Origin of the sequence: Micromonospora sp. NPDC005806 (assembly GCF_042871425.1) — a bacterium.
Lineage (GTDB): Bacteria > Actinomycetota > Actinomycetes > Mycobacteriales > Micromonosporaceae > Micromonospora.
Genome location: NZ_JBIAIL010000014.1, coordinates 1 through 53,818, shown reverse-complemented (window position 1 = coordinate 53,818; position 53,818 = coordinate 1). Strand labels below are relative to the sequence as shown.

56 protein-coding genes and 4 tRNA genes (1 of these 60 cut by a window edge) are annotated in these 53,818 nt (G+C 73.5%); 31 read left to right on the top strand and 29 right to left on the bottom strand.

What is annotated here, in order from left to right; all coding sequences use genetic code 11:
- Window positions 1-178, top strand: the end of a protein-coding gene (locus ACFYOS_RS16910; RefSeq protein WP_387141718.1) for a class I SAM-dependent methyltransferase. The gene continues 656 nt to the left of window position 1, outside the view; the window shows 178 of its 834 coding nt (coding positions 657-834); its start codon lies off the left edge, out of view; it ends in the stop codon at window positions 176-178.
- A 68-nt stretch (window positions 179-246) separates the two neighbouring features.
- On the opposite strand, the gene ACFYOS_RS16905 is transcribed toward ACFYOS_RS16910, so the two are convergent.
- The 3 genes from ACFYOS_RS16905 to ACFYOS_RS16895 all read right to left on the bottom strand — a co-directional run bounded on the left by ACFYOS_RS16905 (window position 247) and on the right by ACFYOS_RS16895 (window position 1,537).
- Complete coding sequence (locus tag ACFYOS_RS16905) at window positions 247-777, bottom strand: GNAT family N-acetyltransferase (RefSeq protein ID WP_387141715.1); 531 nt, start codon at window positions 775-777, stop codon at window positions 247-249.
- 66 nt (window positions 778-843) lie between these two features.
- Window positions 844-927, bottom strand: a tRNA-Leu gene (locus ACFYOS_RS16900).
- Window positions 928-1,378: 451 nt separating this feature from the next.
- A complete protein-coding gene (locus ACFYOS_RS16895) occupies window positions 1,379-1,537 on the bottom strand; it encodes a hypothetical protein (RefSeq protein ID WP_387141712.1) in 159 nt (52 codons plus the stop codon).
- Between the two features lie 19 nt (window positions 1,538-1,556).
- On the opposite strand from ACFYOS_RS16895, the gene ACFYOS_RS16890 reads away from it, so the two are divergent.
- The 3 genes from ACFYOS_RS16890 to ACFYOS_RS16880 all read left to right on the top strand — a co-directional run bounded on the left by ACFYOS_RS16890 (window position 1,557) and on the right by ACFYOS_RS16880 (window position 3,031).
- Complete coding sequence (locus tag ACFYOS_RS16890; RefSeq protein ID WP_387141711.1) at window positions 1,557-1,787, top strand: hypothetical protein; 231 nt, start codon at window positions 1,557-1,559, stop codon at window positions 1,785-1,787.
- A 96-nt stretch (window positions 1,788-1,883) separates the two neighbouring features.
- Window positions 1,884-2,429, top strand: coding sequence for a SigE family RNA polymerase sigma factor (locus tag ACFYOS_RS16885; protein ID WP_387141708.1), 546 nt, complete (start codon window positions 1,884-1,886; stop codon window positions 2,427-2,429).
- The gene (locus ACFYOS_RS16880) at window positions 2,426-3,031 is read left to right on the top strand and encodes a hypothetical protein (protein ID WP_387141705.1); all 606 of its coding nucleotides are present in this window, start codon (window positions 2,426-2,428) and stop codon (window positions 3,029-3,031) included. Before ACFYOS_RS16885 ends, ACFYOS_RS16880 begins: the two co-directional genes overlap by 4 nt.
- Window positions 3,032-3,069: 38 nt before the next feature.
- Here the strand turns inward: ACFYOS_RS16880 and bcp are convergent, their stop codons facing one another.
- Window positions 3,070-3,540, bottom strand: a complete 471-nt coding sequence (bcp, locus tag ACFYOS_RS16875; RefSeq protein WP_387141702.1) for a thioredoxin-dependent thiol peroxidase — start codon at window positions 3,538-3,540, stop codon at window positions 3,070-3,072.
- A gap of 121 nt (window positions 3,541-3,661) precedes the next feature.
- On the opposite strand from bcp, the gene ACFYOS_RS16870 reads away from it, so the two are divergent.
- The 4 genes from ACFYOS_RS16870 to ACFYOS_RS16855 are packed head-to-tail and all read left to right on the top strand — an operon-like array spanning window position 3,662 to window position 6,342.
- A complete protein-coding gene (locus ACFYOS_RS16870) occupies window positions 3,662-4,381 on the top strand; it encodes an energy-coupling factor ABC transporter permease (RefSeq protein ID WP_387141699.1) in 720 nt (239 codons plus the stop codon).
- Window positions 4,378-4,785, top strand: a complete 408-nt coding sequence (locus ACFYOS_RS16865; protein WP_387141696.1) for a PDGLE domain-containing protein — start codon at window positions 4,378-4,380, stop codon at window positions 4,783-4,785. Before ACFYOS_RS16870 ends, ACFYOS_RS16865 begins: the two co-directional genes overlap by 4 nt.
- A gap of 16 nt (window positions 4,786-4,801) precedes the next feature.
- The gene (cbiQ, locus tag ACFYOS_RS16860) at window positions 4,802-5,572 is read left to right on the top strand and encodes a cobalt ECF transporter T component CbiQ (RefSeq protein WP_387141693.1); all 771 of its coding nucleotides are present in this window, start codon (window positions 4,802-4,804) and stop codon (window positions 5,570-5,572) included.
- Window positions 5,569-6,342, top strand: a complete 774-nt coding sequence (locus ACFYOS_RS16855) for an energy-coupling factor ABC transporter ATP-binding protein (RefSeq protein WP_387141690.1) — start codon at window positions 5,569-5,571, stop codon at window positions 6,340-6,342. The genes cbiQ and ACFYOS_RS16855 overlap by 4 nt, the downstream gene beginning before the upstream one ends.
- A 100-nt stretch (window positions 6,343-6,442) precedes the next feature.
- Here the strand turns inward: ACFYOS_RS16855 and ACFYOS_RS16850 are convergent, their stop codons facing one another.
- Genes ACFYOS_RS16850 through ACFYOS_RS16835 form a run of 4 tightly spaced genes read right to left on the bottom strand, consistent with a single transcriptional unit; the run spans window position 6,443 to window position 9,402 of the window.
- Window positions 6,443-7,555: a hypothetical protein gene (locus ACFYOS_RS16850; RefSeq protein WP_387141687.1), complete on the bottom strand. Its 1,113-nt coding sequence runs from the start codon at window positions 7,553-7,555 to the stop codon at window positions 6,443-6,445.
- On the bottom strand, window positions 7,552-8,265 hold the full coding sequence (locus tag ACFYOS_RS16845; RefSeq protein ID WP_387141684.1) for a DsbA family protein: 714 nt from the start codon (window positions 8,263-8,265) through the stop codon (window positions 7,552-7,554). Before ACFYOS_RS16845 ends, ACFYOS_RS16850 begins: the two co-directional genes overlap by 4 nt.
- Window positions 8,258-8,776 carry a MauE/DoxX family redox-associated membrane protein gene (locus ACFYOS_RS16840; RefSeq protein WP_387141681.1) on the bottom strand — a complete coding sequence of 173 codons (519 nt, stop codon included), beginning with the start codon at window positions 8,774-8,776 and terminating at the stop codon, window positions 8,258-8,260. The genes ACFYOS_RS16845 and ACFYOS_RS16840 overlap by 8 nt, the downstream gene beginning before the upstream one ends.
- A gap of 38 nt (window positions 8,777-8,814) precedes the next feature.
- Window positions 8,815-9,402 (bottom strand): sigma-70 family RNA polymerase sigma factor, encoded by a 588-nt coding sequence (locus ACFYOS_RS16835; RefSeq protein ID WP_387141678.1) that lies wholly within the window; start codon window positions 9,400-9,402, stop codon window positions 8,815-8,817.
- 108 nt (window positions 9,403-9,510) lie between these two features.
- Between ACFYOS_RS16835 and ACFYOS_RS16830 the strand changes: the two genes are divergently transcribed.
- The 4 genes from ACFYOS_RS16830 to ACFYOS_RS16815 all read left to right on the top strand — a co-directional run bounded on the left by ACFYOS_RS16830 (window position 9,511) and on the right by ACFYOS_RS16815 (window position 13,784).
- Window positions 9,511-10,155, top strand: coding sequence for a zf-HC2 domain-containing protein (locus tag ACFYOS_RS16830; protein WP_387141675.1), 645 nt, complete (start codon window positions 9,511-9,513; stop codon window positions 10,153-10,155).
- A 44-nt stretch (window positions 10,156-10,199) separates the two neighbouring features.
- Complete coding sequence (locus tag ACFYOS_RS16825) at window positions 10,200-11,915, top strand: copper resistance CopC/CopD family protein (RefSeq protein WP_387141672.1); 1,716 nt, start codon at window positions 10,200-10,202, stop codon at window positions 11,913-11,915.
- 18 nt (window positions 11,916-11,933) lie between these two features.
- Window positions 11,934-12,659 carry a YcnI family protein gene (locus ACFYOS_RS16820; RefSeq protein ID WP_387141669.1) on the top strand — a complete coding sequence of 242 codons (726 nt, stop codon included), beginning with the start codon at window positions 11,934-11,936 and terminating at the stop codon, window positions 12,657-12,659.
- Window positions 12,660-12,836: 177 nt separating this feature from the next.
- A complete protein-coding gene (locus ACFYOS_RS16815; protein WP_387141666.1) occupies window positions 12,837-13,784 on the top strand; it encodes a hypothetical protein in 948 nt (315 codons plus the stop codon).
- 155 nt (window positions 13,785-13,939) lie between these two features.
- On the opposite strand, the gene ACFYOS_RS16810 is transcribed toward ACFYOS_RS16815, so the two are convergent.
- Window positions 13,940-15,196 (bottom strand): glycosyltransferase 87 family protein, encoded by a 1,257-nt coding sequence (locus tag ACFYOS_RS16810; RefSeq protein ID WP_387141663.1) that lies wholly within the window; start codon window positions 15,194-15,196, stop codon window positions 13,940-13,942.
- Between the two features lie 74 nt (window positions 15,197-15,270).
- On the opposite strand from ACFYOS_RS16810, the gene orn reads away from it, so the two are divergent.
- Both orn and ACFYOS_RS16800 read left to right on the top strand, forming a co-directional pair.
- Window positions 15,271-15,861 (top strand): oligoribonuclease, encoded by a 591-nt coding sequence (orn, locus tag ACFYOS_RS16805; protein ID WP_387141660.1) that lies wholly within the window; start codon window positions 15,271-15,273, stop codon window positions 15,859-15,861.
- 100 nt (window positions 15,862-15,961) lie between these two features.
- Window positions 15,962-16,037: transfer RNA gene (locus ACFYOS_RS16800), tRNA-His, on the top strand.
- 100 nt (window positions 16,038-16,137) lie between these two features.
- On the opposite strand, the gene ACFYOS_RS16795 is transcribed toward ACFYOS_RS16800, so the two are convergent.
- Together ACFYOS_RS16795 and ACFYOS_RS16790 are read right to left on the bottom strand one after the other, a co-directional pair.
- The gene (locus ACFYOS_RS16795) at window positions 16,138-17,436 is read right to left on the bottom strand and encodes an Ig-like domain-containing protein (RefSeq protein WP_387141657.1); all 1,299 of its coding nucleotides are present in this window, start codon (window positions 17,434-17,436) and stop codon (window positions 16,138-16,140) included.
- A gap of 211 nt (window positions 17,437-17,647) precedes the next feature.
- Window positions 17,648-18,910: an Ig-like domain-containing protein gene (locus tag ACFYOS_RS16790; RefSeq protein ID WP_387142026.1), complete on the bottom strand. Its 1,263-nt coding sequence runs from the start codon at window positions 18,908-18,910 to the stop codon at window positions 17,648-17,650.
- Between the two features lie 186 nt (window positions 18,911-19,096).
- Here ACFYOS_RS16790 and ACFYOS_RS16785 point away from each other — a divergent pair.
- From ACFYOS_RS16785 to ACFYOS_RS16755, 7 genes are all read left to right on the top strand, one after another.
- Window positions 19,097-19,172, top strand: a tRNA-Lys gene (locus ACFYOS_RS16785).
- A gap of 166 nt (window positions 19,173-19,338) precedes the next feature.
- Window positions 19,339-21,504, top strand: a complete 2,166-nt coding sequence (locus ACFYOS_RS16780) for an acyltransferase family protein (protein WP_387141654.1) — start codon at window positions 19,339-19,341, stop codon at window positions 21,502-21,504.
- A 109-nt stretch (window positions 21,505-21,613) separates the two neighbouring features.
- Window positions 21,614-21,689, top strand: a tRNA-Lys gene (locus tag ACFYOS_RS16775).
- 581 nt (window positions 21,690-22,270) lie between these two features.
- The gene (locus ACFYOS_RS16770) at window positions 22,271-22,861 is read left to right on the top strand and encodes a hypothetical protein (protein WP_387141652.1); all 591 of its coding nucleotides are present in this window, start codon (window positions 22,271-22,273) and stop codon (window positions 22,859-22,861) included.
- A gap of 260 nt (window positions 22,862-23,121) precedes the next feature.
- Complete coding sequence (locus tag ACFYOS_RS16765) at window positions 23,122-23,547, top strand: hypothetical protein (RefSeq protein ID WP_387141649.1); 426 nt, start codon at window positions 23,122-23,124, stop codon at window positions 23,545-23,547.
- Window positions 23,548-23,550: 3 nt separating this feature from the next.
- On the top strand, window positions 23,551-27,885 hold the full coding sequence (eccCb, locus tag ACFYOS_RS16760; protein WP_387141644.1) for a type VII secretion protein EccCb: 4,335 nt from the start codon (window positions 23,551-23,553) through the stop codon (window positions 27,883-27,885).
- 109 nt (window positions 27,886-27,994) lie between these two features.
- Window positions 27,995-28,726: a Clp protease N-terminal domain-containing protein gene (locus ACFYOS_RS16755; RefSeq protein ID WP_387141641.1), complete on the top strand. Its 732-nt coding sequence runs from the start codon at window positions 27,995-27,997 to the stop codon at window positions 28,724-28,726.
- Between the two features lie 49 nt (window positions 28,727-28,775).
- On the opposite strand, the gene ACFYOS_RS16750 is transcribed toward ACFYOS_RS16755, so the two are convergent.
- The 4 genes from ACFYOS_RS16750 to ACFYOS_RS16735 form a co-directional block, all read right to left on the bottom strand.
- Entirely contained in the window at window positions 28,776-29,294 is a 519-nt protein-coding gene (locus ACFYOS_RS16750; protein ID WP_387141637.1) for a hypothetical protein, read from the bottom strand.
- A gap of 117 nt (window positions 29,295-29,411) precedes the next feature.
- Entirely contained in the window at window positions 29,412-29,600 is a 189-nt protein-coding gene (locus tag ACFYOS_RS16745) for a DNA repair protein (RefSeq protein ID WP_387141634.1), read from the bottom strand.
- A gap of 64 nt (window positions 29,601-29,664) precedes the next feature.
- The gene (locus ACFYOS_RS16740; RefSeq protein ID WP_387141631.1) at window positions 29,665-30,693 is read right to left on the bottom strand and encodes a sensor histidine kinase; all 1,029 of its coding nucleotides are present in this window, start codon (window positions 30,691-30,693) and stop codon (window positions 29,665-29,667) included.
- Complete coding sequence (locus ACFYOS_RS16735; RefSeq protein ID WP_387141628.1) at window positions 30,686-31,381, bottom strand: response regulator transcription factor; 696 nt, start codon at window positions 31,379-31,381, stop codon at window positions 30,686-30,688. The genes ACFYOS_RS16740 and ACFYOS_RS16735 overlap by 8 nt, the downstream gene beginning before the upstream one ends.
- 189 nt (window positions 31,382-31,570) lie before the next feature.
- Here ACFYOS_RS16735 and ACFYOS_RS16730 point away from each other — a divergent pair, with 189 nt between their 5' ends.
- A complete protein-coding gene (locus ACFYOS_RS16730) occupies window positions 31,571-32,236 on the top strand; it encodes a GNAT family N-acetyltransferase (protein WP_387141625.1) in 666 nt (221 codons plus the stop codon).
- Window positions 32,237-32,359: 123 nt separating this feature from the next.
- On the opposite strand, the gene ACFYOS_RS16725 is transcribed toward ACFYOS_RS16730, so the two are convergent.
- Genes ACFYOS_RS16725 through ACFYOS_RS16710 form a run of 4 tightly spaced genes read right to left on the bottom strand, consistent with a single transcriptional unit; the run spans window position 32,360 to window position 35,571 of the window.
- Window positions 32,360-33,067, bottom strand: coding sequence for a TetR family transcriptional regulator (locus ACFYOS_RS16725; protein WP_387141622.1), 708 nt, complete (start codon window positions 33,065-33,067; stop codon window positions 32,360-32,362).
- Window positions 33,000-33,500, bottom strand: a complete 501-nt coding sequence (locus tag ACFYOS_RS16720; protein ID WP_387141620.1) for a thiol-disulfide oxidoreductase DCC family protein — start codon at window positions 33,498-33,500, stop codon at window positions 33,000-33,002. The genes ACFYOS_RS16725 and ACFYOS_RS16720 overlap by 68 nt, the downstream gene beginning before the upstream one ends.
- Window positions 33,497-34,072, bottom strand: a complete 576-nt coding sequence (locus tag ACFYOS_RS16715) for a hypothetical protein (protein WP_387141616.1) — start codon at window positions 34,070-34,072, stop codon at window positions 33,497-33,499. The genes ACFYOS_RS16720 and ACFYOS_RS16715 overlap by 4 nt, the downstream gene beginning before the upstream one ends.
- Window positions 34,073-34,119: 47 nt before the next feature.
- The gene (locus ACFYOS_RS16710; protein ID WP_387141613.1) at window positions 34,120-35,571 is read right to left on the bottom strand and encodes a glycoside hydrolase family 3 protein; all 1,452 of its coding nucleotides are present in this window, start codon (window positions 35,569-35,571) and stop codon (window positions 34,120-34,122) included.
- Between the two features lie 123 nt (window positions 35,572-35,694).
- Between ACFYOS_RS16710 and ACFYOS_RS16705 the strand changes: the two genes are divergently transcribed.
- On the top strand, window positions 35,695-36,870 hold the full coding sequence (locus tag ACFYOS_RS16705; protein ID WP_387141610.1) for an ROK family protein: 1,176 nt from the start codon (window positions 35,695-35,697) through the stop codon (window positions 36,868-36,870).
- Between the two features lie 114 nt (window positions 36,871-36,984).
- On the opposite strand, the gene ACFYOS_RS16700 is transcribed toward ACFYOS_RS16705, so the two are convergent.
- Both ACFYOS_RS16700 and ACFYOS_RS16695 read right to left on the bottom strand, forming a co-directional pair.
- A complete protein-coding gene (locus ACFYOS_RS16700; RefSeq protein ID WP_387141607.1) occupies window positions 36,985-37,995 on the bottom strand; it encodes an ABC transporter permease subunit in 1,011 nt (336 codons plus the stop codon).
- Window positions 37,992-38,993, bottom strand: coding sequence for an ATP-binding cassette domain-containing protein (locus tag ACFYOS_RS16695; RefSeq protein WP_387141604.1), 1,002 nt, complete (start codon window positions 38,991-38,993; stop codon window positions 37,992-37,994). The genes ACFYOS_RS16700 and ACFYOS_RS16695 overlap by 4 nt, the downstream gene beginning before the upstream one ends.
- 75 nt (window positions 38,994-39,068) lie before the next feature.
- On the opposite strand from ACFYOS_RS16695, the gene ACFYOS_RS16690 reads away from it, so the two are divergent.
- Both ACFYOS_RS16690 and ACFYOS_RS16685 read left to right on the top strand, forming a co-directional pair.
- Window positions 39,069-39,968 (top strand): ABC transporter ATP-binding protein, encoded by a 900-nt coding sequence (locus ACFYOS_RS16690; RefSeq protein WP_387141600.1) that lies wholly within the window; start codon window positions 39,069-39,071, stop codon window positions 39,966-39,968.
- 17 nt (window positions 39,969-39,985) lie between these two features.
- Entirely contained in the window at window positions 39,986-40,885 is a 900-nt protein-coding gene (locus ACFYOS_RS16685; RefSeq protein ID WP_387141597.1) for a ribokinase, read from the top strand.
- A 4-nt stretch (window positions 40,886-40,889) separates the two neighbouring features.
- Here ACFYOS_RS16685 and ACFYOS_RS16680 read toward each other — a convergent pair whose 3' ends face one another.
- A complete protein-coding gene (locus ACFYOS_RS16680) occupies window positions 40,890-41,858 on the bottom strand; it encodes a helix-turn-helix domain-containing protein (RefSeq protein ID WP_387141594.1) in 969 nt (322 codons plus the stop codon).
- A 71-nt stretch (window positions 41,859-41,929) separates the two neighbouring features.
- On the opposite strand from ACFYOS_RS16680, the gene ACFYOS_RS16675 reads away from it, so the two are divergent.
- Window positions 41,930-42,382 (top strand): rhodanese-like domain-containing protein, encoded by a 453-nt coding sequence (locus ACFYOS_RS16675; RefSeq protein ID WP_387141591.1) that lies wholly within the window; start codon window positions 41,930-41,932, stop codon window positions 42,380-42,382.
- A 9-nt stretch (window positions 42,383-42,391) separates the two neighbouring features.
- On the opposite strand, the gene ACFYOS_RS16670 is transcribed toward ACFYOS_RS16675, so the two are convergent.
- Both ACFYOS_RS16670 and ACFYOS_RS16665 read right to left on the bottom strand, forming a co-directional pair.
- Complete coding sequence (locus ACFYOS_RS16670; protein ID WP_387141588.1) at window positions 42,392-43,120, bottom strand: hypothetical protein; 729 nt, start codon at window positions 43,118-43,120, stop codon at window positions 42,392-42,394.
- A 50-nt stretch (window positions 43,121-43,170) separates the two neighbouring features.
- The gene (locus ACFYOS_RS16665) at window positions 43,171-43,656 is read right to left on the bottom strand and encodes a DUF6232 family protein (RefSeq protein ID WP_387142023.1); all 486 of its coding nucleotides are present in this window, start codon (window positions 43,654-43,656) and stop codon (window positions 43,171-43,173) included.
- Between the two features lie 86 nt (window positions 43,657-43,742).
- Here ACFYOS_RS16665 and ACFYOS_RS16660 point away from each other — a divergent pair, with 86 nt between their 5' ends.
- Window positions 43,743-44,174 (top strand): nuclear transport factor 2 family protein, encoded by a 432-nt coding sequence (locus ACFYOS_RS16660; protein ID WP_387141585.1) that lies wholly within the window; start codon window positions 43,743-43,745, stop codon window positions 44,172-44,174.
- On the opposite strand, the gene ACFYOS_RS16655 is transcribed toward ACFYOS_RS16660, so the two are convergent.
- Window positions 44,120-44,626, bottom strand: a complete 507-nt coding sequence (locus ACFYOS_RS16655; protein ID WP_387141582.1) for a DUF6232 family protein — start codon at window positions 44,624-44,626, stop codon at window positions 44,120-44,122. The genes ACFYOS_RS16660 and ACFYOS_RS16655 overlap by 55 nt on opposite strands.
- A gap of 97 nt (window positions 44,627-44,723) precedes the next feature.
- Between ACFYOS_RS16655 and ACFYOS_RS16650 the strand changes: the two genes are divergently transcribed.
- The 4 genes from ACFYOS_RS16650 (at window position 44,724) to ACFYOS_RS16635 (ending at window position 49,167) form a co-directional block, all read left to right on the top strand.
- Window positions 44,724-45,497 (top strand): enoyl-CoA hydratase-related protein, encoded by a 774-nt coding sequence (locus ACFYOS_RS16650; RefSeq protein WP_387141580.1) that lies wholly within the window; start codon window positions 44,724-44,726, stop codon window positions 45,495-45,497.
- A gap of 113 nt (window positions 45,498-45,610) precedes the next feature.
- Entirely contained in the window at window positions 45,611-47,233 is a 1,623-nt protein-coding gene (locus ACFYOS_RS16645) for an acetolactate synthase (RefSeq protein ID WP_387141577.1), read from the top strand.
- A gap of 153 nt (window positions 47,234-47,386) precedes the next feature.
- A complete protein-coding gene (locus ACFYOS_RS16640; RefSeq protein WP_387141574.1) occupies window positions 47,387-48,361 on the top strand; it encodes an ATP-binding cassette domain-containing protein in 975 nt (324 codons plus the stop codon).
- Window positions 48,358-49,167, top strand: coding sequence for an ABC transporter permease (locus ACFYOS_RS16635; RefSeq protein WP_387141571.1), 810 nt, complete (start codon window positions 48,358-48,360; stop codon window positions 49,165-49,167). Before ACFYOS_RS16640 ends, ACFYOS_RS16635 begins: the two co-directional genes overlap by 4 nt.
- Here ACFYOS_RS16635 and ACFYOS_RS16630 read toward each other — a convergent pair.
- From ACFYOS_RS16630 to ACFYOS_RS16615, 4 genes are read right to left on the bottom strand one after another with little or no spacing between them, the layout of a single operon-like run.
- Window positions 49,151-52,438, bottom strand: coding sequence for a BTAD domain-containing putative transcriptional regulator (locus tag ACFYOS_RS16630; RefSeq protein WP_387141568.1), 3,288 nt, complete (start codon window positions 52,436-52,438; stop codon window positions 49,151-49,153). The two genes, ACFYOS_RS16635 and ACFYOS_RS16630, sit on opposite strands and share 17 nt — an antisense overlap.
- A 37-nt stretch (window positions 52,439-52,475) precedes the next feature.
- Window positions 52,476-52,886 carry a PLD nuclease N-terminal domain-containing protein gene (locus tag ACFYOS_RS16625; RefSeq protein ID WP_387141565.1) on the bottom strand — a complete coding sequence of 137 codons (411 nt, stop codon included), beginning with the start codon at window positions 52,884-52,886 and terminating at the stop codon, window positions 52,476-52,478.
- A gap of 28 nt (window positions 52,887-52,914) precedes the next feature.
- On the bottom strand, window positions 52,915-53,214 hold the full coding sequence (locus ACFYOS_RS16620; protein ID WP_387141562.1) for a DUF202 domain-containing protein: 300 nt from the start codon (window positions 53,212-53,214) through the stop codon (window positions 52,915-52,917).
- Window positions 53,211-53,597: a DUF202 domain-containing protein gene (locus ACFYOS_RS16615; protein WP_387141559.1), complete on the bottom strand. Its 387-nt coding sequence runs from the start codon at window positions 53,595-53,597 to the stop codon at window positions 53,211-53,213. Before ACFYOS_RS16615 ends, ACFYOS_RS16620 begins: the two co-directional genes overlap by 4 nt.
- Window positions 53,598-53,818: the final 221 nt, after the last annotated feature.

The window sequence follows — 53,818 nt, the reverse complement described above, 5'->3', positions numbered from 1 at the left end:
CGAGTTCGAGGCGGTCGAGGCCAAACTCTCCGCCGGGGCGATGCTGCTCACCGACAACGTCACCACCACCAACGTCCTCGCCCAGCATGCCGAACGGACCGGCCGGCGGTTCCTCGCCTACCGGGAGACCCCCGCCGGGCACTGGTACCCGGGAGACGGCATCGGCGTCGCCTGGTGAGGTCTCGTCCCGGGCCACCGGCCTGGGACACGGCGGCTGACGGTGGCTCACCTCGAGGCGATCCGGGGTCAGGCCGCGGCGGTCGCCAGGTCGAGCCACATGAAGACCTCGTCCCGGTCGTCGCCGGGAGCGAGGCGCAGCGCGCGGGGCAGCCGGCCCACCTCCCGGTACCCGAGCCGGTCGTAGAACGACTCCAGCCCGAGGCCGCCGCGGAGCGTGACGTGCAGCGCGTCCAGGCCCAGCTCCCGGCCGATCCGCTCGGCCTCGCGCATCAGCGCGGCGCCGTTGCCCCGGCCCTGGGTGTCCGGGTGGACCATCACCCGCTTGAGCACCCGCCAGTGGGTCTTGAGGTGGAACCGGTTGTCCGCGATGACCAGGACGCCGACCAGGCGGTCCCCCTCGTAGCCGACCAGCAGCCGGTCCGGCCCGTCGGCGATCTCGGCGAAGGTCGCCTCGGCGACGGGACGGACCTCGGCCTCGGTCACCGGGGCCACGAAGCCGACCGCACCGCCGGCGTTGGTGACGTCCACCCAGAGGGCGACGATCTGCTCGCGCAGCTCGGGGGTGAGCACGGGGTCGAGGACGAAACGCAGGTTCACGCCCGCCATCCTCGGGGGACGGCGTGGCGTGATCCCATCTTCGTGACCTTCACGACACGGTTGCGGTGCGGGAGAGGGGAGTCGAACCCCCACGTCCTTTCGGACAATAGGACCTAAACCTATCGCGCCTGCCTATTACGCCACTCCCGCGGACGTGCTGAGTCTAGAGCGTCGGGCTTCCGGAGTGGTGAGCCCAGCCTCCCTCAGGATCAACAGAACGGTGCGATGACTGATCACGGAACCGCCGCCGGAGGCTTCGGCCAGGCCGTGTGCGACCCGCCGGGAGTCGAACTGATCAACGACGTGGCCAAATTCAGCCAAAGGTGGCCAGCCGGTACGGTGCCGGGGCACAGGGCTTGGGCGGTCCGCTGACGGCTGAGTTCGAGGTGGGCCGTCGGCACCGACCGGGCGAGCTCCGTGGCCACGGCCGGTGCTGGTCGGGGACCGGGGTGCGCCAACCGGAGCGGAATTTCTTGTCCGCGGGCGACAACCCTTCGGGGCCCCAGGGTCTGGACACCGGTATGACTCACCACACTGGATCACGGATTCTGATACCCGCTGCTCTTGTCGCGGTCACCGCAGTTGCCGGCTGCACCGCCGCTCAGCCCGTCGCCTCTGCGCCGTCCTCGGTCCCGGGTAGGGCGGCGCCCGGCTCGACCACGACCGTCCCGTCGCCGGTGGAGACGGCGACCATGCCTCGCCCCACCGAGGCGGCAACGCGGCCGACGGGTGAGCATCCCGACGGCGGCTGCCCCGTCACGGCGGCGACCCTGCAACGCGTGCCCGGTCTGTCGGACGGCTACCGGATCAGCCCGGCCACCGTGGAGTGCTGGAAGGGCTGGGCCACCGGCTGGGACCGGAATCAGCAAGGCGACGGCATGTATCTGTTCCGGTACAGCCCGGACCGCGGCTGGCGCATTCGCGGGCAGGGCAGCGCGTTCGACTGCGCGACGCTGGGCATTCCGAAGGATCCGGACGACCCGCCACCGTTCTGCTCGTACGGCAGCTAGTCGACCCGGAGTAGTTCAATGTCCGCGCGTGTTGTTCCGATGACGGGGGACCGCAGCGATGGTGGCCGAGCGGCGACGAATGGGGCTGGCCCGACGATGAGGACTCGTGTCAGACCGGAGGATCCGGTCGAGGCCGAGTTCTGCGCCTTCGTCCGGGCCCGGACTCCGGCGCTGCAGCGCACGGCGTTCCTGCTGACCGGCGATCGGCACCTGGCCGAGGACCTGGTGCAGGAAGCGCTGGCCCGCACCCATCGGGCGCTGCGTCGGCTGGCCGACGAAGGGCACGTCGAGGCGTACACCCGCACCGCGATGTACCACCTGCACATCCGCCGCTGGCGGCGGACCCGATTCGCCGAGAGCCTGCCCGGAGAACTGGCCGATCTGGCCCAGCCGGACAGTGATCACGCCGGTCGCACCGACCTGAAAGTTTCGCTGCACCGGGCCCTGGCCCAGCTCACCCGCCGCCAGCGCGCGGTGCTGGTGCTGCGCTTCTTCGAGGACCGCACCGAGGCCGAGGCTGCCGACCTGCTGTCCTGCTCGGTCGGCACGATCAAGAGCCAGACGAGCAAGGCGCTGGCGCGGCTGCGCACCATCGCGCCCGAGCTGCTGCCTGCGGCGGAGACGAAGGGGGCGACCCGATGACCGACGACTTCACCCGGCTGCGCGGCGCCATGACCAGTCTGGCGGAGCACGGCGGCAGCCCCGACCTGTACGAGCGCGCGCTGCACACGTCCCGCCGGTCGCGCCGGCGCAGCACCCTCGCCACCAGCGCCGCCGCGGCCGCCGGCGTGGTGGCGATCGTCACCGGCGCGGCGCTGTCGGGCGGCATCCCTGGCCCCACCCCGCCACCGGGCGCCCATTCACCGAATGTCATCCCCACCACCCCGCCCTCGCCGGAACCGACCTCCGGGTCACCGTCCCCGTCCCTTTCGACGGCAACGTCCCCATCACGGCCGGCCACGACGGCGACGAGTGAGCGTCCCGACGGCGGCTGCCCCGTCACGGCGGCGAGTCTGGATCGAGTGCCTGGTCTGTCGGACGGCTACCGGATCAGCCCGGACACCGTGGAGTGCTGGAAAGGCTGGGCCACCGGCTGGGACCGGAATCAGCAAGGCGACGGCATGTATCTGTTCCGGTACAGCCCGAGCCGCGGCTGGCGCATTCACGGGCAGGGCAGCGCGTTCGACTGCGCGACGCTGGGCATTCCGAAGGATCCGGACGACCCGCCACCGTTCTGCTCGTAGGGCGGCTGCACCCCGAGTAGCGGCGGCGTGCGACAGGCTCAGTCGAGGCCGAGGTCCCGGCGCAGCTTGGCGACGTGTCCGGTGGCCTTGACGTTGTAGAGCGCCCGCTCGATCTTGCCGTTCTCGTCGACGACGAAGGTCGAGCGGATCACGCCGGTCACGGTCTTGCCGTACATCTGCTTCTCGCCGTACGCGCCGTACGCGGTCAGCACGGCCTTGTCGGTGTCGCCGACCAGCGGGAAGGTGATGGCGTCCCGGTCGCGGAACTTGGCGAGCTTCTCCGGCTTGTCGGGGGAGATGCCCACCACCTCGTACCCGGCGGCCTGGAGCGAGGCGAGCGAGTCGCGGAAGTCGCAGGCCTGCTTGGTGCAGCCGGGCGTCATGGCGGCCGGGTAGGCGTAGAGGATGACCTTGCGGCCGCGCAGGTCGGCCAGGGAGAGGGTCCCGCCGTTGTCGGTGGGGAGAGTGAACTCGGGGGCGGGGTCGCCGGGGTTGAGGCGGTCGGTCATGGCCGAGACGATACCGCTGCCGGGCCCGGGGCGGCCGGTGATGACGCGCCATCGGGTGATGATCATCATGGCTTGTTGCAATGTATTGGCAACAACGACCTCCCACAAATAAGCTCATCGAGTGGAAACCCTGGCGATGCACATCTCGAACGGGATCATCGACGGTCCCGTCGCTGCGATCTTCGCGGCGCTCGCGGTCGCCGCGCTCACCTTCTGCGTGCTGCGCGGGCGGCGCGACCTCGACGACCGGCTGGCGCCGATGGCGGGCCTGGTCGCCGCCTTCATCTTCGCCGTGCAGATGCTCAACTTCCCGATCTTCACCGCCGGGGTCAGCGGCCACCTCCTCGGCGGCGCGCTCGCCGCGCTGCTGGTCGGCCCGTGGGTGGGGGCGCTCTGCGTCGCGGTGGTCCTGGTCGTGCAGGCCCTGGTCTTCGGTGACGGCGGGGTGGCCATGCTCGGTCTCAACATCACCAACATGGCGCTGCTCGGCACCGCCGCCGGGTACCTGCTGATCTCGCTGCTGCTGCGGGTGCTGCCGCGTACCCCGGCCGGTCTCGCCGTCACCGCCTTCGTCTCCGCGCTGGTCAGCGTGGTGGTCGCCAGCCAGGGCTTCGTCCTCGAGTACTGGCTGGGTGGCACCACCGATCTGGGCGGCAACCTGGCCGGGCTGGCCGGCACGATGGCCGGGGTTCACCTGCTCATCGGCATCGGCGAGGGCCTGATCACCGCGACCACCGTGGTCACCGTCGCGAAGGTCCGCCCCGACCTGGTGTACGCGCTGCGCGCGCTGAAGCCGGCCGCGCCGGCCCCCGTCGTCCCGGTCGCCGGAGGTGCCCGATGAGCAAGCGGTCCTGGCCCTTCCTCCTCGGTGGCCTGCTGGTCGCCCTGCTGCTGGCCGGCGTGGTGAGCAACTACGCCTCGTCCCACCCGGACGGGTTGGACTCGTCGCTGCTCAAGGGCTGCACGGTGAACGCCAAGGGGGAGATCACCGGCGGGAGCTGCCCGGCCCAGCAGGCCCGGCACCATGAGCTGGCCGACAGCCCGCTGGCCAACTACGGCATCCGTGGCATCGGCAACGGCTTCCTCTCCACCGGGCTCTCCGGGGTGCTCGGCGTGCTGATCACCTTCGCCCTCGGCGGCGGCCTGTTCTGGCTGGCCCGCCGCCGGGGCACCCCGTCCCAGGCCGGCCCGGTGCCGGGCGACGCCGCCGACGAGCCGGCGGCGCGCGCCGCCGGCGCCCGCTGAGGGAGGTACGCGGCCGATGGGTGCCGGGCATGCGCACGTGCTCTACCGCGAGTCCACCTCCCCGGTGCACCGCCTCGCGCCGGAGGTCAAGATCGCCGCGATGGTGCTGTTCACCGTCGCGGTGGTCGCCACGCCCCGCGAGGCGTACTGGGCCTTCGGCGGTTACGCCCTGCTGGTGGCGGTGGTGGCGGCGCTGGCCCGGGTCGGTCCGCGCTGGCTGCTCAGCCGGGCGCTGATCGAGCTGCCGTTCGTGCTCTTCGCCTTCGCGCTGCCGTTCTTCGGCACCGGCGAACGGGTGGCGGTGGTCGGGATGAGCCTGTCCGTGGACGGGCTGCACGGTGCGTGGAACATCCTGGCCAAGGGCACACTCGGCGTACTCGCGTCGCTCCTGCTGGCGGCGACCACGACGACGCGGGATCTGATCGTCGGCCTGGACCGGCTGCGCTGCCCGCAGGTCCTCACCCAGATCGCCACGTTCATGCTGCGCTACCTGGACGTGCTGGTGGGTGAGGCCCGGCGGATGCGGGTGGCCCGGGTGTCCCGGGGTGACGACCCGCGTTTCCTCTGGCAGCTGCGCGGTTTCGCCGCCGGGGTGGGTGCGCTCTTCCTGCGCGCCTTCGAGCGCGGCGAGCGGGTCTACCTGGCCATGGTGTCGCGCGGCTACTCCGGCCGGATGCCGGCGGTCTGGCAGGGCGCGGGCGCGGCCACCGCCGGCCAGTGGGCGGCCGCCGCGACCGTGCCGGCGATCGCCGCCACCATCGCCGCCGTCGCGCTCCTCCTGACATGATCGGGTACGTGCAGCCGCCTCCCTCGCTGGACGTCCGTGGCGTCCGGTACGCGTACCCGGACGGTCACGTCGCCCTGCACGGAGTGGACCTGACCGTGTCGCGCGGCGACCGGGTGGCGCTGCTCGGGCCGAACGGCGCCGGCAAGACCACGCTGGTGCTGCATCTCAACGGCATCCTCACGCCGACCGGGGGGACGGTCAGCGTCGGTGACCTGACCGTCAGCCGGGACCGGGACACCCTGGCGGAGATCCGTCGCCGGGTGGGCATCGTCTTCCAGGATCCCGACGACCAGCTCTTCCTGCCCACCGTGGCGGAGGACGTCGCGTTCGGCCCGGCGAACCTGGGGTTGCGCGGGGCGGAGCTGGCCGCCCGGGTCGACGAGGCCCTCGCCGCGGTGGGGATGAGCGAGCACCGGGACCGGGCGCCGCACCACCTGTCCTTCGGCCAGCGCCGGCGGGTGGCGGTGGCCACCGTGCTCGCCATGCACCCGGAGATCCTGGTCCTCGACGAGCCGTCGTCGAATCTCGACCCGGCCGCCCGGCGGGAGCTGGCGGAGATCCTGCGCGGCCTGCCGGTGACCCTGCTGATGGTCACCCACGACCTGCCGTACGCGGCGGAACTCTGCACCCGCTCGGTGATCCTGGACGCCGGCCGCATCGTCGCCGACGCCCCCACGGTGGAGGTCCTCACCGACGAGGCGTTGCTGGCGAAGCACCGCCTCGAACTCCCCTACGGTTTCAACCCCCGCACCGCCCCCCGCCCCTCCTGACCGACCTCGGGCGTTGCACGAGCTGCGCAATATCCGGGAAGCAGCGTTCCTTCCAAGATCCAGCGTGATCATGGACGGGCCGGCGGGCGCGGGGCGCTCGTCAGCGGCGGGCGGGCGTCGCGGGGATGGAGCGTGGGTGGCGGGGTGTGTGCCGCGCGGCGCGGGCGGCGCTGTGCAGGCGGAGGAGGCCGGCGGCGACCGCGCCGGCGCCGGTGGCCAGGGCGAGCGTGACCAGGGTCCGGGCCAGGGCCGCCGGCCCGGACATCGGGACCACCGATCGGGACAGCACGGCCGGGTTCGCCGCCCCGGCGAAGAGCACCAGGCACGCCCCGGCCAGGGCGAGCGTGAAGTCGGCGGCCTCCCGCCGGGCCAGCGCGTACCCGCCGGCGGCGATCGCGCCGAGCCCGGTGAGCAGTGCCCACGTCTGACCGGTCAGCAGCCCGAGGAGCAGCCCGCCGACGCCCTCGGCGCCGGCGTCCAGCGTCCGGCCGATCGTGAACGCCACGGTGGCCAGCCCGCCGAGGGCGAGCAGGGCGCCGACCCCGCGCAGCGCGCGGACGCCGGCCGCGGTGCCGGCCGGGACCAGCCCGGCCGCGCCGATCAGCAGGAAGCCGAGCGTGGCGGTCACCCACCACGGGTAGGCGTCCGGCGGCGGCACCCAGTCCAGGGTGCCGCGTACCTCGATCGACTGGTCCCCGGCGCGCAGCGGCACCACCCAGTCGCGGACCCGCTGCTCGCGGGACGGGTCGGCGCTGACCTGCGGCGGCGGCCCGGACTCCAGCCAGAGCGTCCGCTGGTCGTGCCAGCGGGCCGACGGGCCGTCCGAGATCCGCTGCCAGACCGGCGTCGCCGCCGGGTCGGCCTCGGGGGAGAGTTGGGTGTCGCCGGCGATGGTCCGGTTCAGGTACGTGGCGGGGGAGCGGGTGTTCTCGTACACCCCGCCCGGGCCGATCCGCAGGTAGGGCTCCCCGGAGTAGCCGAGCACCTCGACGTCCTGACCGGTGGTGTTGGTGAGCTCCAGCCGGCCGCCCGCCTCGACCATCCGGGCGGTGAGGCCGGGCCGGGCGGGGCTGACCGCGGTGGCCTCGGCCCGGTAGTTGGTGCCGTCGGGGGCGTCCGCTCCGTGCGCGGCGGCCGGGGTGGCCAGGGCGAGGAGGGCGGCGAGCGCGGCGGTGACGACCAGCCCCGCCCGCCGCAGCGGTACCCGGATCACTTGCCCGCCGCCACGGCCGCCTTGATCCCGTCGGGGGTGCGGTCCTGGACTTCCTTGCCGTTGACCTTGATGGTCGGGGTGCCGGTGACACCCGACTTGCTGGCGTCGTCGGTGACGTGCTCGGTCCACGACGTGTACGTGCCGTCCTTGACGCACGAACCGAAGCTGTCGCGGTCCAGCCCGACGCCCACCCCGACGTCGATCAGCTCGTCGTTGCTCAGCCCGGCGCTGCCCTCCGGCGGCTGCTTGGCGAAGAGCGCGTCGGTGAACTCCCGGAACTTGCCGCCCTTCGAGGCGCAGCCGGAGGCGGCCGAGGCGCGGGTGGAGTACTGGGTGGTGGAGAAGCGGTTCAGGAAGGCGACCGGGTGGAAGACCACCCGCACCTTGTCCTCCTTGACCAACTGGTTGATGGTTGGGCCGCTGGTCTCCTGGAACTGCTTGCAGACCGGACAGAGGTAGTCCTCGTACAGGTCGATGGTGACCGGGCCGGTGCCGGCGACGATGCCGGTGCCGCCGGCGCTGGCGCCGGGCGGGGCGGTGAAGGTCTTCGACTTCTGGCTGGAGTAGACGGTCCAGCCGATCAGCCCGGCGATCACCAGCGCCGCCACCGCGGCGATCGAGGTGATGATCGTGCGGGTGCGCCGCTTCTCCCGGGCGATCTGCTCGCGGACCACCCGGGCCGCGTCCTTCCGCCCCTTGCGACTACTCATCCTCACCCTCCACGGATGGTTCGCCCGCCAGCCAGCCGTCCACCGAGAACGGGGTGCGGGGCCAGCTCAGCAGGAATCCGGCCAATACCAGAAATCCCAGGTCCCGGAGGATCTCCGGGAGATAGCTCGGGGCCTGGCCGGCGGCGAGTTGGCCGCCGCTGCCGAAGCACCCGCAGTCGATGGCCAGGCCGCGCGCCCAGGCCGAGGCGATGCCGGTGATGAAGACCACCAGCAGCGCCGTCGAGACGCCGGCGGCCACCCGGGTGGCCAGCCCGATCAGCAGGAGTACGCCGAGCGCCAACTCCACGAAGGGCAGCGCCGCGCCGATCACGGCCGCCACGTCGTACGGCATCAGCTGGTAGGCGTTGACCGCCCGGCCGGAGGCGCCCAGGTCGGCGACCTTGCTGCCACCGGCGACCAACCAGACGGCGGCCAGCCCGAGCCGGGCGGCGACGCCCAGCCAGGGCCGGAGGGTGACCCAGCGGGCGGCGGGGATCCGAGGTGTGCTCACGGTCATTGGTCGCCTGGACTCCGTGGATGGTTCCATCGTCAACCGGTCAGCGCGTCGCCGGCGGCGTCGACCAGGTCGCCGCGGGCCCGGGCGACCCGGGAGCGGATGGTGCCCACCGGCACCCCCTCCACCGCGGCGGCCTCGGCGTACGACAGGCCGAGCAGCTGGGTGAGCACGAACGCGGCGCGCCGGTCGGCGGGGAGCCGGCTGACCAGGTCGGTGGCGCCGAGCTGCCCGGCCGGGTCGGGGTACGGCCGATCGGTGGCCGCGTGCGCGGCGAGCCGCTGGTCGAGCCGCCGGCGGCGGACCACGGTGCGCAGGTGGTCGGCGCAGGCCCGCCGGGCGATGCCGAGCAGCCAGGTACGCGCGCTCGACCGCCCCTCGAACCCGGGCAGCGCGCGGAAGGCCCGCAGGTACGTCTCCTGGGTCAGGTCGTCCGCGCTGTCCGGATCGACCAGGGCGGCGGCGAAGCGCCACACCTCGGCCTGGGTGGCCCGGACGAAGGCGGCCTGGGCGGTCGGGTCGCCGTCCCGGGCGGCCAGCGCCCAGTGTGTCGCGTGGTCCCGCGCAGCGTCTGGCCCCGCCGTACGGCGGTCGGCGGAGGTGTCGCGCGGGGCGGGGATCACGTCAGACGAGGTTACGCGGCGTAGCGGTGCGGGACAGGGTCCTTCGGCCCATTCCATGACTCCGGCCACGCCGGGAACTTTTCCCGCCCGCCCTCCGACTACCCCGGCATGACGTGCGACGACGTACGCGTGGCGCTGTCCGCGCGGCTGGACGGCGAGGATCCGCAGGCGCCGGCCGCCGTGCTGGACGCGCACACCGCGTCCTGCCCGGGCTGCCGCTCCTGGCTGGCGTCCGCCGAGCGGGTGACCCGGCTCACCCGGGTGCGGGCGGTGGACGTACCCGACCTGACCGCTCCGGTGCTCGCGGCCGTCGCGGCGGACCGGGCGGCGGCGCGGGACGGCGCGGCGGCGACCGTGCGGGCGCGGCGCCAGGTGCTCCGGGTGGCCGTGGCGGTGGCCGCCGTGGCGCAGCTCGCCGTCGCGCTGCCGATCCTGCTGGCCGGGCTGGGCGTCGAGGCCGACCCGCACACCAGCCGGGAGATGGCCTCCTTCGACGCGGCGCTCGCCGTCGGGTTCGCCCTGGCGGCCTGGCGGCCCGAGCGGGCCCGGGCGTTCCTGCCGGTGGCGCTGGTGCTGGCGGTCTGCCTGGCCGCAACCAGCGTGGTGGACGTGGCCGCCTCGACCACCGCCGTGGTGCACGAGCTGGGCCACCTGGCCGCTGTGGTGCAGGCCGGCCTGCTCTGGGCGCTGGGCCGGGTCAGTGGGGAGCCGGAGCGCCGGCTGCCCGCCGCGTTCGCCGCGGGACGCGGATGAGGCCGGGTCGCCGTTCGCGGGTCGGTTCGGGAAGCATGATGGTCATGACTGCTGCCGTACGCCGCCGGCCCGGGGCCGCCGCCGACCGCCGCCGGGCCCACCTGCAGGCCGCCGCCGACCGTCGTTGGGCCGCCCGGCTGGGTACCGCCGCCGGCCTGCTGGTCACCCTCGTCGCCCTGCTCCTCGGCCCGGCCACCCCGGCCAGCGCCCACGCGGTGCTGGTGAGCACCAGCCCGACCGCCTCCGCGGTGGTGCCGAACGCGCCCGCCGAGGTGGTGCTGACCTTCAGCGAGGGGGTCCGCAAGGTTCCGGGCAAGATCCGGGTGATCGCTCCCGACGGCTCCCGGGCCGATCGGGGTGAGCCGACGTTCAAGGGCGCGGTGGTGACCATCCCGGTGGACTCCGCCGGCGCGCGTGGCACCTACCTGGTGAGTTACCGGGTGATCTCGGCCGACAGCCACCCGGTCTCCGGGGCGTTCACCTACTCGGTGGGTGCGCCGTCGACGCCGCCGACCGACACCGGTACGGACACCCGCGCCGACCCGGTGGTGGAGAACGCCGTCAAGGTGGCGAAGTACCTCGGCTACGTGGGCCTGCTGCTGCTGGTCGGCCCGGCCCTGGTGCTGGCCGCGCTCTGGCCGCGCCGGCTGTCCCGGCGCGGGCCGGCCCGGCTGGCCTGGTCCGGCCTGGGCGTGCTGGTCGTGGCCACCCTCGCCGAGCTGTGGTTGCAGGTGCCCTACACGAACGGCGGCGGCCTGTTCGACGTGACCGGCTCCGGTCTCGGCGACGTGTTCGGCAGCGCGTACGGCACCGCGCACCTGGTCCGGCTCGGTCTGCTCGCCGCGGCGGCGTTCCTGCTCCGGCCGCTCTTCGCCGGGCCGGTGGGCCGCACCGACGGGATCATCCTGGCCATCCTCGGCGGCGCGACGCTGTTCACCTGGCCGCTGGCCGGCCACCCGGCGGCCTCCCCGGCGCCGGCGGTGTCGGTGGTGGTGGACGCGGTGCACCTGGGCAGCATGGCCGTCTGGTTGGGCGGCCTGGTGATGCTCGCGGCCTTCCTGCTGCGCCGGGCCGACGAGCGGGAGCTGGACGCGATCCTGCCGATCTGGTCCCGCTGGGCGGCCCTGGCGGTCGCGGCGCTGCTGCTCGCCGGCACGGTGCAGGGGCTGATCGAGGTGGCCAGCCCGAAGGCGCTGATCGACACCACCTACGGGCAGTTGCTGCTCGCCAAGATCGTGCTGTTCGCGCTGGTGATCGGGGTGGCTGCGTACTCCCGGTCGCTGGTGCGGCGACGGCGGGCCGCGGGCCGGCCGGGGGTGATGCGCCGGGCGGTGGTGGCGGAGTTGCTGATCACCGCGGTGGTGCTCGGCGTCTCGGCCACCCTGGTGCAGACCACCCCCGCGCGGACCGCCTCCGCCAACGTGGCCGGCACGCCCGCCGGCTACTTCTCCACGACGCTGTCCAGCCCGCTCTACTCGCTCCAGGTGGAGCTGGACCCGGCCGAGCGCGGCAACAACTCGATGCACCTCTACGCGTACACGAAGGACAACCGGCCCCAGCCGGTCAAGGAGTGGAAGGCCACGGCCGCGCTGCCGTCGGCCGGCATCGAGCCGATCGAGATCCCGCTGCTGCCGCTGACCGACAACCACGCCACCGGTGAGATCAACCTGCCGGCGGCGGGGCAGTGGCAGCTTCGCTTCACCGTCCGCACGTCGGACATCGACCAGGCCACGGTGACCGCCACTGTGCCCATCAAGTAACGGAAGGCTCTCCGATCCATGATCCGATTCCGGCGCCCCGCAACCGCTGCGGCGCTCACTCTCGCCGCCGTCGCCGCGGCCGTGCTCGGCCTCGCCGGGCCCGCCTCGGCGCACGTCACGATCAACCCGAAGGAGGCGACCCAGGACGGCTACGGCCGGTTCGCCTTCCGGGTGCCGAACGAGAGCGACACGGCGTCGACCACCAAGGTCGAGGTGGTGCTGCCGGAGAACGCGCCGGTCGGTTCCGTCTCCACGATGCCGGTCGCCGGGTGGACCGTGGCGGTGGAGAAGCGCAAGGTCGACCCGCCGATCGACGTGCACGGCAGTCAGCTCACCGAGGCGGTGTCCAAGTTGACCTGGACCGCGCCCGCCGGTGGCGGGGTCAAGCCGGGCGAGTTCCAGGAGTTCCCGGTGTCGATGGGTCCGCTGCCCCAGGTCGACAGGATGGTGTTCAAGGTCCTCCAGACCTACTCGGACGGCAACGTGTCCCGGTGGATCGAGGAGCCGACGCCGGGCGCGGCGGAGCCGGAGAACCCGGCGCCGGTGCTCACGCTGACCGCCGCTTCGGCCTCCGCCTCGCCGGCCGCGAGCGCCCCGGCGGCCGCGTCGGGCGGTGACGACGACTCCGACTCCGGCGCGGCCACGGCCCTCGGGGTGGCCGGTCTGGTCGCCGGCCTGGCCGGCCTGGTCCTCGGTGGGCTGGCCTTCCTGCGTACCCGCCGGGAGCCCACGCCGAAGTCCTGACCTGCGTCTGTGCCGCCGGCCCGTCGGATCTTCCGGCGGGCCGGCGTGCGTTCCGCGGTCCTTCAGTGGCTTGCCGTGGATATCCGGTGATTGTGCGGTTCCCGTCGGTAAGGTCGGCCGGGTAATTGGCTACCGAGGGGGACGACGCGAATGCGGTTCGTGCGAACGATCGCCGGCATGCTGCTCTTGGCCGTGGGAATTCCGGTGCTGCTGGCCGGCGTCGGCCTCTGGGCCGCCGCCCGGCACGCCGACCCGGATGGCGGCTTCGGCGCCCGCTTCGAGACGGTCCGCACCTCGGGGCGGGCCGTGGTGGTCACCGATGTCGACCACCTGCTCCGCGCCGAGGCGCCCTTCGCCCGGACCGGGCAGGCCCGGCTGCGGCTGACCGCGCGCACCGTCGACGGCCCCGCCTTCCTCGGCCTGGCCCCCACCGACCAGGTGGGACGCTGGCTGGCCGAGACCCCGCACGCCACCGTCCGCCGGGTCGCCCTCGCCCGCGGCCCGCTGCCGGTGCGCGTGGAGCCGGCCGGCCCGGCCACCGCCGGCACCGCCGCGCCCGTCCCACTCGGCCAGGGCTTCTGGGTACGTGAGGGGATCGGCGCCCTGGAGTGGAGCCCGGCCGAGCTGGCCGACCGGTCGCTGAGCCTGGTGGTGATGCGGCCGGACGGGCGGGCCGACCTGGCCCTGGAGCTGCGGGCCGAACTGCGGGCCGGATGGTTCCCGGGTGCGGCCTGGGCGTTGCTCGCCGGCGGGTTGCTGCTGGTTGCCCTCGCCGTGGTGGTGCTGCTCCGCCCCGTGCGGCCGCGGGAGGTGGTCTTCGTCGTCGAGCCCGACCAGGTGCCGGTGCTCGCCGGCCGGCTCGGGGTGAGCTCGCTCAGCGGGCTGGGCGCGCGGCCGGAGCCGTCGCCCCTGCCCGAGCGGCAGCTGGTCTCCGTCGGATCGGCGCACGGCGGGCGCACCCGGGTGGCGATCGGGCCGGTGCCGAGCCGCCGCCCGGAGACCCTGGCCGACCTGCCGGACGGCGCGGCCTGGTCATGGCCGCCGGCCACCATCGCCGAGGCGCCCCGTCCGTCGCTGGTGGACGGTGTGGCGCGACCGACCTCGGCGGGCGACGCCGACGCCTGACGTCCCGCCGAACGGCGAGCGGCCCTCCGCGCTGCCGACGCGGAGGGCCACCGTCACCGGGGGATCGGTGCTACCTGGGAGAAACTTGAGGTAGTTGGGACCAGATTAGCGCTGAAACACGCGCGGACGCGAGATCTGTCCATTTGGTGCAACTTTTACGGGGCGGTGGTGCTGTCCGTCCTGGCCCGCCTGGTCGGCACCGCCACCAGCAGCAACAGACTGAGCAGCACGTACGCGTTGCGAGCGACGAACTCACCGAGGCTGTCCGTCCGCGCCGGAGCGACGCCCCAGTCCTGGAAGGTCACCACCCCGTAGATGATCACGAACGCGGTGCCGATCGCGAGGGTGAGCAGCCAGCGGCGCCGGCGGGCGCCCCGCACCGTGCGCGGATCGGCGTCCAGGGTGGCGTCGACCAGCACCACCACCGCCGGGATGAACCAGTAGAGGTGGTGGGTCCAGGTGATCGGGCTGACCAGCCCGCCGACCAGGCCGGTCAGGGTGAGCCCGGCCAGCCCGTCCCCGGCCCGCGCGGCCCGGGCCGCCCGCCACAGCCCGTACGCGGTGACCGCCAGGACCAGCAGCAGCCAGGGCAGCTGGCTGGGCTTCTCCGGGGCGGTGATCCGGCTGAGCAGGCCGAACAGCGACTGGTTCCCGGTGTAGTCGGTCCGCCCCACCCGGTCCGTCGCCCACAGCTCGTGGGTCCAGAACCGCCACGAGTCGGCTGGCGCGACCGCCGCGGCCAGCAGGGTGGCGACCGTCGCGGTCGCCGAGGCGACCACCGCCGCCCGCCAGCGTCGGGTGGCCAGCAGGTAGAGGATGAAGATGCCGGGAAAGAGCTTCAGCGCCGTCGCCAGGCCCACGCCCACCCCGGCCCAGCGCCGCCCCCCGGGTACGGCGAACAGCAGGTCGGCCACGATCAGCACCACCAGCAGCATGTTGATCTGGCCGAAGGTGAGCGTTTCCCGGGTGCTCTCCACGGCGAAGACCAGCAGCACGGCCACCGTGAGGGTGAACAGCCGGGGCAGGTCGTGCCGCTCGATCACCGGGGTCACCAGCCACCGGGTCGTCACCACCACGCCGAGCGCGGTCAGCACCGTGAAGATCGCCACGGTGGCGCCGAGCGGCAGCAGGGCGAACGGGCGCAGCAGCAGCGCCGTGAAGGGCGGGTAGGTGAAGTAGAGCGCGCCCTGCACCCGGTCGGGCTGGACGTAGTCGTACAGCGGGTGGCCGGCCGACCACCAGTCCATCGCCCGCATGTAGATCTTCAGGTCGAAGAAGTCGTGCACCCGGCCGGGCAGGTAGAGCGCCGGCAGCACCGCCGCGAGCGCCACCATCGCGACGAGCCGACGGACCGTACGGCCGCCCGGGTCGTCCTCGGTGACGGCGGGCGGTGCGACGGGTTCGGCTGGCACGGGGGAAACCCTAACGGTCCAGCCGGGCCATGGGGCCGAGGCGCGGGCAGGTCGGCGGCGCGTAGTCTGGTTCGGTGGCTGATCTTCTCGTCTGGATCGACTGTGAGATGACCGGGTTGGACCTCGGCCGGGATGCGCTGATCGAGGTCGCCGCGCTCGTCACCGACCCCGATCTGAACGTGCTCGGAGAGGGCGTCGACGTGGTCATCCACGCCGACGAGGCGGCGCTGGACGGGATGCCGGAGATCGTGCGGACGATGCACGCCAAGTCCGGGCTCACCGACGAGGTCCGCCGCTCCACGGTCACCCTGGCCGAGGCCGAGGACATGGTGCTCGACTACGTCAGCAACCACGTCAAGGATCCGCGCACCGCGCCGCTGTGCGGCAACTCGATCGCCACCGACCGCGGCTTCATCGCCCGAGACATGCCGCGCCTCGACGCGCATCTGCACTACCGCATGATCGACGTCTCCTCGATCAAGGAGCTCTGCCGCCGCTGGTATCCCCGGGTGTACTTCGGCCAGCCGCAGAAGGGGCTGGCCCACCGGGCTCTCGCCGACATCCGGGAGAGCATCCGGGAGCTGGAGTACTACCGGCGGACGATCTTCGTCCCGCTGCCCGGCCCGGACGTGGAGAGCGCCAAGGCGATCGCCGCCCAGCTCTGAGCCCCACCGGCCGGCGGGCCGGAACCCGGTGGACGGGGCCGGCAGGGATGTGGCTATTATTAGTCCGCGCCCCGCCGGGTAGACCGGCGCGGAGAGCATGGTGGCTGTAGCTCAGTTGGCAGAGCACCGGGTTGTGGTCCCGGTTGTCGTGGGTTCAATTCCCATCAGTCACCCCAGTCACGGAAGCCCCCTCCCTCGGGAGGGGGCTTCCGGCGTTTCCGGGCCGAAACGGGAGGAGTCCTCTCCGGGGAGAGGACTCCTGACGGGTACCGCCGGTCAGGGGGTCGGCTCGACGCTCGGCTCGTCGGTCGCGCCCGGGCTGGCCTCGTCGCCCGGTTGCGCCGGCGGCTCGTACGGCAGGGCACTGCCCTTGACGTACTCGTCCCAGCTCATGTTCCAGTCGGTCCAGCCGTTGCCGTCCTGGATCCTGCGCTCGGTGCCCTTCACCGTGATCGGGTCGCCGATCCGGGTGTTCGCGAAGAGCCAGGCGCCGTCCTTCATCGAGACGTTCACGCAGCCGTGCGAGACATTGACCTTGCCCTGCACGCCCTCCGACCAGGGTGCGGCGTGGATGAACTCGCCGCCCCAGGTCAGCCGCTGGGCGAAGTCGATTTTGGTCCGGTAGCCGTCCTCCGGGCCCAGTTCCTCCATGGTGTCGAAGACCGTCTTGCGGAGTTTCTCGATCACCACCATGGTGCCGCTGGACGACGGGGTGGTCTTCTTACCGAGGCTCACCAGGATGGTCTTGATGACCCGGCCGTCCTTGGTGACCGTCATCTTCTTGGTGCGGTTCTCGACGGTCATGACGAACGACGGGCCGATCTTGATGTCGACGGTCAGGTCGGAGCGGCCGTACCAGTCGTCGCCGAGCGGGAGCCCGCCGGCCTGCACCCGGTAGGTCACCGTGGTGTTGGCCTTCCAGAACTCCTTCGGCCGATAGCGCACCTCGGTCGGGCTCGCCCAGTGCCAGATGCCCTCCTGGGCCGGCTTGGCGGTGACCGTCATCCGCCGCTGGATGTCGTCGCGGTGGTCCTCCGGGATGGCCCGGCTGAACCTCACGATCAGCGGCATGCCCACCCCGACGACCTGGTTGTCGGCGAGGAAGCTGCTGATCCGGACCTGCTTGGCGGGCTTGGCCATGGTGGTGAAGGTGCTGGTCGCCGTCGCCGGCTTGCCGTCGTCGCCGGTCGCCGTCACCGTCGCGGTGTACGTCTCGCCGTACGCCAGGGCGCCCGCGGGGAGCCAGCTCTTCCCGTCCTCCGCGAGCTGGCCCTCGACGGCCTTGCCGGCGGAGTCCTTGAGCTCGACGGTGGTCTCCTTCGCCTCCTTCGTGGTGAAGGCGATGGCGGTGGAGGCGGGCACGTCCTTGGCGTCGGCCGTGGGCTCGCTGATGGTGGCCGCCGCCTTCGGGGCGCTCTCCCCGCCGCCCTGCCAGCTCGGCCCCTTGTCGCCGCCGCTGGTACAGGCGGAGGTCAGCGCCATCGCGGCGGCGAGCACCGCGGCCGCCAACACCCGGCGTCTCCCGCCGCGCCGGGCGGCGCCGGCCCGGATCAGCCCATCCTGGCTAGCTTGCATGATTCCCTCACAGTCGTGGTCCCCAGTCCCATCGTTCCCTACAGACGCACGGGTACGAATACCCGTTGCAGGAAGTGAACCGAAACACGCCGCCCGCGATGTAACGATTCTGGTAGCTTGCGGCGCTCTGCGGGGGGCACGTCTCTGCTCCGCCCGCCGTGACGTGGGCGGACCGGCCCCGAGGCCGCCCGGGGCGCACGGTCCGCCAGGCTCAGAAGGCCGGTCCGGCGCCGCCCGCGGGCACCGGTAGAGCGCTGCCGGCGACGAACTCCGACCAGCTCATGTTCCACGCCGTCCAGCCGTTCCCCGGTACCAGTTTCCGCTCGGTGCCCCGGACGGTGATCGGGTCGCCGACCAGGGTCCGGCCGAAGAGCCATCGGCCGTTGGCCATCGAGACGTTCACGCAGCCGTGCGAGACGTTGCGCCGCCCCTGCACCCCCTCCGACCAGGGCGCGGCGTGGATGTACTCGCCACCCCAGGTCAACCGCTGGGCGAAGTCGATCTCCACGAGGTACTGGTTGTCCGGGTCCGGCTCGTCCCGAGTGTCGAAGACCGTCTGCTCCTTCTTCTCCATCACCACCATGGTGCCGCTGGAGGAGGGGGTGCTCTTCTTGCCGAGACTGACCGGCAGGGTGCGGACGAGGCTGCCGTTCTCGTACACGGTCATCTGCTTGGTCGCGTTGTCGACCTTCATCTCGAAGGAGCGGCCGATCTTCGCGGTCGCGCTCCGGTCGACGTTGCCGTAGCGGCCGTTGCTCAGCGGGATGCCGGCCAGGGCCAGCCGCACCGTGATGGTGGTGCCCGGCTGCCAGTACTCCGGCGCCCGGTAGTAGGCCTGCGTGCCGTTGTAGAGCCAGTGCCAGGCGCCCGGCTGCGGCGGGTCGGTCTGCACGAACATCCGCTTCTGCACCGCGGCCCGGTCCTTCTTCGGAATGCCCGGCGAGAACTCGGCCACCACCGGCATCGCCACGCCGTACGTCTTGCCGGTGAACAGGTAGAGGCCGGAGCCGATCATCGACTTCGGCTTGGCCATCGTGGTGAAGGTGCTGGTGCCCTGGTGGGTCCGGCCGTCCGTGCCGGCCCCGCTCACGGTGGCGGTGTAGCGGGTGGCGTACTTCAGCGGGGCCGACGGCACCCAGGACGAGCCGTCGCGGCGCATCCGACCCTCGACCGCCTTGCCGTTCGCGGCGGTGAGGACGACCTTCGACACCTTCCCGCCGCCGGGGATGTGCGCGCTGATCTCGGTGCTGACCGGCCGGCCGGCCGACCGGTCCGCCGGGCTCACCCGCAGCGGCGACAGCGCCGGCTGCGTCGGATCATCCGTGGTGCCCGCCGACGCGGTCGCCGTCGGCTCGCCCTGCACACCGGCGACGAACGCCGGCTTCTTCTGGTCGTCGCCGCAGCCGGTCAGTGTGAGCGACGCTGTGAGGACCAGGGCGCCCACCATCGCCCCGGCCCGCGCGAACCTGCCCATCCCCACCCCGTTCTCGCATGCCTGGCGCACATCGTGCCGCATCCCCGCCGTCACCTCCGGCCCCTCGGCCAGAGAAATGGGCATTTTGAGAGGTCCCGTCCGTAAAGCTCGGCCGAAGAGGGGAGCCGGGGATCGGATTGGAACCCGGGTCGAGGGCCGTGCTACTGTTCTCCCCGTTGCCAGCGAGCGCCGCTAGCTCAACTGGCAGAGCAGCGGACTCTTAATCCGCGGGTTCGGGGTTCGAGTCCCTGGCGGCGCACCAGCAGGAACACCTCAGGCCCGATCCTCGTGGATCGGGCCTGACCGCTTTCTCGACCCATCGTCAGCGCTGTGGCCCCCAGTTGGCCTGTCTCGGTCGGACACCCGCGCACCCCGTCCCGGGACTGCTTCGGCTATGGTGCCCGGACCGAGGGCGCGAGAGGACCCGCATGACATTGGCGCAGCCGACACTTGTCGACTCCGGCTCGGCCCCTGGCGTCGAGCAGCCCGAGCAGTCCACGCCAATCAGTACGGCGCCGAGGTCGCGCTGGCGGCATGCGACACGGGAACGGCCCACCAGTCACTCGTTCCGCGGAGACGTCGCCGGCCTGCGTGCGGTCGCCGTCGGACTGGTCCTGCTCTACCATGCCGGCCTGCCGTTCCTGCCCGGCGGATTCGTCGGCGTGGACGTCTTCTTCGTCATCTCCGGGTTCCTGATCACCGGACAGTTGGTCAAGGAGATCGAGCGCACCGGCCGCATCTCGCTCTCGGCCTTCTACGCCCGCCGCGCGAAGCGGATCCTGCCGGCGGCGGCGGTCGTCCTCGTGGTGACCACGGGACTCGTGTGGCGGTTCGTCCCGAGGATCAGCTGGCAGGAGATCGGCGGCGACATTGTCGGCGCGGCGACGTACGTCGTGAACTGGCGCCTGGCGGATCGTGCGGTCGACTACCTGGCGCAGGACTCGCAGCCTTCGCCGGTGCAGCACTTCTGGTCGCTCGCCGTGGAGGAGCAGTTCTACATCGTCTGGCCGTTGCTGATCCTCGCGGCCATCCTCGCGGCCCGGCTGCTTCGTCGGGACGTCAAGCCGATCCTGTGGGTCGGCCTGCTTGCCGTCGCGTTACCGTCGTTCGTCTGGTCGATCTCCGAGACGAAGTCCTCCCCAGCACAGGCCTTCTTCATGTCCACGACCCGGATGTGGGAACTCGCGATCGGTGCCGGCATCGCACTTGTCGGGTCGAGATGGGCGCGGATGCCACGTGGCGTCGGCGTCGTGATCGGCTGGCTCGGGCTCGCCGCCGTGGTGACCGCCGGGCTGTTCGTCACCTCGAGCACGGCGTGGCCGGGCTACGCCGCGGCGCTGCCGACGCTCGGCGCTGCGGCCGTGCTCGCGGCGGGCGCGGGCGCCGGTCGGGCCGGGCCGGTCGCGCTGCTCGGCACCCGGCCGTTCCGCTGGGTCGGCGACCTGTCCTACTCGCTCTACCTGTGGCACTGGCCGCTGCTGATGATCGCGACCGTGCACTGGCACGGCCTGTCGGTCACCCGAGGCCTGGCGATCACGGCCGCCTCGGTCATCCCTGCCTGGATCACGTACCGGCTGGTGGAGAACCCGCTGCGATACTCGGTGGCGGTCTCTCGCTCGCCACGGCTCGCCCTCAGCCTCGGCGCCAACTTCACCCTCGTCGGCATCAGCGCCGGTCTCGCGCTGCTCGTCCTGTTCTCGACGGCGAGCGGTGGCTCGGCCGCCGCGCGGCCGGCCCCGGGCGCGGCGGTGCTCGCCGCGAAGCCCCTCAACGATCCGAGGGGCCGGGTGATGGACCAGGTCCCGTTCATCACTCCGGACCCCTTGAAGGCGAAGCGAGACCTGCCCGATACCTACCGGGACAACTGCCATCAGGACCAGTCGTCCGCGACGGTGTTGTCGTGCACGTACGGGGACCGGAATTCGACCACCGAGGTCGTGCTCGCCGGCGACTCCAAGGTCGAGCAGTGGTTGCCGGCCTTCCAGGCGCTGGCCGCGCGGAATCACTGGAAGCTGACCGTCTACATCAAGTCGAACTGTCCGCTCTCGTCGGCGGTTCACCTGGTCATCGACACCAAGAAGCGGTATCCGTCGTGTACGGAGTGGAACAGGTCCCTGCTCACGAAGCTGGTCGCGGACCGTCCCGACTACGTGGTCACCTCCCAGTACTCGGGGACGGCCCTCGACACCAACGGAGTGCAGTCGGCTGACGCGATGGTCGCCGGGATGCGCAGGTCGTGGACGGCGCTCGCCGCGGTCGGCACGAAGGTGATGGTGGTCGCCAACAACCCGGATCCCGGGTTCAGCGTCTACAAGTGCGTCGACCAGAACCGAAGCCACCTGTCGTCCTGCACCTTCGACCGGGGCCGACACGACGCCGACCGGGGATACCAGACCCAGAAGGCCGCTGTTCCCGGCACCGGCGTACCGATGATCGACCTGTTCGACGCGATCTGCCCGGTCGGACCCTGCGCACCGGTGATCGGCAACGTGCTCGTCTACCGGGATACCTCACACCTGACCTCGACGTACGTCAGATCGATGACGCCGCGACTCGCGATCGCCCTGGCCGCTGTCGGGCTACCCGCCCGCTGACCGCACTCTTTGCCGTGGTCAGCAGCGCCGCGGCCGGTGCCGCCGGTCAGGGCGGCCCGGGGAAACGCCCGGTCGGGCGCGTGTTAACGTTTCTCCCCGTTGCCGACGAGCGCCGCTAGCTCAACTGGCAGAGCAGCGGACTCTTAATCCGCGGGTTCGGGGTTCGAGTCCCTGGCGGCGCACCATCATAGGCCCGGCCCTCGGTGGGACCGGGCCTGATTCGTTCGTGTTCCCTGTTCCGGATGTCCGGCCTCCGGTCCAGATCCGGGCGGTCAGGCTTGGTCCCTGCGCCGGTCACGGCGGGCCACACCCGCGTCGTGGTCCCGCGCCGCGCGGATGCGCCGCCTGTCCGGTTCACGGTCGGCGCAACTTCAGGGAAAGTGTGGCCTCCACGGGCGCGGAGGCAACAGTTTCGGGGAAGTTGTCCGAATCTTGAGCCGGCACGTCCGTCACGGCCGGTGCCGTCTGTGGCCGGGTGTCCGGTTTCCGGGTGTGACCTGTGGCATCCTCATGGCGGAATGGCGGGTGGGTGGGGGTCGTTGAATCCCGGTGTACGGCCGAGGAAGACCACCCTGCCTGGCGGGGTGCGGGCCCCCGGAATGATGGTGGCCCGCTGGTCGTTACACATGGTCCCGGCGCCGCGAAGAGGCCCCGCCCCGCACGCCGGACCCCCAAGACTTTCCCCTTCTTCTTTGAGCGCCTGACGGTGCTTGCGCACGAGCCGACCCCCTTCGGTGTGTGCGCCGACCCCCGAATGGAGCTTCCCGTGAACACGATGCTGCGTAAGAGCGTGCTTGGTGTTGCTGGTCTGGCGTTTGCCGGTGGTGTGTTCGCCGGTCCGATCGCCGCTCACGCCGACACCCCGGCCGTGGCCGGCAAGCCGGCCGCGGTGCAGGCGGACAAGCCGGGCGTGGACAAGGCCAAGCTGATCCCCCACGGTGTGCAGGGCGCCCAGTCGAACATCGCTCTGAACGACGAGCAGGTCGCCAACGCGAAGGCGATCATCGCCGCCACGAAGAAGGCCGGTCTGCCGGAGCGGGCCGCGGTCATCTCGATCGCCACCAGCCTGCAGGAGTCGAAGCTGGAGAACCTGGGCCACCTCGGCGACGCCAACGACCACGACTCGCTGGGCCTGTTCCAGCAGCGCCCCTCCAGCGGTTGGGGCACTCCGGAGCAGATCACCAACCCCGAGTACTCGACCCTCGCCTTCGAGAAGGGGTTGAAGCAGGTCGACGGCTGGCAGGACATGCCGCTGACCCAGGCCGCCCAGACCGTGCAGGTGTCGGCCTACCCGGACGCCTACGCCCAGTGGGAACAGCAGGCCGCCGACCTCGTCGCCCAGCACTGGAACAACTGACCCACACACAAGACACAAGACACAAGCCGCTGGCCGGCACCCCAAGACAGGGGTGCCGGCCAGCGGCCGTTGCGTACCAAAAAGAACCGTGACGGGCGGGCGGCGGACGACCACGACGGGCTGGGGGCGAGGGTGACCGGCGCAGGGATCAAGCCTGACCGCCCGGAGCCGGTCACCCTCGCCCCAGGCCCAAAAGCGCAACCACCCACGGCCGACCAGGTGGTGTTGAATGTAGACAGTCACACTGCCGGAGGTGGGTCTTGTCCGAACTGTCCCTGCTGATCGAGCCGTCGACCGCACTGCCCGCCGAACGGGTCGACGGACTCGCCGCCGGGCTCGCCGACGACCTGCGCGCGGTACGCGGTCTGCGGGTCGCGCACGCCCAGTCGCCAGCGGACGGGCCGGGCAAGTCGGCGCAGGCGTGGGAACTCGGGATGCTCGTCGTCGGTGGCCTCTTCTCCGCCAGCACCATGCGGGCGCTGGCCCAGGTCGCCGTGGCGTACGCCGACCGGGTGAAGGCGCGCTCGATCCGGATCCGCAACGGTGACCGGGAGGTCGTGGTCACCGGGGACACCCGGCTCGACCCGGCCGTCCTGGACCGGTTGGCGCAGCTCCTCGACGAGCCGTCCGCCCCGGCGCTACCCGCCTCGCCGCCCGACGGTGGGGGCACCTCGGTCAGGAGCTGAGCGGTGGGACAGCGGCGGGCGCTCCTGATCGCCAACGACCGGTACATCGACGAGTCGCTGGCCGACCTCTACGCGCCCCGCGAGGAGGCGCGGGACCTGTTGAGCCTGCTGGCCGACGCGGACGTCGGCGCGTTCGACCAGACCGTGCTGCTGGAGAACGAGTCGAAGAGCTCCATCGAGCGGGCGGTCGAGGCGATGCTCCGGGCGGCCGGCCCGGAGGACCTGGTCCTGCTGTACTTCTCCGGGCACGGCGTGCGAAGCAGCAAGCGGGGGCGGCTGCATCTGGCGGTGGCCAACACCGAGCTGGACCACCTCTCGTCGACCGCCATCTCCGCGTCCTTCATCCGCGAGTTGCTCGACGAGTCGGACGCCGCCAGCTCGGTGATCCTGCTCGACTGCTGCTACGGCGGTGCGTTCGAGGGGCACGGCCTGAAGACCACGGACGACCTGGCGATCGACGGCGAGCTGAAGACCGGGTACGGCCGGTACGTCATCACCGCCACCAACGCGGTGGAGCGGGCCGACGACGGGCGACCGGCGTCGGAGACCGAGCCGAGGCTCCGGTCCGCCTTCACCGAGACCGTCATCCAGGGTCTGAGCACCGGGGCGGCGGACATGACCGGCCAGGGCCGGATCACCCCGGACGACCTCTGGCGGTACGTCCACCTGGAGCTGCCCAAGCGCTCGGCGCAGACCCCGTGCCAGTTCGGCAGTGCCAGCGACGCCATCCACATCGCCCTCTCCCGGGAGGGGCACCTCCGGCAACGGCGGCGCCGGGACCAGCGGGAGCCCCGCCTGGGCGACCTGCTCGGGCCGTTGGAGCCGACCGACGACGTGAAGCTCTGCGCGACCGACTGGCGTCGGCGGGGGCTGCTCAAGGTGCCGGTCGGCCGGGCGCAGCGGGTCGACCAGCCGGCCGGCGATTCGGTCTGGCTGGACCTGGCCTCCTCGGAGGGGCACCTGCTGGTGGTCGGGCGGGCCGGCACCGGAAAGACCACGCTGCTGCGCAGCATCATCGGCGGGCTGGCGCTCACCCACTCCGCGGCCGAGGTGGTGTTCGACTGCCTGGAGTCTGGTGGGAACTGGCTCGGTCCGATGCTGCCGCTGCCGCACGTGCGGTCGGTGGTGGGTGACGACGAGGTGGGGGAGGTGGGCAAGCTTCTCGACCGCCTGGAGCAGGACGTCCTCGACCGTAAACAGCTCTTCCGCCAGCTCAACCTGGAATCGCCGGCCAGTTTGCGGGCCCGCCGTGCCAACCTGCCGGCCGGTCCGCGACCGGACGTCTTCCTGGTGGTCGACCGCTGGCACGACTTCGCCACCCTGCAGCCGGACTTCGCCCCCCGCGTGATCGACCTGGCCAACAAGGGCCTCGGGTACGGCATCCACGTCGTCATCGTGGAGCGCAGCTGGCGGGTGATCCCCCACGAGCTGCAGGAGTTGCCGCAGACCCGCATCGAGACCCGCCTGTCGCAACCGCACGAGTCGTTGATCAACCCAGACCAGGCGGCCCGGCTGCCGCTCAACATGCCGGGCTGGGCGATCCACGGCCGGCGTACCTTCCGGATCGCCCTGCCCGACCTGACCGGGGGCGAGGTGGAGGGGGAGGCGGAGGCCGAGGCGACGGTGCCGGAGGGCGGCGGGGCGCTGGTGGCGCGGATCGCCGAGGCGTGGGAGGCAGCCACGACGGGCGCGGCGCCGGGGGACCAGCCGTCGCGCCCGGCCGCGCCGCCGGACGAGGTGCTGCTCGTCCTCGGCCTGTCCGAACGGACGCAGCTGCGCGAGTTCACCGGACAGCACACCCCGTTGGGGCCGGACTACCTGCGGGTGCCGCTGGGCCTCGATGCCGACGGCGAGCAGGTGGAGCTCGACCTCAAGGAGGCGGCGCAGGGCGGCATGGGGCCGCACGGCCTGCTGGTCGGCGCGACCGGATCGGGCAAGAGCGAGCTGCTGCGTACGCTCGCGGTGGCCCTGGCCGCGCGACAGTCCTCGGCGGAGCTGAACCTCGTCCTCATCGACTTCAAGGGCGGGGCCACCTTCGCTCCGCTGGCCGGGCTGCCGCACGTGAGCGGCTTGATCACCAATCTTGCCGACGATCTGTCCCTGATCGACCGGCTGGCCGACGCGTTCAGCAGCGAACTGGTGCGCCGGCAGGAGTTGCTGCGCCGCGCCGGCAACTACGCCAGCCGCTGGGAGTACGAGCGGGCCCGCGAGGCCGGCCAGCCGCTGCCCCCGCTGCCCACCCTGCTGGTGATCTGCGACGAGTTCTCCGAGCTGCTGACGGCGCGACCCGAGTTCATCGAGGTCTTCGTGCAGGTGGCCCGGGTCGGCCGATCTCTCGGGGTGCACCTGCTCCTGTCCAGCCAGCGGCTCGAGGAGGGTCGGCTGCGCGGGCTGGAGAGCCACCTGTCGTACCGGATCGGGCTGCGCACCTTCTCCGCGACGGAGAGCCGGGTGGTGCTCGGCGTGCCCGACGCGTACCACCTGCCCACCGCGCCGGGGCACGGGTACCTGCGGGCCGCCGGGACGATGACGGCGTTCCGGGCCGCGTACGTCTCCGGGCCGGTCGGCGCGGGGGAGGGCGAGAGCGGCCGGGCACCGGAGCTGGTCGGCCACAGTCTGCTCGACTTCCTGATGCAGCGGCTGGATCACCGGGGCGGTCCGGCGCACCAGATCTGGCTGCCGCCGCTGGCGGAGCCGCCCAGCCTGGACGAACTCCTGCCGCCACTGTCGGTGGAGCCGGGCCGGGGGCTGACGGTCGCCGAACGGCCGGTGGCGCTCCGCGTACCGGTCGGCCTGGTCGACGTGCCGCGCGAGCAGCGCCGCGACCCGCTGGTGCTGGAGCTGGACGGCAGCGGCGGGAACGTCGCCGTGGTGGGCGCGCCGCTGACCGGCAAGAGCAGTCTGGTGCGTACGCTCGTGTCCGCGCTGGCCCTGACCCACACGCCACGGGAGGTGCAGTTCTTCTGCCTCGACCTCGGCGGTGGGGGGCTGCAGGCCCTGGAGCGGCTGCCGCACGTCTCCGGGGTGGCGGCCCGGCGGGACACCGAGGCGGTCCGGCGGACTGTCGCCGAGGTGAAGGCCCTGCTCGACGCCCGGGAGGCGGCTTCCGTCGGCGGGAACGCGGAGGCGGCTTCGCACCAGTCCGCCCTCCGGATGACCGGGCGGTCCGATGAGGACCGGTTCGGCGACGTTTTCCTGGTTGTCGACGGGTGGGGCACCCTGCGCGAGGAGTACGAGGAGCTGGCGGAGACCGTCAACGTGATCGCCCAGCGTGGCCTGGGACACCGGCTGCACGTGGTGCTCACCGCGCTGCGCTGGAGCGAGATCCGGCTCGGCCTGCGCGACGCGCTCGGCACCCGGCTGGAGCTGCGGCTCGGCGACCCGCTCGAGTCGGAGTTCGACCGGCGGGCCGCGGCGAACGTGCCGCGCTCGTCGCCCGGCCGCGGGCTGACCACCGGGCGTCTGCACTTCCTGGCCGCACTGGCCCGCATCGACGGCCACCGCGACGTGACCGACCTGACCGAGGCGACCGCCGCGCTGGCGGAGCGGATGGCCGGGGAGTGGCCGGGCCCGCCGGCACCGCCCGTGCGGCGGCTGCCGAGGCGGCTGACGGTCGGCGAACTGCACGACATGTGCGAGCCGGGCATCGCCGGAGTGCCGATCGGGGTGGACGAGGCCGAGTTCGCGCCGGTCCACCTGCGGTTCGACCAGGAGCCACACCTGATCGTCTTCGGCGACGCCGAGTGCGGCAAGACCAACCTGCTGCGGCTGATCGCCCGGGGCATCGCCGAGCGGTACCCTCCGGCGCGGGCCCGGCTGGTCGTCGCCGACTATCGGCGTGGCCTGCTCGGCGCGGTGGAGGGTGAGCACCTGCTCGACTACGTGTCGTCCAACCAGATGTTCGGCGAGAGCCTCGGCTCGATCCGCGCCGCCCTGACCGACCGCCTCCCCGGCCCCGACGTGACCCGCGAACAGTTGCGGGACCGGAGCTGGTGGACGGGGCCGGACCTCTACCTTCTGGTCGACGACTACGACCTGGTCGCCTCCGGCGGCAGCAACCCGCTCGGCGCCCTGCTCGAGCTGCTGCCGCACGCCCGGGACATCGGCCTGCGGCTGATCGTCGCCCGCCGGGCCGGCGGGGCGGCGCGGGCGGTCTACGAGCCGGTGCTCCAGCGCCTGCGTGAGCTGGAGTCCCCGGGCCTGCTGATGTCGGGCAGCCGCGAGGAAGGGGCGCTCATGGGCGGCCTGCGACCGCAGCCGATGCCGGTCGGGCGGGGCACCCTGGTCCGGCGCAGCGATGGGATGCGGGTCGTCCAGACCGCCTGGTCGGAGCCCTGATCGACGGTCGCTCGCGCGGTGGCCGCCCGGTCCTGGCCGGCGGTGGCCGTCGCCCGACGTCCGTCAACCAATGGTTGACGCGATTCGCCCGTCAACTTATGGTTGACGCATGACCGAGCCACTGAAGATGACCCAGCCGGTACGCCTCGACGATCTGATCGACGGCATCAAGAAGGCCCACACCGACGCGCTCGACCAGCTCGCCGACGCCGTCCTGGTCGCCGACCACCTCGGCGACGTCGCCGACCACCTGATCGGCCACTTCGTCGACCAGGCACGCCGCTCCGGTGCCTCGTGGACGGAGATCGGCCGCAGCATGGGCGTCAGCAAGCAGGCCGCGCAGAAGCGCTCCGCCGCGAAGGCGGAGACGGCGGCGGCGCTGGACCCCAACGCCGGCTTCGGCCGGTTCACCCCGCGGGCCCGTAACGTGGTGATGGCCTCCCAGGAGGAGGCGCGGGCCGCCGGCAACGCCGAGATCGGTCCCGGGCACCTGGCCCTCGGCCTGCTCGTCGATCCGGATGCGCTCGCCCCGAAGCTGATCGAGGCCCGCGGGATCTCCCTGGAGCGGTTCCGGGAGGCGGTCGCCGCCACCCTGCCGGCGAGGGCGGACCAGCTCCCGGACCTGATCCCCTACGACGCGCGCGGCAAGAAGGCCCTGGAACTCACCTTCCGGGAGGCGCTGCGGCTCGGCCACAACTACATCGGCACCGAGCACATCCTGCTCGCCCTGCTCGAGGAGGAGGGCGGCGACGGGGCGCTCGCCGGCCTCGGGTTGGACAAGGACGCCATGGAGGCCGCGGTGAGCGGCGCGCTCGCCGAGATCGCCCGGAAGAAGGCCTGACCGGCCCGGGCACGCGTCACGGGCCGCGTGCCCGGGCCGGGCGAGGCGGTCAGTCGGCGGTGGCGAAGGCGTACCGGGCGGCGTGCTCCGGGTCGGTCGGGTCGACCTGGCGCAGGCCGGCGTCGGCCAGCCGCTTGTTGACCTCGTCGAGGCGCTCGCGCACCAGCCGGGCCTCCTCCTCGGTGACCCGGCCACGGTGCGGCTTGCCGGCGTGCTCGATGGTGCCGTAGTCGACCTTCTCCGCGCTTCGCCGTGCCTTCGGCGGTTTGACCCGTTCGGCGGTCCGCAGCAGCTGCGCCATCGGCACGTCGGTGGCCATGGCGTCGAACTCGCTGGCGGTCAGCACCACCCGGCGCGGCTCGCCGCCGCCGTGCCGGTCGTGGATCTCCACCACCGCCACGTCCAGCGCCGCGTCGTCGATGCTCTCCACCTCGAGCGGGGTGGCGTCCAGCTGCACGGGCCCGGCGACCAGGTCAGGGTGCTCCAGCACGACGACCCTGACCACCTCGTCGTCGGGGCGCAGCACCTGGCCGCTGAAGTCGGAGACGTGGATCGTCTTCTTGCCCATGCGCGGAGCATCTCCTGTCGTAGGCCGGGATTTCGGACCACAGGACGCTACCCGACACATGTGCGAAGACCCGGGGTGGAGCGCCAGGGTGTGTCGTCGCTTTCCTCCGGTTGCGGATCAGCGGGTGTTGAGGCCGTCTCGGGTGGCGGTGCCGGCCGGCAGCGCGTTCAGCTCGGCCCAGGAGAGCGGCCCGCCGGCCCGGGCCTCCCGGTACCGGGACTGCGCCGGGAACCGCCCGGGGTCGTCGGCGGCCGGCCAGACGCTCTCGGTGTCCTGCTGGTACCGGTCATTCGGCTGATTCGGCATGACCATTACCGTCCCAGAGAAAGTTGTACATGTATGGAAATGGATATGACGCACGATCGATGCGTCAGGTTCCCGCCGCCGGTAGCCGGACCACGAACTTGCAGCCGTCGGTGATGTTCTGCACGTCTACCCGCCCGCCGTGCGCCTCAATCAGCCCGCGCACGATCGCCAGGCCCAACCCGCCCGATCCCTCGCCGCCGCCGTTGCCCGGGCGCGGAGTCCGGGCCGGTTCACCCCGGAACGCCACGTCGAACAGCCGGGGCAGGTCCGCCTCGGGGATGCCGCCGCAGGTGTCCGCCACGGCCAGCCACGCGGTGTCGGAGTCGCGGCCGGCGTCCACCCGTACCGTGCCGTCGTCGGGGGTGTAGCGGATCGCGTTGAGCAGCAGGTTGCCCACCACCCGGGCCAGTTCCGGCTCGCTCGCGGTCACCGTCGGCCAGCCCGACTCGGCGGCGACCAGCCGGATCCGACGCGCGGCGGCCAGCGGCGCGGTGCTGGCCAGGGCGTCCGACACCACGTCGCCCAGCGGCACCGCGGACAGCGACAACCGCAGCGCGCCCGCGTTGATCCGGGACAGCTCGAACAGGTCGTCGACCAGCCGGGTCATCCGGTCGGTCTCCATCCGGATCCGGCGGTGGTACTCGTCCACCGTCTCCGGGTCGCGGACCACCCCGTCCTCCAGTGCCTCGGCCATCGCGCGCAGCCCGGCGAGGGGAGTGCGCAGATCGTGCGAGACCCAGGCGACCAGGTCCCGGCGACCCTTCTCGACCCGGCGTTCCCGCTCCCGCGCCTGATCGGCCCAGACCGCCGCGGCGGCCAGCCGGCGGCCGAAGAGCAGGCCGACCGCGAGGCTCACCGCGGCGGCGGCGGACACCGTGATCAGTACGACCTCCAGGTCGTGCGGGGAGAGGAACATCGCCTCGGCGACCACCGCCACCCCGGCCACCACCGCGGCCACCGTCATGGTCAGCAGCACGAAGATGTGCACGGTGATCGACCGGCCGCGCAGCAGCCGCAGGGCGACCGCGCCGGCCAGGCCGACACCGAGCGCGGCGAGCAGCGCCGCCCCGAAGATCAGCGCCAGGTCACGCATCGGCCGGCTCGTAGCGGTAGCCGACGCCCCAGACGGTGACGATCCGCCGGGGGGTCGCCGGGTCGGCCTCGATCTTCTCCCGCAGCCGTCGGACGTGGACGGTCACCGTCGACTGGTCGCCGAAGCTCCACCCCCACACCCGTTCCAGCAGCTCGGCCCGGCGAAATGCCCGCGACGGGTGCCGCATCAGGTGCGCCAGCAGGTCGAACTCGCGCAGGGTCAGGGTCAGCTCCCGGCCGTGCAGCCGGGCCACCCGGGGCCCGGTCTCCACCTCCAGGCCGTCGTCGGAGAGCACCGCCGGAGGTGCGGCGGGCGGCTCGCCGCCGGCCCGGCGGAGCACCGAGCGGACCCGCAGTACCAGCTCCCGAGGGGAGAACGGCTTGCCCAGGTAGTCGTCCGCGCCGAGCTGCAGGCCGAGGACCCGGTCGGCCTCGTCGCCCCGCGCGGTCAGCATGACGATGGGTACGCCGTCCGGACGCTCCCGCAGCCGGCGACAGACCTCCAACCCGTCCAGCACCGGCAGCATCAGGTCCAGCACCACCAGGTGCGGCGGTCGCCGGGCCACGGCGGTCAGCGCGGCCGCCCCGTCCCCGACGTGGTCGACCTCGTAGCCGGCGTGCTCCAGGTAGCGGCAGACCACGTCGGCGACCGTCCGGTCGTCGTCGACCACCAGCACCCGTTGCGTCACCGCGTTCCTCCCGTCGTGCGGCCCAGCGTATCGACGGGTGGGGTAGTTGATCTATTGCCAGGTTCTTACGGGTGCTGGCGAGCGCCGGCCGCCCGGGAGGAACCGCCGGGCCGGGCGGCCCGGCCGGGCGTACCGTGATCACGGCAGGGCGTGGGCCGACGGCCCGGCGGGTGAGGAGGTGGGGCCGCGGTGCTCGACCGGCGGTTGTTCCTGCACCTGGCGACCTGGCTGGGACAGTGGCCGGCCGGTCCCGGGCTGCACGTGGTTCGCTCGTACCGCCGGGTCCGGCCGGCCTGGGACGGCCGGCTGCGCCCGGCCCTCGCCGTCGCCGCGCCCGGCTGTGCGATCCTGTCGGTGTCACCGGACCGGGCGGCCGCGGTGCGGGCCCTGGTCCGTGGGCGCCCGGTTGAGGAGCTGCTGCCCGCCCTGCCGGCGGCGGTCGGGTCGCCGGAGTTCACCACCCATGCCGGGCTGTTCCGGTGGAGCACCGCCCCGGCGCCGCTGCCCGACGTCGGCGAGTGGATCCCGCCGACCGCGCCCGGGCTGCCGCACTGGTTGCGCCTGTTCGACCGGGAGGTGCTGGTGGTCCGGGACGCCGACGGCCGGTACCTGGCCGGCGCGGGCATCAAGCGGCACGACGCGTACGGGCACGAGCTGGCGGTCGGCACGGTTCCCGGCGCCCGGGGCCGCGGCCTGGCCCGGCGGGTGGTCGCGCAGGCGGCGCGCCGGGTGCTCGACGAGGGGGCCGTCCCCACCTACCTGCACGACTTCGACAACGCCGCCTCGGCGCGGGTGGCCGAGGCGGCCGGGTTCCCGGACCGGGGCTGGACGTCGTACGGGGTCTTCCCGCGCTGACGCGGTATGGGTGCGGACCGTGGATCCCGGGCCGGATCCACGGTCCGCAGCCCCTCCTCCCGGGTCCCGTCCCTGGTAACGCTAAGTGTCGAGTCGGTGGCGAGCAAGGGGTGCCGGGCGGGCTCAGTGACGCAGCGTGTGGATGAGGGCGAGCGCCTGACGGGTCACCGGCCGCAGCACCCGCAGCCGGGACAACCCCACCAGCCGATCGACCAGCGGCACCACGCCGTCGATCAGCTGGCGGGTCTTGACCTGCTCCGGCGAGCGGTCGTGCACCCAATAGAGCACCACGCCCATGTACGCGAGCCAGAGCAACTCCGGCAGCGCCGGCCGCAGTTCGGCGTCCAGCCGCGCGTCAGAACCCTCCACGACCTCGCGGAAGAGCGCGACCGACGCCTCCCGCGGCCCGGACGACTCGGCGGAGAACGGGCTGAGCGGCGAGGTTGGCTCGGCCGCCGTCTTGAAGAAGGTGGCGGCGAACGAGTGGTACGGCGTCAGCACGTCCACGCCCGCGTGCAGCACCCCGGCCAGCCGGGCGGCGAAGTCCCGCTCCCGGTCTAGCAACGGTGCGGCAGCGGCCCGCTGCTCGTGCTGGGTGTCGGCGTAGAACCCCTGGATGAGGTGTTCCTTGGACCCGAAGTAGTAGTAGGCGTTGCCCACCGCCACGCCGGCCTCCTGGGCGATGGCGCGCATCGTGGTGCGCGTGTACCCCCGCTCGCGGAACAGCCGCATCGCGGTGTCCAGGATCAACTGCCGGGTCTGTTCACCCCGGGTGGTCGCCCCGGTGGACGGGCCATCCGCATCGCTCGTCGGCGCAGTCTGCTCGGTCATCGTCGTCACCGTATCCCGGGTCCGGCCAGGGCTCGCGGACCAGTTCGCGTACCGAGGAGGCGGTCGCCACGATCCGCCGGGCCAGCGGCAGCAGGTGCGGACGGGCCAGCCGTTCGGCGGCCGCCCGGTGGTCGGCCAGCGCCCACAGGCAGGCGAACCACGCGCCGTCGCCGGCGTAGACCGCGCCGGTGTCGGCGACGACGGTCAGGTCCCGCAGCGTGGCGTCGTGGTCGAGCCCGGGGAAGCGCCGCCGGGCCTCCGCCGAGCCGGCCAGCACGAATTCCAGGGGTACGAGCTGGGCCCGCGACGCCAGCCACCGCCGGGCGGCCCGGCACAGCGGGCAGTGCGCGTCGTAGAGGACGGTGAACCCGCGGATCCCACCGGCCCCGTGTCCGGTGGGATCCGTCGGGTGCCCGCCCGGTGCGACGGTCATCGCGGCGGGGCGGGCGGCATCGGACCTCCGGGCGCCGGCCCCGCCGAAGGAACGGGGCCGGTCGGGTGAGGCCCGCCCGGCATCGGGCCGGCCGGCGGCGGGCTGACCAGCCGGGTGCCAGGCTGGGCGGGCAGGTAGCCGACCGGGGCGAGCGGCGGGTGGCCGGCCGCCTGCTGGCGGAGCCGCCCACGCCGGTACCGGCCGAGCGCGAAGACGTTGAAGAAGTGCAGCGCGCCGAGGACCAGCAGCACCAGGCCGATCTTCATGGAGAGTTCCTCCAGCGCCTGGCTGGTGGTGGCCACCGGGTCGGACTCCTTCATGGCCACCGTCACGTAGCCGAGGTTGAGCAGGTAGAAGCCGACCACTAGCAGGCTGTTGACGGCGTTGGCCAGCCGGTTGTCGGCGAAGACCTCCTCCAGGAACACCAATCCGTTGCGGGACAGCGTCCGGGCCACCCAGACGGTCAGACCGATGCTGACCGCCAGGTACGCCAGGTACATCCAGACCTTCACGTCCATCTCGTCGCCCTTCTTGAACGCGTTCAAATCCAGGTTGGACTGAGCGTACGACAAGTTTTGAACGCGTTCAAGAGCGGGGTGGCGCGCCGGAGCGGGCCGGTTCAGCCGGTCAGGCCGAGCACCACCGCCGCCGCCCGGCCGTTGGCGTGGCTGGCGCCGTAGGTGGTGACGAAGGCGCGGGCACCGGTCGGGCGCCACTCAGCCGGCCAGCCCATCTCCACCACGGTCACCGGGTGCGCGGCGGCCAGCGCCTCCACCAGCTCGCGCGCTCCGGGCAGCCGGTGCAGGTGGCGGCCGACCAGCACGATCGGCCGGTCCCCGGCGCGCCGGCGCAGCTCCTCCGGCGTGGTCTCCCCGGCGACCGCCCGGACCTCCTCGGCCCCGGCCAGGTGCGGACCCAGGCCCCACGGCACCCGCCCCTCGGCGATGGTGGAGGTGGCGTGCACCTGCACCACCAGCGGGGCGGTGAGGCCGCTGAGGTCGCCCTCGACGCGTACCGCGCGGAGCGCGGCGGCGTAGCCGAGGCCGTCGGTGGCGGGGGTCGGCGTGCCGGCGGCGCCGGTCCAGGCGGCCAGCTCGGCGGCCCGGCCGGTGGCCTCCTCGACCCGGGCCCGGTCCAGCCGACCGTCCTCGACCGCGCCGACGATCTCCTCGACCACGTGTTCCACCAGCTCGGCGTCCACCTTGGCGCCGATGCAGAGCAGGTCCGCACCGGCGGCGAGGGCGCGTACCGCGGCCGGCCCCACCCCACCGGCGGCCAGCGCGGCGCCCTTCATCTCCAACGCGTCGGTGATGACCGTGCCGGTGAAGCCGTACTCCTGCCGCAGCAGGTCGACCAGGACCGCCCGGCTGAACGTGGCCGGACCGTCGCCGGTCAGCGCCGGGACCCGGATGTGCGCGGTCATGATCGCGCGTACCCCGGCGTCGACCACGGCGGCGAACGGCGGCAGGTCCCGCTCGCGCAGCACCGCCGGGGGCACGTCGACGGTGGGCAGCTCGTGGTGCGAGTCGGCGATGGTGGCGCCGTGGCCGGGGAAGTGCTTGGCGCAGGCGACCACTCCGGCGGACTGGAGGCCGGCGACCGCGGCGGCCGAGTGGGCGGCCACCCGGACCGGATCGGCGCCGAACGAGCGGGTGCCGATCACCGGGTTCTCGTCGGCGGTGTTCACGTCGACCGTGGGGGCCAGGTCGACGGTGATGCCGAGGGCGGCCAGCTCCGCGCCGATCGACGCGTACACCTGGCGGGTCAGCGTCAGGTCGTCGACCGCGCCGAGCGCCGCGTTGCCCGGGTACGGACTGCCGGTGGCGTGGGCCAGCCGGGTGACGTCACCGCCCTCCTCGTCGATCGCGATGATCACGTCCGGGCGGCCGGCGCGCAGCGCGGCGGTGGCCGCAGCCACCTGGGCCGGGTCGTGGATGTTGGTGCCGAACAGGGTGTGCCCGGCGAGCCCCTCGCCGAGCAGGTCCACCGCCCAGTCCGGCGGGACCGGGCCCGGGTACGCGGCCAGCAGCGTGCCCAGCGCGAGCCGCCGAAGTCCTGGATCCGATCCCACGAGTCTCCCCTTTCCCTGCCGGGTCGTCCGACGACTCCGGATGGGGGTGGCCGATACGCTAGCGGGCACCCCTCTGCAGGCGTTTTATGATTAGCAAACTTTACTGAAAATAGAGGACGTGGTATGAGTGCGACCCGGCTGCCCGGCACCCCCCGCCTGTTACGGGCGCTGAACGACCGCGCGGCGCTGGAGCTGCTCCTCGAACGCGGGCCGCTCACCCGGGCCCGGATCGGCGAGCTGACCGGGCTCTCCAAGGTCACCGCGTCCCAGCTGGTCGAGCGGCTGGAGGAGCGCGGCCTGGTCACCCGGGTCGGCGAGCAGGCCGGCGGGCGGGGCCCGAACGCCCAGCTCTACGCCGTCCGCCCCGGCAGCGCGTTCGTGGTCGGCGTGGACGTCGGCGCGGAGCGGGTGGTGGCGGCCTGCGCCGACATCACCGGCGTGGTGGTCGGCCGGGTGGAGCAGTCCACGAAGGACACCGACGACCCGGTGGGCGTGGTGCACAACGCCGTGGTCCAGGCGGCGAGCAGCGCGGGTGCGCAGCTGTCCAGCGTGCGCCGGGTCGTGCTGGGCACCCCCGGCCTGGTGGACCCGGGCACCGGGGACATCACGTTCGCGTTCAACCTGCCGCGCTGGCACAGCGGCCTGCTCGCCGCGCTCCGCGAGGACCTGCGCATCCCGGTGGTCTTCGAGAACGACGTCAACCTGGCGGCGGTCGCCGAGGCCCAGTCCGGCGCGGCGCAGGGGACGGCGGACTTCGTGCTCGTCTGGGTGGACGCCGGCGTCGGTCTGGCGATCATGCTCGGCGGGCGGCTGCACCACGGCAGCAGCGGCGCGGCCGGCGAGATCGGCTACCTGCCGGTGCCCGGCGTACCGATCCCGCGGGACGTCTCGAAGCGGGCCAAGCCGGCGTTCCAGCAGCTCGCGGGCGCCGACGCGGTCCGCGCGGTGGCCGCCGAGCACGGCTTCGCCGCGGACAGCGCCGCGGACGCCGTGCGGGCCGCGGTCGCCGCCGGAGCGGCCGGCGGCCCGCTGCTGGACGAGTTGGCCCGCCGGCTCGCCCTCGGGGTGGCCAGCACCTGCGTGGTGCTCGACCCGCCGCTGGTGGTGCTCGCCGGCGAGGTGGGGCGGGCCGGCGGGGCGGCGCTGGCCGAGCGGGTGCAGCACGAGGTCGCCGCGATCACGCTCGTCCGGCCGCGGGTGGTCGCCACCGGGCTCACCGAGGAGCCGATCCTGCGCGGCGCGCTGCGGACCGCGCTGGATGCGGTGCGGGACGAGGTGTTCGGCTCCACGGTCGGCTGACCGCGCCCCGGTCGTCGCCCACCCCACCATGTGAAGGAATTCTTCACGAGGCCGAGGATCTCTGCAAGGAGTTGACGGTGCGGCCCCCGGCGTGCGGGGGCCGCACCGGCCGCGTCAGATCAGGTCGCGACGGCGGAACGCGGTGAACGCGGCCGCGACCAGCGCTCCGGTCAGCGCGAGCAGCACCGCCAGCCCCGTCCCCCAGCCCACCGTGTAGGAGCCGTCGCAGAAGCCGGCGCTGCCGCCGTCGCAGGCGTAGCCATCCCAGAACCTGACCTCGCCGGAGACCCAGGCGACCAGGTAGCTGGAGAGCATCCACAGCTCCGGCCGGGCCGCGTTGAGGATGTCGAACACCAGCCGTGCACCCAGCTCCCACACCACCAGGTACGCGGCCACCGTGCCGAGCGCCGCCGAGGTGTGCCGGCCCAGCGTGGCGATGGCGAAGCCGAGCGCCCCGGCGAACAGGACCAACCCCAGCCCCCGCCCGTACGTGGCGCCGAGCGTGCCCCAGAACTCCCCGGTCAGCCGCCCGGGGTGGCCCGCTACCTGCGCGATCAGCAAGAAACTACCCACGTACGCCGCCGAGGCCACCGCGGAGAGCGCGAGCAGCGCGCCGAGCAACGTGCCGAGCTTGGCGCCGAGCACCGCCCAGCGGCTCGGCCGCCACAGCAGCAGGTTGACCACCCCGCCCGAGTTCAGGTCGGCCCCGATGTAGGACGCCCCGACCAGGAACCCGAAGAGCACCAGGAACGCGATGAGGAAGTAGAGCAGTGGCTGGGCCTCGTTGGCGAAGACGAACACCCCGGTCAGGTAGTCCGCCGTGTTGGGGAGCCGCTCCATCAGGGCCGGGTCCACCTCGGCGCAGTCCCGGGGGACGTAGTCGTGCTCCTCCGGGGTGGCCGTGCCCGCCTTGATCCGCAGGCAGCGGTCGTGCGCCGCCTCCAGGTTGCGCACCTCCGCGGCCGCCTGCGCCTGGGCCCGGGTCAGCTCGTCCCCACTGGGCGCGTGTGAGCCGGTCAGCGTGGTCGCCGCGGTCACCACGAAGGCGACGAGCAGCAGCACCACCATCAACTGCACGAAGCGGCGGGCGGTCAGCCGCTCCAGCTCGGCACGGACGAGGTTCACGCGTCCACCTCCCGATTCTCGCGCGCGTCGAGGTCGATCACCATGTCGTCCCGCGGGCCGTCGACCTGGCGGGGCACCGCCGGGTGCGGGGTGTCGCCGGTCAGCTCCAGGAACACGCTCTCCAGGTCCGGCCGGAGCGGCACCAGCTCGCGTACCCAGAGGCCCTGCTCGCCGAGGGTCCGGCTGATCAGCTCCGGGTCGTCGACCCCGGCTGCCACCAGGTGGTCGGGGTGGGCGGTGACCGACAACCCGGCCCGGCCCAGCAGCTCCACGGCGCGGTCCGGCTCGGCCACCCGGATCCGCCACTCATGCTGGTCGAAGCCGGCCAGCACCTCGTCCACCCGGCCGTGCGCCACCCGCCGGCCCCGGCTGATGATCGTCACGTGGTCGCAGATCAGCTGGATCTCGGCCAGGATGTGGCTGGAGAGCAGTACGGTCACCCCGGCCGCGGAGAGCGAGCGCATCAGGTCGCGCATCTCCCGGATGCCGGCCGGGTCCAGCCCGTTGGCCGGCTCGTCGAGGATCAGCAGCTCCGGGTTCTTCAGCAGCGCCGACGCCACGGCCAGCCGCTGCTTCATACCCAGCGAGTAGCCCTTGACCCGCTCGTCGCCCCGGTCCCGCAGGCCGACCTGCTCCAGCACCTCGTCGACCCGGCTGGTGGGCACGCCCCCGGCCAGGGCCAGCAGCCGCAGCGTCTTGCGGGCGGTGAAGTTGCCGAAGAACTGCGGGCTCTCCACGATCGCGCCGACCCGCCCCGCGACGTGGGGCAGTCGCTCGGGCGAGCTGGCCCCGAGCATGCTCATCCGCCCCTCGTCGGCCCGGACCAGCCCGAGCAGGGCACGCAGGGTGGTGGTCTTGCCCGAGCCGTTCGGCCCGAGGAAACCGTGCACCTGCCCGGCCTCGACCAGCAGGTCGAAGCCGTCGACGGCGACCCGGCGCCCCTGGCGCAGGGTGTGGAACGTCTTTCGGAGACCTGCGATCTCGATCACCGCGCTCATCCGCGCGGCTCCTGGCGGCGGTCGGGCATGAAGCGTCCTTCCGGTGAAGTGACCAACGACACGGCGCCTCACCCTATGGCCGCGACGCCGCCCGTGGGGGGCAGCACGCTTGCTGCGTGGTTGGATGGACCGGTGACTGGTGACCTGATCCCCGGCGCCACCGGCGCCCCCGCCGCCCCCTCGACCGTGGACGCGGATCTGGTGGTCAGCCTCGACGGGGTCGGCGTCAAGCGCTCCGGCACCGCGCTGGTGCACGACGTGGACTGGCGGGTCGAACTGGACGAACGCTGGGTGGTGCTGGGTCCGAACGGCGCCGGCAAGACCACCCTGCTCAACCTGGCCGCCGGCCGGCTGCACCCGACCACCGGCACCGCGCACGTCCTCGGCGAACGGATCGGCCGCACCGACGTCAACGAGCTGCGCATGCGCATCGGTCTCTCCACCGCCACGCTGGCCGAGCGGATCCCCGTCGACGAGCGGGTGGCCGACGTCGTGGTCACCGCCGCCTGGTCGGTGGTGGGTCGCTGGCGGGAGAACTACGACCGCACCGACGAGGCCCGCGCCCGCGCGCTGCTCGGCCAGCTCGGCATCGGTCACCTCGCCGAGCGGGCCTACGGCACGCTGTCGGAGGGGGAGCGCAAGCGGGTGCAGATCGCCCGCGCCCTGATGACCGACCCCGAGCTGCTGCTCCTCGACGAGCCGGCCGCCGGGCTCGACCTGGGCGGGCGCGAGGACCTGGTCGCCCGGCTGGCCGAGCTGGCGTACGACCCGGACGCCCCGGCCCTGGTGCTGGTGACCCACCACGTCGAGGAGATCCCGCCCGGCTTCACCCACGCGCTGCTGCTGCGCGAGGGCGGCGTGGTGGCGCAGGGCCTGCTCGCCGACACGCTCACCGCCGACAACCTGTCGAAGACCTTCGGCCTGCCGCTGGTCGTCGAGCGCTCCGGCGAGCGCTGGACCGCCCGGGCCGCCTGACCGACGGAAGGACCACCGTGCAGCAGACCCGGGTCGCCGTGGTGGGCAGCGCCAACATGGACCTGGTCGGCACCGCCGCCGCGCTGCCCCGCCCCGGGGAGACCGTGCTCGGCAGCGACTTCGTCATGCTGCCCGGCGGCAAGGGCGCCAACCAGGCCGTCGCCGCGGTCCGCGCGGGCGCGTCCTGCGTCTTCCTCGGCGCGATCGGCTCGGACGCCTTCGGGGTCACCCTCAAGGCCCGGATCACCGCCGCCGGCGTGGACGCCGATCAGCTCCGCGTGGTCTACGGCGCCTCCGGTGTCGCCCTGGTCATGGTCGGCGCGGCGGGGGAGAACGCCATCCTGGTGACGCCGGGCGCCAACGGCGCGTTCACCGGCCTCACCGAGGGCGAGCTGCACGCCGTACGCGAGGCAGACGTGCTGGTCGCGCAGCTCGAGGTGCCGGTCGAGACGGTGACCGAGGCGGCGGTCGCGGCCCGCGCGGCCGGCACCCGGGTGGTGCTCAACGCGGCGCCCGCCCGGTCGGTGCCGGCGGAGCTGCTCGCCGCGGTGGACCTGCTGGTGGTCAACGAGACCGAGGCGCAGGCGCTGACCGGGCGGGGCCGGGACGAGCCGGCCGCCCTGCTGGAGCTGGTGCCCCGGGCGGTGCTCACCCTCGGCGGCGACGGCGCCTGGTACGTCGACCGGGACGGCACGGTGGTCCACGTCCCGGCGGTGAAGGTCGACGTGGTCGACTCCACCGCCGCCGGTGACGCCTTCACCGCCGCCCTCGCAGTGGCCTGGGGTGAGGGGCGCGACCTGGTCGACGCGGTGCACTGGGCGGCGGCGGCCGGGGCGGCCTGCGTACGCCGGCTCGGCGCCTCGGTGGCGCTGCCGCGCCGGGTCGAGATCGACGAGCTGTACACCGCGCCGGCCTGACCGGTCAGGCCGCGCCGGCCCGGAACGCCCGCCGGTACGCCGACGGCGAGTTCCGCATCGTCCGGCCGAAATGGTGCCGGTAGGTGACCGGGCTGTCGAAGCCCACCGCGGCGGCGATCTCCGCCACCGGCGCGTCGGTCGTCTCCAGCAGGGCCAGGCTGGCCCGGACCCGCTGGTCGATCAGCCAGCGGATCGGGCTGGCGCCGGTGGCCCGGGCGAAGTGCCGCAGGTAGCTGCGGGCCGACATGTGGGCGTGGCGGGCCAGCGCCGCCACCGTCAGCGGCTCGGCCAGGTGCCGCACCGCCCAGGCCATGCTGGCGGCGATCCGGTCGTCGTCCGGGTCGACGCTCACCGGCGCCTCGATGAACTGCGCCTGCCCGCCGTCGCGGTGCGGCGGGATCACCAGCCGGCGGGCGACCGCGTTGGCGACCGCCGCGCCGAAGTCGCGGCGGACCACGTGCACGCAGAGGTCCAGGCCGGCGGCGCTGCCGGCGCTGGTGAGGAGGTCGCCGTCGTCGAGGTAGAGCACGTCGGGGTCGACGGTGACCGCCGGGTGGCGGCGGGCCAGCAGGTCCGCGTACCGCCAGTGGGTGGTGGCCCGCCGGCCGTCGAGCAGGCCCGCGCCGGCCAGCGCGAACGCGCCGGAGCAGATCGACATCAGCCGGGCGCCCCGGCGGTGCGCCCGGCGTAGCGCGGCCACCAGCTCCGGGGACGGGTCGACGGTCACGTCGGGCACCCCGGGCAGGATCACCGTGCCGGACTCGACCAGAGTCTCCAGCCCGTACGGGGTGTGCAGGGAGGCGCCGCCGACCACCGGCACCGGTCCGGGGCGCTCCGCGCAGACGGTGAGCCGGTACCAGTCGACCTCCAGCTCGGGCCGGGGCAGCCCGAACACCTCGGTCGCGATGCCGGTCTCGAACACTGACATTCCGGGGTACGCGAGCACCGCCACGGTGCGATCGACGGGAGCCATGGCGGGATGTTAGCGAAGGCCGGCGATCACGCCACTCCCTCGGCCGGCCGGCCGGCACGCAGGATCGGGGCATGACCTTTTCCGTACCGCCGGCGGACCCGGCGACCGCCGCTGCCCACTTCCGCGCCCGACTCAGCTTCGAGACCGACGTCAGCGACGTGTACGCCGCGCTGGAGGCGAAGACGCCGGGGCTGGTCGTGGTCGACTCCCGGGGCGACGCGGCGTGGCGGCAGGGGCACCTGCCCGGTGCCGTGCACCTGCCCACCGCCGACGTCCCCGCAAGGGCGGCCGAGGTGGTGCCGGCCGGGTCGACCGTCGTGACGTACTGCTGGGGGCCGGGCTGCAACGGGGCGACCCGGGCCGCCCTGGAGTTCGCCCGGCTGGGCTGGCCGGTGAAGGAGATGATCGGCGGCTTCGAGTACTGGGTCCGGGAGGGCCTGCCGGTGGTCACCCCGGAGGGGACGGTCCGCCGCCGGGCGGACGAGCTGACCGCCCCGCGCGCCGCCGTGGTCTGCGACTGCTGACCGGCCGGGTCAGTCGGCCGGCTCGTCGGCGCGGCGTTCGCCGCGGCGACGGAGCATGCCGAGGCCAGGGATGCCGGCCACGGCCAGCTTGAGGTCCCGGGTGACGGCGAGCAGGTCGTGCAGGTCCGGGCCGACCCGGTCCAGGGTGGCCAGGATCGGCAGCACGTCCGAGGTCAGGTGCTCCTTGAGCTTGGGCAGCTCGTCGACCAGCCGGATCGCGGCGGTCACCTCCTCCGGGCTGAGCTGCTCGACGAACCGGGTCGCCATCGGCGCGGCCCGGCGCAGCGCCGGCTCGTACGCCGCCAGCAGTTCGGTCGCGGTGCCGGCCGCCTGTTCGGCCGCGACCACGGTGCCGGCGGCTCGCGCGGCCACCGCCTCGGCCTCGGCGACCACCATCCCGGCGGCGGCGGAGACCCGCTCGGCCTCGCCGACCACCACGGCGGCGGCCGTGGCAACCTCGGTGGCCGTGGTGATCGCCTCGGTGGCGGCGGCGCTGATCACACCCACCTCGCGGACCGCCGCCTCGGCGTCGGTGAGCACCCGATCGGTGCGGTCGAGGGTGCCCTCGATCCGGTCGACCACCCCGTTGATCCGGCGCAGCAGCGCCTCCACCTCGTCGAGCACGGCGAAGGCGCGGGCCGGCACGGCGGCGAACGCGGCGGCCGAGCCGAGCGCCTGGTCCAGGGCGGAACGGGTGAGGCCGACGACGGCGCCGGGCCGGGGGAGGGGAAATGCCATGCCCCCCAGTGTGCGTTGCCCCGGCCAGGACCGCCGGGCGGCGCACGCCGTCACGGCCGGCGCTCGCCCTGCTGCTCGATCGCGCGTTGCACGGCCCGGTAGATCTGCCCGAACCGGAGCACGTCGGGGGTGCGTAGCAGCATCACCTCCCGCCCGCGGTGCTGCACCCACAGTTCGTGCACGCGGCTGCCGCGCTCGTAGGAGCGGTCCAGCCAGCCGAGCGGCAGTTCGAGGAACGGGGCCAGGGCCAGCCCGACGACCACGAAGGCGGCCACGATGACCAGCGCCAGCTTCCAGTCGCCCCGGTCCTGCGCGGCCCAGGCCAGCGAGAGCACGCAGACCAGGGCGACCAGCGGCGGCAGCGACAGCAGCAGGACCAGCACGCCGCGGCCGAGGACCCGGCCCCGGACGGCCAGGGTGGTCGCGCCGCGCGCGTGCCAGACGTACGTGACGTCGGCGAGGGCGACGACGTGCCCGCCGGCGTGGATGGCCTCGGAGGTGACCTGTACCGCGTCGTCCCGGTAATAGAGGACCATCATTCAGCTTAACCACGCGGAGTCCAGTCCGGACGGTGCCGTGGGCGGGGCCGCCGGGACGGGCGCCAGCCGGTACCGTCCCGGGCATGGCGGACCGGAACGGGGCCGAGGTGGCCGTGACCGAGCAGGAGCGCAACCTCGAGGTGGTCCGGCGCTATCTGCGGACCTTCGTCACCAAGGACCTGGCCGAGCTGGCCGAGGTGGTCGCCGAGGACGTGGCGATCTACGGGTCCGGCGCGGCGGTGCGTGGCCGGCACTACGTCGAGGGCGCGGTCTCCTCGCCCGGGCTGACCGTCGTCGACCAGGAGATCCAGGAGATCTTCGCGGCCGAGGACCGGGTGGTGGTGTCGCTCGCCCAGACGTACCGGCGGGACGCGACCGGGGCCATGGCGGTGCAGAGCGCCTGCAAGATGTACCGGCTGGCCGGCGGGCGGATCGTCCAGTTCTGGGGCGAGCAGGACCTCTACGGCCTGCTGCGCGGCCTGGCGATGGTGCCGGACGAGCCGCTCGCGTTCTGAGGCGCGCGCTCCATCGCCCGCTGCACCGCCCGGTAGATCTGGCCGAAGCGCAGCGCATCACCGGTGTGCAGCAGCCGCACCGGCTGGCCGCGCCAGCGCGCCCACATCTCCAGCTCCCGGCTGCCCCGGGCGTACGACCGGTCCAGGTGCTCGAAGAGGACGTCGGCGAGCGGCCCGACCCCGAGGCCGACCAGCACGGACGCCCCGACGATGGCGAGCGTGACCACGGGGGAGCGGTGCAGCCAGAGGGCCAGCGCGATGCCGAGCGCGGCGGCCACCAGCGGCCCGGCGAGGGCCGCGCCGATCGCGCCCCGGCCGGCGAGCACCCGCCAGGAGCGGCTGCCCCGCCGGTGCCACACGGCGCTGATCTCGGCGAGCGGGAACGCCCGGCCGTCGACGCGCACGGCGGTTGAGGTGACCTGCACGGACCTGTCGTCGTAATACGTGATCATGGCCGGACTCCCGGTGGCGGGGCGTACACCAGACTACTTACCCAACGACCCGGGTCGTAAGGTTGGCACGCGACTTCGACGAGGAAGTGAGGGCAGCGTGGGCGAGTTCGTCAGGCTGGAAGTGAAGGACGGCATCGGCACCATCCGGCTGGAGCGGCCGCCGATGAACGCGCTCAACACCCAGGTGCAGGAGGAGTTGCGCGCCGCCGCGGCCGCGGCCACCGCCGACGCCGAGGTCCGCGCGGTCATCGTGTACGGCGGGGAGAAGGTCTTCGCCGCCGGCGCGGACATCAAGGAGATGGCCGACATGTCCTACGTGGACATGGCCGAGCGGGCCGCCGACCTGTCGAGCGCGCTGGGCGCCATCGCCCGGATCCCGAAGCCGGTGATCGCCGCGATCACCGGCTACGCCCTGGGTGGCGGCTGCGAGCTGGCCCTGGCCTGCGACTGGCGGATCGTGGCCGAGGACGCCAAGCTCGGCCAGCCGGAGATCAAGCTCGGCATCATCCCGGGCGCCGGCGGCACCCAGCGGCTGGCCCGCCTGGTCGGGCCGGCCAGCGCGAAGGACCTGATCATGTCGGGCCGGATGGTCGACGCGCAGGAGGCGCTGCGGATCGGCCTGGCCGACAAGGTGGTCCCGGCCGCCGAGGTCTACGACGCCGCGGTGGCGCTGGTGACGCCGTTCCTGACCGGCCCGGTGCAGGCGCTGCGGGCGGCGAAGCTGGCCGTCGACGGCGGGCTGGACATGGACCTGAACTCGGGCCTGGCCTGGGAGAGCCAGCTCTTCGCGGCGCTCTTCGCCACCGACGACCGGCGCGAGGGCATGGCCGCGTTCGTCGCGAAGCGCAAGCCGGACTTCACCGGCCGCTGATCCGCGTCCCCGGGGTCGGCGGCGGGGTACCCCGCCGCCGAACCGAGAACGGTTCACATCCCGCCTACCGGCCAGTAGCGTGTGACTCCGGTCATGGACGAAGGGAAGCGGCGATGACGGAACGGGTCGAGGGGCACGGCGGGGAACTGGCGCTGGCCGCGCTGCGCGCGCACGGCGTACGGGAGATGTTCACCCTCTCCGGCGGGCACGTCTTCCCGCTCTACGACGCCGCGCACAAGACCGGCTTCCCGCTCTACGACGTCCGGCACGAGCAGTCCGCCGTCTTCGCCGCCGAGGCGGTGGCGAAGCTCCAGCGCCGCCCCGGCCTGGCCGTGCTCACCGCCGGCCCCGGCGTCACCAACGGCGTCTCCGGCCTGACCAGCGCCTTCTTCAACGCGTCGCCGGTGCTGGTGCTCGGCGGGCGCGCCCCGCAGTTCCGCTGGGGCGCCGGCAGCCTGCAGGAGATGGACCACCTGCCGCTGGTCGCCCCGGTCACCAAACACGCCGAGACGGTGTTCAGCGCCGACGACATCCCGCGCGCCGTCACCGCCGCCCTCACCGCCGCGCTCACCCCGCACCGCGGGCCGGCCTTCCTCGACTTCCCCCTCGAGGCGGTCTTCTCCGTCGGCGACGCCGACCTGCCGGCGGTCACTCCGCTCGCCCCGATCGAGGCCGACCCGGACGAGGTCGCGAAGGCCGCCGGCCTGATCGCCGGCGCCTCCCGGCCGGTGATCATCGCCGGCTCCGACGTGTACGCGGGCGACGCGATCGACGCCCTACGGGCCGCCGCCGAGTCCCTCCAGGTGCCGGTCTTCACCAACGGCATGGGCCGGGGCGCTCTCCCGCCGGAGCACCCGCTCGCCTTCGCCAAGGCCCGCCGGGTCGCACTCCGGAACGCCGACCTGGTCGTGGTGGTCGGCACCCCGCTCGACTTCCGGCTCGCCTTCGGCGACTTCGGCGACGCGCAGGTCGTGCACGTCGTCGACGCGCCCAGCCAGCGCGCCGGGCACGTCCAGCCGGCCGCCGGCCCCGCCGGCGACCTGCGCCTGATCCTCACCGCGTTCGCCGAGCACCCCGGCGACCGGGCCGACCACGCCGACTGGATCGCCCAGCTGCGCACCGCCGAGGACGCCGCGAAGGCCCGCGACGCCGAGGAGATGGCCGCCGAGACCGACCCGATCCGCCCGGCCCGGGTCTACGGCGAGCTGCGTAAGGTGCTCGCCGCCGACGCGATCACCATCGGCGACGGCGGTGACTTCGTCTCGTATGCCGGCAAGTACCTGGAGCCGGCGCAGCCCGGCACCTGGCTCGACCCCGGGCCGTACGGCTGCCTCGGCACCGGCATGGGGTACGCGATGGGCGCCCGGGTCAGCCACCCCGACCGGCAGATCTGCGTGCTGATGGGCGACGGCGCGGCCGGCTTCTCGCTGATGGACGTCGAGTCCCTGGTGCGGCAGCAGCTCCCGGTGGTCATCGTGGTCGGCAACAACGGCATCTGGGGCCTGGAGAAGCACCCGATGCGGGCCATGTACGGCTACGACGTGGCCGCCGACCTCCAGCCGGGGCTGCGCTACGACAAGGTGGTCGAGGCGCTCGGCGGGGCGGGCGAGACGGTGGAGAAGGCCGCCGAGCTGGGCCCGGCCCTGACCCGCGCCTTCGACGCCGGCGTGCCGTACCTGGTCAACGTGCTGACCGATCCGGCCGACGCGTACCCCCGCTCGTCGAACCTGGCCTGACCACGCGCCCGCGACCGCCGCCGCCGGCTGACCGGCGACGGCGGTCGCGGCTTTTCTGTCAGCGGCTAAATCAGCGGCTTGTCAGCCGTTGTCGCCGTAACGTCAGCGCCGTCGCTCAAGGTGGGGTGACCAGCGAGAACGACGGGAGTTCCGATGACATACGCGATCCGCGCGGAGGGCCTGGTCCGCCGCTTCGGCGCGACCACCGCCCTGGCCGGGGTGGACCTGGCCGTCCCCACCGGGACGGTCTTCGGGCTGCTCGGGCCGAACGGGGCGGGCAAGACCACCGCCGTCCGGGTGCTGGCCACCCTGCTCGCCGCCGACGAGGGGCACGCCAGCGTCGGCGGGTACGACGTCCGCCGCGACGCCCACCGGGTGCGCCAGCTGATCGGCCTCACCGGCCAGTACGCCTCGGTCGACGAGAACCTGACCGGCACCGAGAACCTGCTGCTCATCGGGCGGCTGCTCGGGATGTCCCGGGGCGACGCCCGGGTCCGCGCCCGGCAGCTGCTCGCCGACTTCCAGCTCACCGACGCCGCCGAGCGGGCGGCCAAGACCTACTCGGGCGGCATGCGCCGCCGCCTCGACCTGGCCGCCAGCCTGGTCGGCCGGCCGCAGGTGCTCTTCCTCGACGAGCCGACCACCGGGCTCGACCCGCGCAGCCGCAACGAGCTGTGGGACATCGTCCGCAGCCTGGTCGCCGACGGGGTGACCGTGCTGCTCACCACCCAGTACCTCGAGGAGGCGGACCAGCTCGCCAGCGAGATCGCCGTGGTCGACCACGGCCGGGTCATCGCCCAGGGCACCCCGGAGAAGCTGAAGGCCCGTACCGGTGGCCAGGTGCTCGCCGTCCGGCCGATCGACCCCGCTGACCTGCCCACCGTGCTGGCCATCACCGGCGAGGTCACCGGGGTCACCCCCGAGGTCGCCCAGACCACCGTCTCGGTGCCGGTGAACGACCCGGGCGTGCTGCCCGCCGTGGTCCGCCGGCTCGACGCCGCCGAGATCTCCGTGGCCGAGCTCGCCCTGCGCGGCGCCAGCCTGGACGAGGTCTTCCTCTCCCTGACCGGTCACCGGGCCGAGCAGGACGCCCCCGCCGACGCCGACCTGGAAAGGATCCCGGCATGACCGCCGCCACCCTCGCCACCCCGCTCGCCCCGGCCCGCCGGCCGAGCCTCGCCGCCGGGCTGCGGCACACGTTCACCCTGGCCTGGCGGAGCCTGGTGCAGATCAAGCACAACCCGATGGAGCTGCTCGACCTGAGCATCCAGCCGGTGATGTTCGTGCTGCTCTTCACGTACGTCTTCGGCGGGGCGATCTCCGGCAGCCCCGGCGATTACCTGAAGTTCGCGCTGCCCGGGATCATCGTGCAGAACGCGTTCTTCGCCACCATGACCACCGGGTTCGGGCTGAACCACGACCTGACCAAGGGGGTGTTCGACCGGCTGCGCGCGTTGCCGGTCGCCCGCTGGGCACCGCTCGCCGGCCGGATCCTCGCCGACACCGTCAAGCAGGCCTGGTCGGTGGCGTTGCTGATCGGGGTCGGCGCGATCCTCGGCTTCCGGCTCGGCAACGGGGTGGCCGGCCTGCTCGGCGCCTTCGCCCTGCTGCTCGTCTTCTCGCTGGCCGCGTCGTGGATCTCGGTGCTGGTCGGGGTGCTGGTCAGCGAGCCGGACAAGGTGCAGATCTTCGGCTTCATGGTGATCTTCCCGCTCACCTTCACCAGCAACGCGTTCGTGCCGACCGACACGATGCCGTCCTGGCTGCAGCGGTGGGTCGAGGTCAACCCGGTCACCATCCTCGCCGACGCGCTGCGCGGCCTGCTGGTCGGTGGTCCGGTGGCCGGCCCGGCCGCCCAGGCGATGGTCTGGGCCGCCGCCATCCTCGCCGTGTTCGCTCCGCTCGCGGTGCGGGCGCTCAGGCGTCGAGTGTGACCCGGACCGCCTCCGCCGCGGTCTCCAACCGGTAGCCCAGTCCGCCCGCGTACGCCTCTTCGAAGCCCGCCTCGCCGAGCGCGGCGCGGGCTCCGGCCTCCAGCCGGGGGCGGTCCAGGATCGCCTGGTCCGGGCCGCCCCGCACGCCGCTCGCCGCGCCCAGCAGCCCGGCGGCGGCGGCCGGGCGGCCCAGTCGCAACGCCAGGTCGGCGAAGCCGACCAGCACCGCCCCGACGACCGGGGCGTCCTGCGCGCCGAGCGCCAGCTTCAGGGCCTGGTCGTGATGGGTGCGGGCGCTCACCAGGTCGCCCTCGACGGCGTCGAGCACGGCCAGGTTGCTGGCGTGCAGGGCACGCCACTGCGGCGCGACGCTGCGCTCGCCGAGCAGTCGGATGCTCTCCCCGAGGCAGGCCCGCGCCCCGGCCCAGTCGCCCTGGGCGCGCAGGATCTCCGCCCGGCCGTGCGCCACCGCCGCCCGGGTCTCGTCGGAACCGCTGAGGTCGGCCTCCCGCTCGGCCCGGGCCAGCACCGTCAGGGCCCGGTCGTGATCGCCGCGCCGCCACAGGTTGTGCGCCAGGCGTAGCCGCATCTCCGGGACGTCGTCCCGCACCCCCAGCTCCTCGAAGTAGCCGAGGGCCTCCTCGTGGAACGGCGTGGCCCGGGCCGCCTCGCCCCGCCGGTCCAGCAGATCGGCCAGGGTGGTGAGGCCGAACGACATGCCCCACCGGTCCCCGATCGCGCGGTAGTGCGCCAACGCCGCGAGCAGGTCGGTCTCCGCCGACTCGTCGGACAACCCCGCATTGAGGTAGGCGTGCGCCTGGAACAGGCGGGCCGTACCCGCCACCCACGGATCCGGGTCGTCGAAGAGCGCGGCGAGCTCGTCCGGGGTCTGCGGCGGGAGCCCGTTGCGGAACGCCGCGACAACCAGCCCGACCAGCCGGAGAACCGGATGCGCCGACTCGTGACCGCGGGCCAGCTCCGCCGCCCGTTCCAGCCAGACCATGCCGGTGTCCAGGTCGTTGTGGGTGGAGACCAGGTTGAGCGCCGCCATGGTCAGGGCCACGGCGAGCCGGTCGGGGGCGGCGTGCTCGACCACCGCCGGCAGCGCGAGGACCTGGCCGGCCAGCTCGGCGCCCTCGGCGCGCTGACCGCTCAGCCACCAGTACCAGCCGAGCGCGGCGGCGTACCGGACCGCGACCGGGGCGTCCGCGGCGGCGATGGCGTGCCGCAGCCCGGCGTGCAGGTTGTCGTGGTCGGCAGCGAGCCGGCGCAGCCAGTCGAGCTGCGCCCCGGTACGCAGCCACGGCTCGGCCGTCTCGGCGAGGGCCAGGTACTCGGCGGCGTGCGCCCGGCGGATCCGGTCCGCCTCGCCCGCCTCGGCCAGCCGGTGCAGGCCGTACTCCCGGATGGTCTCCAGCATCCGGTACCGCGGCTCGGCGTCGCCGCCCGCCACCACCAGCGACTTCTCCACCAGCGCGGAGAGCCGGTCGAGCACGTCCGCGGCGGCTCCGGGTCGTGGCGCGGCGGCAGACGCGCCGAGCTGGAGTCGTCCCGAGTCGGCGCAGACCCGCTCGACCGCGTCCAGGGTGGCCCCGCCGGCAAAGACCGCCAGCCGCCGCCACAGCGCCCGCTCCCCGTCGTCCAGCAGGTCCCAGCTCCAGTCCACCACCGCCCGCAGCGTCTGGTGCCGGGGCAGCGCAGTCCGGCTGCCGCCCGTCAACAGTCGGAACCGGTCGTCGAGCCGGGTGTCCACCTGCGCCGCGGTCATCGCGCGCAGCCGGGCGGCGGCCAGTTCGATGGCGAGCGGCATACCGTCCAGCGCGCGGCAGATCCGCACCACCGCACCGACCGTGGTGTCGTCCACCGCGAAGCCCGGGCGGGCCGCGCCGGCCCGGTCGGCGAAGAGCCGCACCGCCGGGTACGCCAGCGCGGTCGCCGCGTCCGCCTCGGCCGGCGGCAGCGCCAGCGACTCCACCGGCCGCAACGCCTCCCCGGTCACGCCCAGCGGTTCCCGGCTGGTGGCCAGCACCCGCAGCCCGGGGCCGGCGGTGAGCAGCCGCTCGGCGAGCTCCGCCGCCGCGTCGAGCAGGTGCTCGCAGTTGTCCAGCAGCAGCAGGGCGGACCGGCCGGCGAGCGCCTCGACCAGCCGGCCGACCGGATCGACCGGCTCGGGGGCACCCCGGCCGGCGCGGGCCAGCAGCGCCTGTTCGCGCAGGCCGAGCGCGGCGAGCACGGCCTGCGGCACCTCGGCCGGGTCGGTGACCGGGGCGAGCTCCACCAGCCAGACCCCGTCCGGGAAGCGGCCGGCCACGGCCCGGCCCGACTCGACGGCCAGCCGGGTCTTGCCCGCCCCGCCGGGACCCGTGAGGGTGGCCAGCCGGTGCCGGTCGAGCAGCGCGGCGACCAGGGCGACGGCCTCCTCCCGGCCGACGAAGCTGGTCAGCGTGGCGGGCAGGTTGCCTCGGGCCAGGGCTGCCTCGCGGTCGGCGCGGCCGTCGGACGCGCCGCGCCCGGCGGTCGCGCCCGGCCCCGGCGAGCCGGCCGGCCCGCCCCGCAGGATCTCCAGGTGCAGGGCCGCCAGCTCGGGTCCCGGGTCGGTGCCCAGGGTGTCGGCGAGGGTGCGGCGCAACCGCTCGTACTCGGCCAGCGCCTCGGCGGACCGGCCGGCGCGGTGCAGGGCCCGGATCAGCAGCCCGGCCAGCCGCTCCCGCGGCGGATGGGCGGCGACCAGCTCGCGGAGCTGCGGCAGCAGGGCGTCCGGCGCCTCCCGGGCCAGCCGGGCCCCGACCAGATCCTCGGTCGCCACCAACCGCAGCTCGGTGAGCCGGGCCACCGGCGCGCGGGCGAAGTCGGCGTCAGCGACGTCGGCCAGGGCCGGCCCCCGCCACAGCGCCAGCGCCTCGGCGAGCCGCCGGCACCCATCGGCCGGGTCCTCGCCGAGGCGGGCCCGACCGGCGAGCACGGCGGTCTCGAACCGGTGCAGGTCGACGTCGTCCCGGGACACCGCCAGCCGGTAGCCGCCCGGCCGCGCCTCCACCGGCAGCCCGGGCGCGCCGCGGCGCAGCCGGGAGATCAGGGCCTGGAGCGCGTTGGCGCCGCCGGCCGGCGGCTCGCCGTCCCAGACACCGTCGACCAGCCGGCCGACGGTGACCGTCCGGCCGGGCTCCAGGGCGAGCAGGATCAGCAGCCGGCGCAGCCGGGCGCCGCCGACCTCGACCGGCGTACCGGAGTCGGCGCGCAGCTCCAGGGGTCCGAGCAGGCTGATCCGCACGGCGTCGATTCTGCCCGGCGGCGCTCGGCCGCGGCGCTCAGACCTCCGGCCGGTCCCGGTCGCCCTCGCGGCGGCGCAGCTCCTCCTCGCGCCGGCGCAGGTCATCCTCCCAGCGCCGGAGCAGCTCCTGGTCGTCCCGGCGCTTCCGCTCGGCCAGCCCGGACAGGAACTCCGGGTCGTCGTCCGGCGCCACCGGCCGGCGCCGGCGGTCCTGCTCGGAGAATCCGTTCCCCATCGGCCAGGCCGTGCGGGGACGCCGGGCGGTCGGCTCCCGCCCGGCAACGAACCAGGCGATCGAGCCGACCAGCGGGAAGAACAGGATGATCAGCACCCAGGCGACCCGGGGCAGCGCCCGGATCTCACCCTCCTCAGCGGAGAGACAGCTGATCAGCGCGCAGATGGCGAGCACGACCTCGGCCAGGAAGAGAAGCCCGTACAGACGAACCATGTCCGACATCATGGACCACCGATGCCGGTCACCGCAGCCCGCGTAGCACGTGCAGCACGCCGAGCAGGGCCAGCCCGACGGCGGCGAGCGCGGTCAGCGGGAACGACCAGCGTTCCGGGCGGCGGGGTCCGACGCCGGTGGCCCGGCGCCAGTTGACCAGGAGCGTGCCCAGCCAGCCGACCACCGCGATACCGGCCAGCACCGCGTCGAACACGTGCCCGCTGAGCGCCAGCCGTACCTCCAGCACGGCGACCGCGGTGAAGGCCAGCAGCGTGCGCCGCCAGGCGAGCCGGGTGCGTTCCGGCTGCAACCCCGGGTCGCGGGTCACCCGACCCCCTGGATCAGCACGGCGGCCACCAGCAGCAGGGCACCGAGCGCGACGACCAGGGCGAGCACGGCCGGGAACCGGGAGGCGGGCAGTTCCTCGCCCAGCCGGATGGCCCGCTCGGTACGCGCCCAGTGGTCCACCGCCCGGACCGCGACCGCGGCGCCGAGCAGCAGCAGCGCGACGGCGATCACCTCGCGCAGGTGGGCCAGGGGGAGCCGGGGCAGGAACTGGGCCGCGGCCAGCCCGCCGGCGATCAACGCCAACCCGGTCCGCAGCCAGGCCAGGAAGGTCCGCTCGTTGGCCAGCGAGAAGCGGTAGTCGGGCGTGGTGCCCACCGACCGCAGCTCGCGCGGATCGAACCAGCGCCTGATCGCCTCCCACACGGCATTCATTATCCGTGCGGTTTCCCCGAACTCTCACCGGTTGTCCGGTGACGGTTGTGGATCCTCGCCGAGTGGGCGAGCGACTCCCCACCGGGTGATGGGGCGGGCCTCCGCGGGCCAACTGATCCTCTCGCCGCCGGGTGTGGGCGGCGGGGGTCACGTCGGGACTGGCCGGCACCGGGCAGGTGCCGTCCGGCTCGACGGTGCGTGACCACCTGCGG

What these genes read in the sequence shown, in the direction of transcription:
- ACFYOS_RS16680 (WP_387141594.1), bottom strand. Translation starts at nt 41,858, where the DNA reads ATGGCTCCCGTCGATCGCACCGTGGCGGTGCTCGCGTACCCCGGAATG.
- ACFYOS_RS16790 (WP_387142026.1), bottom strand. Translation starts at nt 18,910, where the DNA reads ATGGGCAGGTTCGCGCGGGCCGGGGCGATGGTGGGCGCCCTGGTCCTC.
- ACFYOS_RS16825 (WP_387141672.1), top strand. Translation starts at nt 10,200, where the DNA reads ATGACTGCTGCCGTACGCCGCCGGCCCGGGGCCGCCGCCGACCGCCGC.
- ACFYOS_RS16640 (WP_387141574.1), top strand. Translation starts at nt 47,387, where the DNA reads ATGACATACGCGATCCGCGCGGAGGGCCTGGTCCGCCGCTTCGGCGCG.
- ACFYOS_RS16795 (WP_387141657.1), bottom strand. Translation starts at nt 17,436, where the DNA reads ATGCAAGCTAGCCAGGATGGGCTGATCCGGGCCGGCGCCGCCCGGCGC.
- ACFYOS_RS16845 (WP_387141684.1), bottom strand. Translation starts at nt 8,265, where the DNA reads ATGAGTAGTCGCAAGGGGCGGAAGGACGCGGCCCGGGTGGTCCGCGAG.
- bcp (WP_387141702.1), bottom strand. Translation starts at nt 3,540, where the DNA reads ATGACCGACCGCCTCAACCCCGGCGACCCCGCCCCCGAGTTCACTCTC.
- ACFYOS_RS16670 (WP_387141588.1), bottom strand. Translation starts at nt 43,120, where the DNA reads ATGGCATTTCCCCTCCCCCGGCCCGGCGCCGTCGTCGGCCTCACCCGT.
- ACFYOS_RS16815 (WP_387141666.1), top strand. Translation starts at nt 12,837, where the DNA reads ATGCTGCTCTTGGCCGTGGGAATTCCGGTGCTGCTGGCCGGCGTCGGC.
- ACFYOS_RS16725 (WP_387141622.1), bottom strand. Translation starts at nt 33,067, where the DNA reads ATGACCGAGCAGACTGCGCCGACGAGCGATGCGGATGGCCCGTCCACC.
- ACFYOS_RS16865 (WP_387141696.1), top strand. Translation starts at nt 4,378, where the DNA reads ATGAGCAAGCGGTCCTGGCCCTTCCTCCTCGGTGGCCTGCTGGTCGCC.
- ACFYOS_RS16740 (WP_387141631.1), bottom strand. Translation starts at nt 30,693, where the DNA reads ATGCGTGACCTGGCGCTGATCTTCGGGGCGGCGCTGCTCGCCGCGCTC.
- ACFYOS_RS16705 (WP_387141610.1), top strand. Translation starts at nt 35,695, where the DNA reads ATGAGTGCGACCCGGCTGCCCGGCACCCCCCGCCTGTTACGGGCGCTG.
- ACFYOS_RS16690 (WP_387141600.1), top strand. Translation starts at nt 39,069, where the DNA reads ATGGCCGCGACGCCGCCCGTGGGGGGCAGCACGCTTGCTGCGTGGTTG.
- ACFYOS_RS16645 (WP_387141577.1), top strand. Translation starts at nt 45,611, where the DNA reads ATGACGGAACGGGTCGAGGGGCACGGCGGGGAACTGGCGCTGGCCGCG.
- ACFYOS_RS16675 (WP_387141591.1), top strand. Translation starts at nt 41,930, where the DNA reads ATGACCTTTTCCGTACCGCCGGCGGACCCGGCGACCGCCGCTGCCCAC.
- ACFYOS_RS16655 (WP_387141582.1), bottom strand. Translation starts at nt 44,626, where the DNA reads ATGATCACGTATTACGACGACAGGTCCGTGCAGGTCACCTCAACCGCC.
- ACFYOS_RS16625 (WP_387141565.1), bottom strand. Translation starts at nt 52,886, where the DNA reads ATGGTTCGTCTGTACGGGCTTCTCTTCCTGGCCGAGGTCGTGCTCGCC.
- ACFYOS_RS16750 (WP_387141637.1), bottom strand. Translation starts at nt 29,294, where the DNA reads ATGGGCAAGAAGACGATCCACGTCTCCGACTTCAGCGGCCAGGTGCTG.
- ACFYOS_RS16885 (WP_387141708.1), top strand. Translation starts at nt 1,884, where the DNA reads ATGAGGACTCGTGTCAGACCGGAGGATCCGGTCGAGGCCGAGTTCTGC.
- ACFYOS_RS16880 (WP_387141705.1), top strand. Translation starts at nt 2,426, where the DNA reads ATGACCGACGACTTCACCCGGCTGCGCGGCGCCATGACCAGTCTGGCG.
- ACFYOS_RS16855 (WP_387141690.1), top strand. Translation starts at nt 5,569, where the DNA reads ATGATCGGGTACGTGCAGCCGCCTCCCTCGCTGGACGTCCGTGGCGTC.
- ACFYOS_RS16720 (WP_387141620.1), bottom strand. Translation starts at nt 33,500, where the DNA reads ATGACCGTCGCACCGGGCGGGCACCCGACGGATCCCACCGGACACGGG.
- ACFYOS_RS16660 (WP_387141585.1), top strand. Translation starts at nt 43,743, where the DNA reads ATGGCGGACCGGAACGGGGCCGAGGTGGCCGTGACCGAGCAGGAGCGC.
- ACFYOS_RS16665 (WP_387142023.1), bottom strand. Translation starts at nt 43,656, where the DNA reads ATGGTCCTCTATTACCGGGACGACGCGGTACAGGTCACCTCCGAGGCC.
- ACFYOS_RS16635 (WP_387141571.1), top strand. Translation starts at nt 48,358, where the DNA reads ATGACCGCCGCCACCCTCGCCACCCCGCTCGCCCCGGCCCGCCGGCCG.
- ACFYOS_RS16820 (WP_387141669.1), top strand. Translation starts at nt 11,934, where the DNA reads ATGATCCGATTCCGGCGCCCCGCAACCGCTGCGGCGCTCACTCTCGCC.
- ACFYOS_RS16745 (WP_387141634.1), bottom strand. Translation starts at nt 29,600, where the DNA reads ATGCCGAATCAGCCGAATGACCGGTACCAGCAGGACACCGAGAGCGTC.
- ACFYOS_RS16695 (WP_387141604.1), bottom strand. Translation starts at nt 38,993, where the DNA reads ATGAGCGCGGTGATCGAGATCGCAGGTCTCCGAAAGACGTTCCACACC.
- ACFYOS_RS16755 (WP_387141641.1), top strand. Translation starts at nt 27,995, where the DNA reads ATGACCGAGCCACTGAAGATGACCCAGCCGGTACGCCTCGACGATCTG.
- ACFYOS_RS16830 (WP_387141675.1), top strand. Translation starts at nt 9,511, where the DNA reads ATGACGTGCGACGACGTACGCGTGGCGCTGTCCGCGCGGCTGGACGGC.
- cbiQ (WP_387141693.1), top strand. Translation starts at nt 4,802, where the DNA reads ATGGGTGCCGGGCATGCGCACGTGCTCTACCGCGAGTCCACCTCCCCG.
- ACFYOS_RS16780 (WP_387141654.1), top strand. Translation starts at nt 19,339, where the DNA reads ATGACATTGGCGCAGCCGACACTTGTCGACTCCGGCTCGGCCCCTGGC.